General features: G+C 63.5%; 44 protein-coding genes and 1 pseudogene. 18 read left to right on the top strand and 27 right to left on the bottom strand.

The window, feature by feature from the left end; translation table 11 throughout:
- Positions 1 to 407 precede the first annotated feature (407 nt).
- Positions 408 to 2,444 carry a protein-L-isoaspartate(D-aspartate) O-methyltransferase gene (locus F6X37_RS28855; protein WP_187613665.1) on the bottom strand — a complete coding sequence of 679 codons (2,037 nt, stop codon included), beginning with the start codon at positions 2,442 to 2,444 and terminating at the stop codon, positions 408 to 410.
- A 230-nt stretch (positions 2,445 to 2,674) separates the two neighbouring features.
- On the opposite strand from F6X37_RS28855, the gene F6X37_RS28850 reads away from it, so the two are divergent.
- Positions 2,675 to 3,199 carry a CinA family protein gene (locus F6X37_RS28850; RefSeq protein WP_187613664.1) on the top strand — a complete coding sequence of 175 codons (525 nt, stop codon included), beginning with the start codon at positions 2,675 to 2,677 and terminating at the stop codon, positions 3,197 to 3,199.
- Between the two features lie 84 nt (positions 3,200 to 3,283).
- Here F6X37_RS28850 and F6X37_RS28845 read toward each other — a convergent pair whose 3' ends face one another.
- The 3 genes from F6X37_RS28845 to F6X37_RS28835 form a co-directional block, all read right to left on the bottom strand.
- On the bottom strand, positions 3,284 to 3,562 hold the full coding sequence (locus F6X37_RS28845) for a DUF2934 domain-containing protein (RefSeq protein WP_187613663.1): 279 nt from the start codon (positions 3,560 to 3,562) through the stop codon (positions 3,284 to 3,286).
- Between the two features lie 303 nt (positions 3,563 to 3,865).
- Positions 3,866 to 4,138: a DUF6723 family protein gene (locus tag F6X37_RS28840; RefSeq protein WP_184059249.1), complete on the bottom strand. Its 273-nt coding sequence runs from the start codon at positions 4,136 to 4,138 to the stop codon at positions 3,866 to 3,868.
- Between the two features lie 168 nt (positions 4,139 to 4,306).
- A complete protein-coding gene (locus tag F6X37_RS28835) occupies positions 4,307 to 4,867 on the bottom strand; it encodes a hemerythrin domain-containing protein (protein WP_187613662.1) in 561 nt (186 codons plus the stop codon).
- Positions 4,868 to 5,009: 142 nt separating this feature from the next.
- On the opposite strand from F6X37_RS28835, the gene F6X37_RS28830 reads away from it, so the two are divergent.
- The 3 genes from F6X37_RS28830 (at position 5,010) to F6X37_RS28820 (ending at position 11,618) form a co-directional block, all read left to right on the top strand.
- A complete protein-coding gene (locus tag F6X37_RS28830) occupies positions 5,010 to 6,089 on the top strand; it encodes a glycosyltransferase family 4 protein (RefSeq protein ID WP_187613661.1) in 1,080 nt (359 codons plus the stop codon).
- 352 nt (positions 6,090 to 6,441) lie between these two features.
- The gene (locus tag F6X37_RS28825; RefSeq protein WP_187613660.1) at positions 6,442 to 7,431 is read left to right on the top strand and encodes a chemotaxis protein CheB; all 990 of its coding nucleotides are present in this window, start codon (positions 6,442 to 6,444) and stop codon (positions 7,429 to 7,431) included.
- Positions 7,432 to 7,535: 104 nt separating this feature from the next.
- A complete protein-coding gene (locus F6X37_RS28820) occupies positions 7,536 to 11,618 on the top strand; it encodes a CheR family methyltransferase (RefSeq protein ID WP_187613659.1) in 4,083 nt (1,360 codons plus the stop codon).
- 56 nt (positions 11,619 to 11,674) lie between these two features.
- Here F6X37_RS28820 and F6X37_RS28815 read toward each other — a convergent pair.
- A pseudogene (locus F6X37_RS28815) lies at positions 11,675 to 12,070 on the bottom strand (phophatidylserine decarboxylase associated domain-containing protein); the annotation flags it as partial.
- A 103-nt stretch (positions 12,071 to 12,173) separates the two neighbouring features.
- On the opposite strand from F6X37_RS28815, the gene F6X37_RS28810 reads away from it, so the two are divergent.
- The gene (locus tag F6X37_RS28810; RefSeq protein WP_187613672.1) at positions 12,174 to 12,881 is read left to right on the top strand and encodes a PIG-L deacetylase family protein; all 708 of its coding nucleotides are present in this window, start codon (positions 12,174 to 12,176) and stop codon (positions 12,879 to 12,881) included.
- Between the two features lie 56 nt (positions 12,882 to 12,937).
- Positions 12,938 to 13,870, top strand: coding sequence for a glycosyltransferase family 2 protein (locus F6X37_RS28805; protein ID WP_187613658.1), 933 nt, complete (start codon positions 12,938 to 12,940; stop codon positions 13,868 to 13,870).
- Positions 13,871 to 13,901: 31 nt separating this feature from the next.
- Here the strand turns inward: F6X37_RS28805 and F6X37_RS28800 are convergent, their stop codons facing one another.
- Positions 13,902 to 16,595, bottom strand: coding sequence for an ATP-binding cassette domain-containing protein (locus tag F6X37_RS28800; RefSeq protein ID WP_187613657.1), 2,694 nt, complete (start codon positions 16,593 to 16,595; stop codon positions 13,902 to 13,904).
- Between the two features lie 378 nt (positions 16,596 to 16,973).
- Between F6X37_RS28800 and F6X37_RS28795 the strand changes: the two genes are divergently transcribed.
- The 8 genes from F6X37_RS28795 to F6X37_RS28760 all read left to right on the top strand — a co-directional run bounded on the left by F6X37_RS28795 (position 16,974) and on the right by F6X37_RS28760 (position 26,165).
- The gene (locus F6X37_RS28795; protein ID WP_187613656.1) at positions 16,974 to 18,281 is read left to right on the top strand and encodes a glycosyltransferase family 4 protein; all 1,308 of its coding nucleotides are present in this window, start codon (positions 16,974 to 16,976) and stop codon (positions 18,279 to 18,281) included.
- A gap of 61 nt (positions 18,282 to 18,342) precedes the next feature.
- A complete protein-coding gene (locus F6X37_RS28790) occupies positions 18,343 to 18,945 on the top strand; it encodes a D-glycero-alpha-D-manno-heptose-1,7-bisphosphate 7-phosphatase (protein WP_187613655.1) in 603 nt (200 codons plus the stop codon).
- A complete protein-coding gene (gene waaF / locus F6X37_RS28785; protein ID WP_187613654.1) occupies positions 18,942 to 20,183 on the top strand; it encodes a lipopolysaccharide heptosyltransferase II in 1,242 nt (413 codons plus the stop codon). The genes F6X37_RS28790 and waaF overlap by 4 nt, the downstream gene beginning before the upstream one ends.
- A gap of 22 nt (positions 20,184 to 20,205) precedes the next feature.
- On the top strand, positions 20,206 to 21,951 hold the full coding sequence (locus tag F6X37_RS28780; RefSeq protein WP_187613653.1) for a carbamoyltransferase: 1,746 nt from the start codon (positions 20,206 to 20,208) through the stop codon (positions 21,949 to 21,951).
- A complete protein-coding gene (locus F6X37_RS28775) occupies positions 21,948 to 23,036 on the top strand; it encodes a glycosyltransferase (protein ID WP_187613652.1) in 1,089 nt (362 codons plus the stop codon). The genes F6X37_RS28780 and F6X37_RS28775 overlap by 4 nt, the downstream gene beginning before the upstream one ends.
- Positions 23,033 to 24,151: a glycosyltransferase family 9 protein gene (locus F6X37_RS28770; RefSeq protein ID WP_187613651.1), complete on the top strand. Its 1,119-nt coding sequence runs from the start codon at positions 23,033 to 23,035 to the stop codon at positions 24,149 to 24,151. The genes F6X37_RS28775 and F6X37_RS28770 overlap by 4 nt, the downstream gene beginning before the upstream one ends.
- Positions 24,141 to 25,097: a glycosyltransferase family 4 protein gene (locus F6X37_RS28765; protein WP_187613650.1), complete on the top strand. Its 957-nt coding sequence runs from the start codon at positions 24,141 to 24,143 to the stop codon at positions 25,095 to 25,097. The genes F6X37_RS28770 and F6X37_RS28765 overlap by 11 nt, the downstream gene beginning before the upstream one ends.
- Before the next feature lie 51 nt (positions 25,098 to 25,148).
- Positions 25,149 to 26,165 (top strand): UDP-glucuronic acid decarboxylase family protein, encoded by a 1,017-nt coding sequence (locus tag F6X37_RS28760; RefSeq protein WP_187613649.1) that lies wholly within the window; start codon positions 25,149 to 25,151, stop codon positions 26,163 to 26,165.
- Between the two features lie 66 nt (positions 26,166 to 26,231).
- Here the strand turns inward: F6X37_RS28760 and F6X37_RS28755 are convergent, their stop codons facing one another.
- The 4 genes from F6X37_RS28755 to F6X37_RS28745 all read right to left on the bottom strand — a co-directional run bounded on the left by F6X37_RS28755 (position 26,232) and on the right by F6X37_RS28745 (position 29,313).
- The gene (locus F6X37_RS28755; protein ID WP_187613648.1) at positions 26,232 to 26,843 is read right to left on the bottom strand and encodes a helix-turn-helix domain-containing protein; all 612 of its coding nucleotides are present in this window, start codon (positions 26,841 to 26,843) and stop codon (positions 26,232 to 26,234) included.
- Between the two features lie 70 nt (positions 26,844 to 26,913).
- On the bottom strand, positions 26,914 to 27,036 hold the full coding sequence (locus F6X37_RS37210) for a hypothetical protein (protein WP_013094087.1): 123 nt from the start codon (positions 27,034 to 27,036) through the stop codon (positions 26,914 to 26,916).
- A 765-nt stretch (positions 27,037 to 27,801) separates the two neighbouring features.
- Positions 27,802 to 28,332: a YMGG-like glycine zipper-containing protein gene (locus F6X37_RS28750; protein WP_410451436.1), complete on the bottom strand. Its 531-nt coding sequence runs from the start codon at positions 28,330 to 28,332 to the stop codon at positions 27,802 to 27,804.
- A 666-nt stretch (positions 28,333 to 28,998) separates the two neighbouring features.
- Positions 28,999 to 29,313 carry a DUF4148 domain-containing protein gene (locus F6X37_RS28745; protein ID WP_143037312.1) on the bottom strand — a complete coding sequence of 105 codons (315 nt, stop codon included), beginning with the start codon at positions 29,311 to 29,313 and terminating at the stop codon, positions 28,999 to 29,001.
- Between the two features lie 487 nt (positions 29,314 to 29,800).
- Here F6X37_RS28745 and F6X37_RS28740 point away from each other — a divergent pair, with 487 nt between their 5' ends.
- On the top strand, positions 29,801 to 30,178 hold the full coding sequence (locus tag F6X37_RS28740; RefSeq protein WP_187613646.1) for a hypothetical protein: 378 nt from the start codon (positions 29,801 to 29,803) through the stop codon (positions 30,176 to 30,178).
- 67 nt (positions 30,179 to 30,245) lie between these two features.
- On the opposite strand, the gene F6X37_RS28735 is transcribed toward F6X37_RS28740, so the two are convergent.
- Positions 30,246 to 32,798, bottom strand: a complete 2,553-nt coding sequence (locus F6X37_RS28735) for a DUF3772 domain-containing protein (protein WP_262420056.1) — start codon at positions 32,796 to 32,798, stop codon at positions 30,246 to 30,248.
- Between the two features lie 390 nt (positions 32,799 to 33,188).
- Here F6X37_RS28735 and F6X37_RS28730 point away from each other — a divergent pair, with 390 nt between their 5' ends.
- A complete protein-coding gene (locus tag F6X37_RS28730) occupies positions 33,189 to 33,938 on the top strand; it encodes a hypothetical protein (RefSeq protein WP_187613645.1) in 750 nt (249 codons plus the stop codon).
- A gap of 276 nt (positions 33,939 to 34,214) precedes the next feature.
- On the opposite strand, the gene F6X37_RS28725 is transcribed toward F6X37_RS28730, so the two are convergent.
- Positions 34,215 to 36,566, bottom strand: a complete 2,352-nt coding sequence (locus tag F6X37_RS28725) for a DUF3141 domain-containing protein (protein ID WP_187613644.1) — start codon at positions 36,564 to 36,566, stop codon at positions 34,215 to 34,217.
- A gap of 95 nt (positions 36,567 to 36,661) precedes the next feature.
- Between F6X37_RS28725 and F6X37_RS28720 the strand changes: the two genes are divergently transcribed.
- On the top strand, positions 36,662 to 36,865 hold the full coding sequence (locus tag F6X37_RS28720; RefSeq protein ID WP_143037313.1) for a hypothetical protein: 204 nt from the start codon (positions 36,662 to 36,664) through the stop codon (positions 36,863 to 36,865).
- Here the strand turns inward: F6X37_RS28720 and F6X37_RS28715 are convergent.
- The 11 genes from F6X37_RS28715 to F6X37_RS28665 all read right to left on the bottom strand — a co-directional run bounded on the left by F6X37_RS28715 (position 36,862) and on the right by F6X37_RS28665 (position 52,019).
- Positions 36,862 to 37,779 carry a LysR family transcriptional regulator gene (locus tag F6X37_RS28715; protein ID WP_187613643.1) on the bottom strand — a complete coding sequence of 306 codons (918 nt, stop codon included), beginning with the start codon at positions 37,777 to 37,779 and terminating at the stop codon, positions 36,862 to 36,864. The two genes, F6X37_RS28720 and F6X37_RS28715, sit on opposite strands and share 4 nt — an antisense overlap.
- A 230-nt stretch (positions 37,780 to 38,009) precedes the next feature.
- Positions 38,010 to 38,372, bottom strand: coding sequence for a DUF3331 domain-containing protein (locus tag F6X37_RS28710; RefSeq protein WP_262420059.1), 363 nt, complete (start codon positions 38,370 to 38,372; stop codon positions 38,010 to 38,012).
- A 167-nt stretch (positions 38,373 to 38,539) separates the two neighbouring features.
- On the bottom strand, positions 38,540 to 39,427 hold the full coding sequence (locus tag F6X37_RS28705) for a MinD/ParA family protein (RefSeq protein WP_187613641.1): 888 nt from the start codon (positions 39,425 to 39,427) through the stop codon (positions 38,540 to 38,542).
- A 532-nt stretch (positions 39,428 to 39,959) separates the two neighbouring features.
- Positions 39,960 to 40,625: a TetR/AcrR family transcriptional regulator gene (locus F6X37_RS28700; protein ID WP_187613640.1), complete on the bottom strand. Its 666-nt coding sequence runs from the start codon at positions 40,623 to 40,625 to the stop codon at positions 39,960 to 39,962.
- A 253-nt stretch (positions 40,626 to 40,878) separates the two neighbouring features.
- Complete coding sequence (locus tag F6X37_RS28695; protein ID WP_090811768.1) at positions 40,879 to 41,742, bottom strand: 4Fe-4S dicluster domain-containing protein; 864 nt, start codon at positions 41,740 to 41,742, stop codon at positions 40,879 to 40,881.
- A 10-nt stretch (positions 41,743 to 41,752) separates the two neighbouring features.
- Positions 41,753 to 44,731 carry a molybdopterin-dependent oxidoreductase gene (locus tag F6X37_RS28690; protein ID WP_187613639.1) on the bottom strand — a complete coding sequence of 993 codons (2,979 nt, stop codon included), beginning with the start codon at positions 44,729 to 44,731 and terminating at the stop codon, positions 41,753 to 41,755.
- 145 nt (positions 44,732 to 44,876) lie between these two features.
- Positions 44,877 to 45,599, bottom strand: a complete 723-nt coding sequence (locus F6X37_RS28685) for an OmpW/AlkL family protein (protein WP_187613638.1) — start codon at positions 45,597 to 45,599, stop codon at positions 44,877 to 44,879.
- Positions 45,600 to 46,264: 665 nt separating this feature from the next.
- The gene (locus F6X37_RS28680) at positions 46,265 to 48,241 is read right to left on the bottom strand and encodes an acyl-CoA synthetase (protein ID WP_187613637.1); all 1,977 of its coding nucleotides are present in this window, start codon (positions 48,239 to 48,241) and stop codon (positions 46,265 to 46,267) included.
- The gene (locus F6X37_RS28675) at positions 48,238 to 49,194 is read right to left on the bottom strand and encodes a fumarylacetoacetate hydrolase family protein (protein ID WP_187613636.1); all 957 of its coding nucleotides are present in this window, start codon (positions 49,192 to 49,194) and stop codon (positions 48,238 to 48,240) included. Before F6X37_RS28675 ends, F6X37_RS28680 begins: the two co-directional genes overlap by 4 nt.
- 35 nt (positions 49,195 to 49,229) lie before the next feature.
- A complete protein-coding gene (locus tag F6X37_RS28670; protein ID WP_187613635.1) occupies positions 49,230 to 50,300 on the bottom strand; it encodes a VOC family protein in 1,071 nt (356 codons plus the stop codon).
- Positions 50,301 to 50,357: 57 nt separating this feature from the next.
- Positions 50,358 to 52,019: an FAD-dependent monooxygenase gene (locus F6X37_RS28665; RefSeq protein ID WP_316252005.1), complete on the bottom strand. Its 1,662-nt coding sequence runs from the start codon at positions 52,017 to 52,019 to the stop codon at positions 50,358 to 50,360.
- 142 nt (positions 52,020 to 52,161) lie between these two features.
- On the opposite strand from F6X37_RS28665, the gene F6X37_RS28660 reads away from it, so the two are divergent.
- A complete protein-coding gene (locus F6X37_RS28660; protein ID WP_187613634.1) occupies positions 52,162 to 52,905 on the top strand; it encodes a TetR/AcrR family transcriptional regulator in 744 nt (247 codons plus the stop codon).
- Between the two features lie 171 nt (positions 52,906 to 53,076).
- Here F6X37_RS28660 and F6X37_RS28655 read toward each other — a convergent pair whose 3' ends face one another.
- From F6X37_RS28655 to F6X37_RS28640, 4 genes are all read right to left on the bottom strand, one after another.
- On the bottom strand, positions 53,077 to 53,766 hold the full coding sequence (locus tag F6X37_RS28655; protein WP_187613633.1) for a membrane integrity-associated transporter subunit PqiC: 690 nt from the start codon (positions 53,764 to 53,766) through the stop codon (positions 53,077 to 53,079).
- Positions 53,763 to 55,358, bottom strand: coding sequence for an intermembrane transport protein PqiB (locus F6X37_RS28650; RefSeq protein WP_187613632.1), 1,596 nt, complete (start codon positions 55,356 to 55,358; stop codon positions 53,763 to 53,765). The genes F6X37_RS28655 and F6X37_RS28650 overlap by 4 nt, the downstream gene beginning before the upstream one ends.
- A gap of 67 nt (positions 55,359 to 55,425) precedes the next feature.
- The gene (locus F6X37_RS28645; RefSeq protein ID WP_187613631.1) at positions 55,426 to 56,766 is read right to left on the bottom strand and encodes a paraquat-inducible protein A; all 1,341 of its coding nucleotides are present in this window, start codon (positions 56,764 to 56,766) and stop codon (positions 55,426 to 55,428) included.
- Between the two features lie 182 nt (positions 56,767 to 56,948).
- A partial coding sequence (locus tag F6X37_RS28640) for a TolC family protein (RefSeq protein ID WP_187613630.1) occupies positions 56,949 to 57,671 on the bottom strand: 723 nt, incomplete at its 5' end.

Genomic DNA, 57,671 nt, shown 5'->3' with positions numbered 1-57,671 from the left:
CGGATCGGCCCGCGCGCGACGGCCATGAACGTGAGCAGCGCGCCGATCAGCAGGAACCAGACCGGTTCGTCCTTCATGGCGGAATCGCGAGCACGCGCGGCGGTGGCGGCAGCCAGGCCGCGTCGCCGCTAGCGCGCACTGCTCGCGCCATGCTGGCGGCGCTGTCCGTGCTGAACCGCGGCCTGGTTCGCGCGCCCCGCATGTTCACGGTTCGCCTGGTCGCGGCTCAACTCGCCGGGCGCCTTGCGCGCAGACGACGCCACTGGCAACACCCGACATCGCGGCGATGGCAAGGCGCTGTACAACCTTGTTCATGAGCGACCCCTCGGTTCGGACCAGCTGGAATGCACTGTCCGTTCCGTTGCAAGCCGCGTTCCTCGCCTGAGGCGCGAGCGTGCCGACCGCCCTCACACACCGAATGGAAAAGTCTCCTCCGCGTGGTTCTTTTCGTCGGCGGAAACGGGCAGCGCGCTCACCGCGCTCGTGCGATCGAACCACACGAACGCATCGAACTGCTCGGCCAGCGACGCTTGCGCGTAATGGCTATACCGCTCGGTCCCGGGACGGTAGATGACGCCGATGAAGCGCTCCAATAGCGGCGCGCGCAGCCGTTCGCGCAGCGTGTCGTGCATGCCGGGCCGCAGGTCGAGCAGGAAGCGCGGGAGACCCGTGCCGTGCATGCTGAATTCGACGCTGCCCGCGAGCGATGGCTGCACGGTTTTGACCTCCATCGGTCCGCCCCAATCGCTCGCTGCGGCGACCGTGCCGCTGTGCGTGCCAAACCCGATCAGCGCCGCCGCGTCGCCGAACTGCGCGCGACACAGCTGGCCGAGATTGATCTCGTCCTGCATGCGGCCCATCTGCGTGGCGCTCGCGTCGCCGATATGCGAGTTGTGCGCCCACGCGACCAGACGCGCCTGCGGCCCGCGGCTGTCGAGCGTATGACGCAGCGTGTCGAACATATGCGTGTCGCGCAGATTCCAGCTTTGCGGCCCGCCGTAGTACATCGCGCGATAGTAGTGCTCGGCGACCGCCACGAGCCGCGCGTTCTGCGCCGCGTCGAGGAAGCGCTCGCCGTCTTCGCGCGCATAGTCGAGCCGGCTTTTCAGCAGATCGCCGAGTTGCGCGACCACGTGTTCTTCGCACTGCGCGTAGCCGCCGCTCAACGCGGCGCGTCCATATACGGCCGGATCTTTCTGCCACGGACTGAGGCACCCATAACGCTCGCGAGCGATGCGCGCCGCGGCAGGGTCGACGCTGTCGAGATAGCGCAATACCGCGTCGATCGATTCGGAAAGGCTGTAGATATCGAGCCCGTAAAAGCGCGTTTCGCGCTCGGGGTGCGCGGCGTTGTGCGAGCGCAGCCACGCGACCAAGCCCATGAAGTCGGTGTTGCGCCACATCCAGGTCGGAAAGCGGCGAAACGGTCGGGACCGCCCGCCGGGCATCGGCCGATCGCGCACATGCCGGTCGATGATCGCGGCGTCGGGCCAGTCGGCCTCGACCGCGATCATCGAAAAGCCGTGCTGCTCGACGAGGCGCCGCGTGATCGCCGCGCGCGCCCGGTAGAACTCCGACGTGCCGTGACTGGCCTCGCCGAGCAGCACGACGCGATGCCCGGCGAAGCGGTCGAAAAATGCCGCGAATTCCGCGGAATCGATGTCGGGCAACGGTTCGGCCGCGTCGCGAATCGCGAGTTCGAGTGCGGCCGGCATAGGTGCGGCCGGCGTAGGCGTGAGCGGGATGGGCGTGGACGTGGATGCGGGCCGCAAATCCGCGCGCGCCGCGCCGCCTGGCTCCGGCCAGCCATCGTCGCCGACGAGCGGCACGAAGCGCACGTCGCCGAACGCATCTTCGTCGTAGTCGTGTTCGTCGCGCCGCACGATCTTCACGAGCCGCTGACGGCTCTGACTGCTGCCGACCGGCATCACGAGCCGTCCGCCCACGGCGAGTTGCATGCGCAACGCTCGCGGCACACGCGGTCCGCCCGCCGCCGCGATGATCGCGTTATAGGGCGCATGCGCGGCAAGACCTGCGGTACCGTCGCCGACATGCACTTCGACGTTCTCGTAGCCGAGCCGCTGCAAGCGCTCGCGCGCGCCCTCGGCGAGGCTCGCGTCGCGTTCTATGGAATCCACCCGGCCCGCGATCTCCGCGGCGATCGCGGCCGCATAGCCGGAGCCCGTGCCAATGTCGAGCACGCGATCGCCGGGCTGCAACTCGGCGGCCGCGAGCATCTTCGCGACGATGTACGGCTGCGAGATCGACTGCTCGCCGCCGATCGGCAGCGGCGTATCGTCATACGCGAATTCGCGCAGATCGGATGGCACGAATGCCTCGCGCGGCACGCGCCGCATCGCCTCGATCACGTAGTCGTCGCGCACGCCGCGTTGCACGATCTGCCGTTCGACCATCCATGCGCGCGCTTCGTCGAAATCGCTCATCGCCGCCTCCTCGCGAATGCGCAGCGCTGCGCGCGCTCCGCATTGCGACGGGGCCGCGCGCGAGTCCGCTGCTCTTTCACGCTTCAGCAATGAGCATACCGCCGGCAGGTACTCGTGGCGATGCGCGAAACGCGAAGCGCGCCCGGACCGATCTTTGCTGCGCGCTTCTCGAGAGCGATTGCACGAACCAAATGCCGGTCCGAATCCGTCGCACAATCAAAGCAGAAATCATGAACATTCCCATCCAGGTCGTGTCCTTCCTCAGCTCGCGAGGTCTGAAGCTCGCGACCGCCGAATCTTGCACCGGCGGTCAGATCGCGTCGTATCTGGCGAGCGTGCCGGGCAGCGGCGCGTGTCTCGATGTCGGCTTCGTCAGCTACTCGCCATCGGGCAAAGCAGGCTTTCTCGGCGTGCGGCAAAGCACGATGAAGCGATACGGGCTTACCAGCGAAGCGGTCGCGCGCGAAATGGCCGAGGGCGCGCTGCGCCAGCAAGGCTGCTGCGCGGACATCGCGGTATCGAACACGGGGCTCGCCGATAGCGGCGCGCATGGCGGCTCCGATGACGATCCGCCACCAGGCACGCAATGCTTCGCGTGGTCGTTCCGACGGCGCGGCAATGAGTTCACCACGTTCGCCGAGACGCGGCGCTTTTCGGGCGACCGCAACGACGTGCGATCGGCCGCCGCACTGTATGCGCTGTCGCGCGTCGAGCATTACTTCGATCAACTCCCGCGCGTCGAGCGGGACCACTGATGAGAGAGCGCGACGCGCCACCAACGCGCATTGCCGGTGGCACCGACGCCATTGCCGGCGTCGGTGTAAAGGGGCGGCGCTCGCTTATCCGGCGCGCGGCCGCGTGGCGCGCTTCGGCGGTTCGATGTCATCGCCCGACATTTCCTGCAGTTGCTCTTCGGGCGCGATGCGCGAGCCGCGCTCGCGCTCCGCGGACTGATCGGTCGGCTCCTGCGGCACGGCAGCCTCGTCGGCCGCGCCTTCCGCCTCGATCTGCCGGCGCGCTTCTTCCCAATGGTCGTCGGCTTTCCCTTCCGGCGACGGATCGTTTTCCCAGATCTGGTACGCCCGCGTGCGAATGCGGGCTTCGAGTTCCTTGTCCATATGTGCTTCTCCGTGAACATGAGCGATGCCGCGGTACGGCGCCACATGCACCGTGCCCGAATGACGGCGAGCCACAGGCTAGCAAGCGTTGTTCCGCGCGTCGCACGTTCGTTCGATGGCACCCCGCTATTCGACGTGCGAATCAAATCAGCGCGCCGCCGGACTGGTGCTCGAGGAAGTCGACGTCGACGACGTCAGAACGAAAAAGGGCGGGCGCACAGATCCACCCCGTGCCGGTCGTGAACCAGGGCAAGCGTTTGACAGGGAGGGTGTCGCCAGGCGATATCGCGGCGGGCCGCGCGCTCACGCCTCGGGACAGGCAAGGTCGGCCGCGACGATTCGCGCACCGTACTCCTCGGCGGCGAGCCGCGCTTCCTCGATACTGTTGAACGGACCGACTTCGGGCGCGCCATCGAACGGGAATAGACGGCGGCCATCCACTTTACGGCTCACCAGTAGATCGGCATAGAATCGCCCATCGGCGCTGCGGCGCGCGGTGACGTAGATGGAAAAGTCGTCGCGCGAGGCGACCCCTGCCGCCAGATACGGCGTCAGTTTCAGCTTTCTCCTTGACATGGCTCTCCCCTGCTGCATTAGGCGATCCTGTTCTACCCTCCTGAAATCGATGGTAATGGACATGTAACAGGGTGCGCACGTCCGTAAGTGTCGACTTATGGACATGACTGTCGCAGCGACGTCTTAAACGAATCAGTGCGAGCGCCGCGCGCAAATTCAAGACTCCCATCAGGTCTTGTCGCCGACCGCGCGACTGCCCGCCTGATCCAGCCTGGCTTGCAACGTTTGCTTGCGCGCCGCGATCTTTTCACCGAGCGCGGCGAGATCGCAGCCGGTGCGCCGCAAGGCCGGAAAGAGTTCGCCTTCCTCTTCCTCGACGTGATGCCGCACGAGCTCGGACATGACCTTGAACGTCGCGTCGAAGCCTTTGTCGCCCGGCTTCAGCGTCTCGAACTTCGCGATCAGCGTTTTCACCAGAAAATGCTCGACGTAGGCTTCATCGACATCGAGCTTGTCGTCGTCGGGCAGCGCCTGTTGCGCGGCCGGATACAACAGCTCTTCCTCGATGATCGTGTGCATCGTCAGCTCTTCGCACGCGCGCTGCGTCAGCGCGGCTTTGGCTTCGAGCGTGTCGCGCTCGTCGCCGCGCAATTTGCCGAAGGCGTCGAACAGCTTTTCCACGGCGCGGTGATCGGCCTCGAGCCGCGCGAGCGCATCGGGCGTGCTCGCGGTGTCGCGTCGAGCGGTGGGCTGCGTGTCGTCGGTAGCGGATCGCGTTGGGCGGTTCATGGCGGCTCCTTCAATCGGTCAAGTGCCCGCATCGAGCAAACGCCATACCGCGCCAACGGTCCCGCGGCGGTACGTCACTTGCTGCTGGTGGTCCGGCGCGGCATGTTGCGCGCTAACCTCTCCGTCCTCTTTTCAACGACTGATGAGAATCGCCCAGATCGCTCCGCTTTACGAAAGCGTGCCGCCGTTCGCGTACGGCGCCACCGAACGCGTCGTGTCGTATCTGACCGAAGAGCTGGTCGCGCGCGGCCACGACGTGACGCTCTATGCGAGCGCCGATTCGACGAGCGCCGCGCGGCTCGTGCCGATCTGCCCGCGCGGTCTTTGGCGCGACGCGAACGTGTGGGACACGCAAACCCATCACATCAGGCAGCTCGCGCGCGTGATTCGCGACGCGGACCGCTTCGACGTCGTCCATTTTCACGGCGAGCCGCTGCATTTCGCGTGGGCCGAGCGCCTGCCATGCCGTACGCTGACGACGCTGCACGGCCGTCTGCTGCTGAACGATCATGGCCCGCTGTTTCGCGAATTCGCGCGCGTGCCGGTGGTGTCGATTTCCGCGAGTCAGCGCGGGCCCGTGTCGTGGGCGAACTGGCAGGGCACGGTCCATCACGGACTGCCGCTCGACCAGTTCGAATTTCAACCGATGGCCGGTTCCTATCTGCTTTTTCTCGGCCGCATGATGCCGGAGAAACGTCCCGATCTCGCGATCGAAATCGCCCGGCGCAGCGGCTTGCCATTGAAGATCGCCGCGAAGATTCATCCCGGCGAACGCGACTATTTCCGCGAACGCATCGATCCGCTCTTGCGCCGCTCCGGCGCGTTCACCGAATACCTTGGCGAAGTCGGCGGCGGCGCGCGCCGGCAATTGATCGAGAACGCGCGCGCGTTGCTGCTGCCGATCGAATGGGACGAGCCGTTCGGCATGGTGATGATCGAGGCGATGGCATGCGGCACGCCGGCGATCGCGTTTCGCCGCGGCGCGGTGCCCGAATTGATCGAAGACGGCGTGAGCGGCCTGATCGTCGATAACGTGGACGAGGCCGTGCAAGCGGTTGCGCGCATCGACAGCATCGATCGCGGCGCGTGCCGCCGCGCGTTCGAGCGCCGCTTCACGGCCGCGCGCATGACCGACGACTATCTGACGATCTACGACGCGCTGCTCGCGCACGACACGAGCGGCCGCCCGCGAGCAACGGGCAGTCAGCCCGCGCCGGTGTAATTGCGTTAACCGGACCGCCCGCGCGGCGCACCTCGGCTTCGCGGGGCGTCCGGCTCTGCATCACCGCGAGCACTGCCGCAGCAACGTCCACTTGCGGACCAGATTCACGAACTGGGTCGATTCGCCCGGCAGCTGATCTTGCACGACATTCGTCATATGCATTGTGCGAGCTTCGCGCGGCGCTTGCGGCCCGCGTGCCTGGATTGTGGCGGAGGCTGAAAACCGCCGTCGCCACAAGAACGTTTTTACCGGCAACGCCCCAAAAAATGCAGCGACGGCATATGGCTTGCTCGTTTGTTTGACTAACAGGAAAGGTCCGCTTTCACGCCCGCTTCCACGTTCCGGAGCCCACTTGACCCACCGCGACTTCATCGTAATCGGCACGTCCTCGGGAGGGGTCGATGCGCTGCGTTCGCTTGCCTCGCAGCTTCCCGTCGATATGCCCGCCAGCATCGCCGTCGTGCTGCATATCGGCGCGCATGGCAGCATGCTGCCCGCGCTTCTGAACCAGGCCGGACCGCTACCCGCCAAGCACGCACAGGATGGCGAACATTACGCGCCCGGCAGAATTTACGTGGCGCCGCCTGATCGGCACCTCGTCGTCGAGGATGGGCTACTGCGGCTTCTGCACGGCGCGAAAGAGAACTTCGCGCGCCCGGCGATCGACCCCCTCTTTCGCACTGCGGCCACCCAGATAGGGCCACGCGCGATCGGCGTGATCCTGACCGGCCTGCTCGACGACGGCACCGCGGGCCTCGAAGCAATCCAGGCGTGCGGCGGCGCGACGCTCGTCCAGGACCCGGCCGACGCGTTCGCGAGCGAGATGCCGCGACATGCATCGCCGTTTGCCGACCACGTGCTGCCACTCGATCAAATGGGGCAATGTTTGGTAAAACTGACCGGCGGCAACGCCAGCGCGCCGGGAAAAAACGGCCGTGCGCGGCGCGAGGCGACCGATCGCATCGTTCTCGAACAAGACGCGTGGCTGGCCGGCACCACGGCATTCGAAGCAATCAGGGGACTCGCGACGCCGTCGACTTTCACATGCCCCGAATGCAACGGCACGCTGTGGCGCATCACCGGATCGCGGGTGATGCGTTATCGCTGTCATACCGGTCATGCGTATTCGGCCGCGTCGCTCGGCGACGGCCGCATGACGGATGCCGAGGACTCATTGCGCAAAGCGCTGCGTGCGCTGCGCGAGCGCGAAATGTTCAGCCGCGAGTTGCGCGACCATTTCGCCAAAACCGGAGATACCGCCGCCCAACAGCGCGAGGAGGACAATGTGCTGCGCGCGAGGCACGCGGCCGAACTGCTGCAGTCGATGCTGATGGAAAAATGAGTGCAATGCGGGATAATAACCGTCCGAGCCAGCAAGAAATGGGCTCGTCGCCCTATAAAAATCCACCGCTGAACACTATCCTTTCCAAGAAGGGACACGCAGCCATGTCAAAGAAGCGAGGGCAAACTCTGCCTAGCCAGGCACTCTATCCGATCGTCGGTATCGGCGCATCGGCGGGGGGGCTTAACGCGCTGACGGAGTTCTTCGAGGCGCTGCCCGCGCGCACGTCGATGGCCTTCGTCGTGGTCGTTCACCTGTTGCCGGATCACGAAAGCAATCTGGCCTCACTGCTGCAGAAAGTCACCAGCATGTCCGTGCAGCAGGTCACAGGCCCCACGCCGATCGAATCGGACCACGTCTATCTGGTCGCGCCCTCGTTCGAGATGATCATGGTCGACGGCTACCTGCGCGTCACGCGGAAGCTGCCCGAGGAAGGACGCCGCGCGAGCATCGATCTGTTTTTCCGCACGCTCGCCGAGGCGCACCGCGAACGCGCGATAGGCATCGTGATGTCGGGAGCGGGCTCGGACGGCTCGGTCGGCTTGTCGCGTATCAAGGAAATGGGCGGCATCACGCTCGTGCAGGACCCTTCCGAGGCCGAATACGACAGCATGCCGCGCAGCGCAATCGCGACCGGCATGGCCGACTTCGTGATGACCGCGGCCGAGATGCCGCAACGGCTGCTCGATCTGTGGTCCACCGCGCGGGAAATCCATCTGCCGGCCGCGGAGGCGGACGAGCCCGAGGAAGACACGGTCAACGAGTCGGCCGAGCGCGCGCTGCGCGAAATCATGGTGATTCTGCGCACCCGCACCGCACACGATTTCCGACATTACAAACGGGCTACGGTTCTGCGGCGTATCGAACGCCGGCTGCAAGTCAACGGCATTACCGACCTGCAGGTGTATCGCGATTATCTGCATCTGCACCCTGAAGAAACCCAGGCGCTGTTGCAGGACATGCTGATCAGCGTCACCAATTTCTTCCGCGACAAGGAAGCGTTCGACGTGCTCGAACGTGAAGTATTGCCGCCCCTGTTCGAAAGCCGCGGCGAACAGGACCGCATCCGCGTGTGGTCGGTGGGCTGCGCGACGGGCGAAGAAGCCTATTCGCTGGCGATGCTGCTGCAGGAACGCTCGCTGAAGTCGCCCGAGGGCGTGTCTTTTCAGGTATTCGCGACCGACATCGACGAGCGCGCCATTTCCCTCGCGCGCGCCGGTGTGTACCCGGACTCGATCTCCGCCGACCTGACGCCGGCGCGCATCCGCCAGTTCTTCACGAGGGACGCCGCGCATTTCCGGATCAAGAAAGAGCTGCGCGAGCACATGCTGTTCGCCCACCACAACGTGCTGAGCGACCCGCCGTTCTCGCGGCTCGACATGATCTGCTGCCGCAACCTGCTGATCTACCTCGACCGCGAAGCGCAGATCGAAATCCTGAAGATGTTCCACTTCGCGCTGCGGCCCGGCGGCATGCTGTTCCTCGGCAGCTCGGAGTCGGCCGACGGCGTGAGCTCGATGTTCACCGTGGTCGACAAGCGCAACCGCATCTATCGCGCGAACATGGCGGTACGCAGTGACACGCCGCTGCCGATCGCGATTTCCGGCACCATGAGCTCGCGGCCTGTCGTGACCACGGTGCAGCCGCCGGGGCGCCGGCGCTTTTCGTTCGGCGATCTGCATCAGCGGCTCGTCGAGCAATATGCGCCGCCCAGCGTGCTGGTGAGCCGCGAATCCGAAATCGTTCATCTGTCCGATCGCGCCGGGCGTTTTCTGCAGTATTCCGGCGGCGAGCCGTCGCACAACATCGTAGCCGTCGTGCGTCCGGAACTGCGGCTGGAACTGCGCACCGCGATCTATCAGGCCTTGCACACGAACCGCAGCGTCGAAGCGCGCCGCGTGCGCATCGAGCGCGATGGCCGGTCGTACTTCGTCAACATGACCGCGCGGCCAGTGCACGATCCGGAAGCGAACGCGGACTTCGTGCTGGTGCTGTTCGACGAGGTCGAGGACAGCGTGGCGAACGCCGAAACGGCGCCGGCCGACGTGCAGAAAGACCCGATCATCAGTCAGCTCGAACGGGAACTGCAACGCACGAAGGAACAGTTGCAGTCCACGATCGAGCAGTCGGAAACCTCAACCGAGGAGCTGAAGGCATCGAACGAGGAATTGCAGGCGATCAACGAGGAACTGCGCTCGGCGACCGAGGAACTCGAAACCAGCAAGGAAGAGCTGCAATCGATCAACGAGGAGTTGACCACGGTCAACGCGGAGCTGAAGTCGAAGGTCGAGGAAACCGGCAAGATCAACGACGATTTGCACAATCTGATCGCCGCGAACGACATCGGCACGATCTTCGTCGACCGCAACATCTGCATCAAGCGCTATACGCCGCGCGCAACCGACGTCTTCAGCATCATTCCGTCGGACATCGGCCGTTCGCTGCTCGACATCACGCACCGCCTCGAATACGACAAGCTCGCCGACGACGCGGCCGAGGCATTCGACTCGTTGCGCCTGATCGAACGCGAGCTGAAGAGCAACGACGGGCGCTGGTATCTCGCGCGCTTCGTGCCTTACCGCACGACCGAAGACCGCATCGACGGCGCGGTGCTGTCGTTCATCGACATCACCGGGCGGCGTCAGGCGGAAGACCGGCTGCGCGAAGGCGAGCGGCGCATGCGCATCGTCGCGGAAAGCACGCGCGACTACGCGATCATCACGTTCGACGACAACGGCGTGATCAACAGCTGGAACGCGGGCGCGGAACGGATTTTCGGCTATACGGAAGCCGATATGATCGGCCAGTCCGCCGACATCCTGTACACCGAAGAGGACCGCGCCGACAACGTCGCGCAACGCGAGTTCGCCGAAGCGCGTCTGAATGGCCGCGCCGAAGAGGAGCGCTGGCATTTGCGCAAGGACGGCACGCGCTTTTTCGCGAGCGGCGTGCTGTCCCGCCTCGACGAACCGGGCATCAGCGGCTTTGCGCAGATCACGCGCGATCTCGGCGAATATGTGAACGAACCGACCTCGGGACGCGGCACCCATGTCGAATCGCTGCGCGCGGCAAGCGAGCGCGACGCGCAGCGGCGCCGCGACGAATTTCTCGCGGTCGTGTCGCACGAGCTCAAGCATCCGCTGAACCTGATTTCGGCCAGCGCCGAGCTGATCGCGCGCGCGCCGGAAACGCGGCAGAACCTGAACGTGTCGCGCGCGACCGATACGATCCGCCGCACCGTGATGGGCCAGGCGCAAATCATCGACGATCTGCTCGACATTTCGCGCGTGCGCACGGGCAAGCTGTCGGTCGTGCGCACCGTGGTCGACATGCGCGAGATCGTGCAGCGCGTGTGCAGCGCGGTGCAGGACGATACGGCGCAGCGCGGCGTCGCGTTGAGGGTCGACATCACCGATGCGCCCGTGATCATTCACGCGGACCTCACGCGGATCGAGCAGATCGTGTGGAATCTGATCAGCAATGCGCTGAAGTTCACGCAGCGCGGTTCGATTCAGGTGTCGTTGCAGGTCAACGATCACGCCGAGGCCGTGCTGCGCGTCAGCGATACCGGCATCGGCATCGAGGCGTCGCTGCTGCCGCATATCTTCGAGATGTTCCAGCAGAGCCGCGACCCGGGCTTGCGCCGCGGGGGCCTCGGCATCGGCCTCGCGCTGGTGCGTGATCTGGTCAACCTGCACGGCGGCGCGGTGCGTGCGGAGTCGGACGGCGTCGGCCGCGGCGCGACTTTCACGGTGACCCTGCCCATCCACCGGCTCGCCACCCGCACGAGCGCGGATATCGAAGTCACCGCCGAGCCGTTGAAAGGCACGCGCATCCTGATGGTCGACGACGACGCCGCGACCGTCGAAACCTTCAAGCTGCTGCTGGAAAGCGAGGGCGCCGAAGTGCGGACCGCGACGAGCGGCGAGGAAGCGTTGACGATCATCAACGGCAACGCGCCCGATATCATCCTGTCAGACATCGGCATGCCGGGCATGGACGGCATGGAGTTCATCGGCAAGCTGCGCGGTATGCCGGCGATGAAGTCCGTGATCTGCGTCGCGGTCAGCGGCTTTGGACAGCAGGCGGACGTCAGTGCGGCCGAACACGCGGGCTTCGACGCGCACCTGAAAAAACCGGTGGTTCTCGAAGACCTGATGAGTATTTTCGCGCGGCTGCGCGGCTGAACTAGCGGCTTGACGGGGCGCAACGCATCTATCCGTTGCTTTGCGACGACGACGCGTTGCGCGAGGCCGATCCGTTTGTCGGCCTCAGGGCTGAACCAGCCGTCGGGCGACGACGTATTTAAATGCGCGCGTGAATGCGGGCCGCTCAGGAAGCCACACCAACAGTTCAGCACGTGCTTGAGTTGCGCATTGAGCGCCGGGTCGCGAAACAGCGCGTAGCCGGACGGCATGCACATCGGCTAGTCGAGCACCGCGTTCAGCGGACAGTGAATCAGATCGGATTCGCTGAACGGCGGTGCGTAGGTCATCAGGTAGTCGAGGATCGTCATCAGCTCGTCGATCGATGCATAGCCGAGCACGTAGCCCGCCTCTTGCGCCTGAATGATGGCCCGCGTCATATCCATGCGCAGCACCGGATCGCCTTCGATCAGCGCGCGTGCGTGGCGCCGTGCGCGCACGTTCGCGTAGTAGTAGAACCGCAATGGGAGCAAGTACTATTCCCGCACCGACCCTTCGCGCACCGCGCCGGCGGAATGCAGCTTGCTACTCGCCCGTATGGAATCGGACCAGCGCTTGCTCGTCATCTCACCGCATCTCGACGATGCGGTCCTCAGCTGCGGACTTCTGATCGCCGCGCATCCCGGCGCGGTCGTCTGCACGGTTTTCACCGCGCCGCCCGCCGAGAACATGACGACCGATTGGGACCGCGCGGCCGGTTTCGCCGACGCGTTCGAAGCGATGCGGGCGCGTCAGGCGGAAGACCGGGAGGCGCTGGGGTTGTTGTCGGCGATTCCGGTACATCTGCTGTTTCGCGACGCGCAATACCACGCATCGCCTGATGCGGACGGGCTGATCACCGCGTTGAACCACGCTGTTTCCGAAACAAAACCCACGCTGATCGTGATGCCGTTGGGTCTGTTCCATTCGGATCACGTTCTCGTGTCCAATGCCTGTCTCGCCCTGATGCGGCGTCAGCCAGCCACTCCGTTCATCGCCTATGAAGATGTGCCCTACCGGCGCATGTCCGGCGTCGTGCAAGCGCGCCTGTCCGACCTCGCGAAACGCGGCTATGCCGCCAACACGCCGCATGCGTTGAACGTGCCCGACACCACGCAACACGAGCATATGAAGCGCGCGGCAATCGACGCCTACCGCAGCCAACTGCGCGCATTCGGTCCCGAAGGACAGGCGAGCCTCTTTTCGCCTGAACGCTGTTGGCAGCTTGGCCGCGACGAATCGGCTCCAGCTACGCAAAACGCGTGACGTACGGCACAAGGTTTGCTGCGTCGTCGCAGTCCAACGTTGAACGATTGCACAGCATGCAAACCAAAGCCCCCCACCCGCGTATTTCGGTCGTCGTTCTCACGTATAACCGTGCGGGCGAATTGCTCACTACCCTGGAACGTCTGCTCGCGTTGCCCGAAAACCCGCCGATCATCGTCGCCGACAACGGTTCCACCGACAACACGGTCGCACTCGTCGAAGCGCGCTATCCGAGCGTTCGCGTCGTCGAATGCAACGGCAACCTCGGCGCGGCAGGGCGCAACCACGCGGTCGCGTGCGTCGAGACCGACTATGTCGCGTTCTGCGATGACGACACCTGGTGGGGCCCGGGCTCGCTCGAACGCGCGGTGCAATTGCTCGATGCATGGCCGCGCGTCGGTGTGCTGAATGCGCGTGTCGCGGTCGGCGCGGACAACACGACGGATCCGACCTGCGCGTTGATGCGCGCAAGCCCGCTCGGCCGTGTCGGTCTGCCGGGGCCCTCCTTGATCGGCTTGATGGCGGGCGCGTGCGTGTTTCGCACGGCGCTGTATCGCGAGATCGGCGGCTATGAGCCGCGTCTTTTCATCGGCGGTGAGGAAGCACTTGTCTCGCTCGACGTGCTCGCGTCGGGACATGCGATCGTCTACTGCGAGCAGTTGACGCTCCATCACCATCCGTCGCCGGTGCGCGATAGCGCGTTGCGCCGTCGCATGCTCGCGCGCAACGCCGCGTGGGTCGCGTGGCTGCGTCTGCCGTTGGGCGAAGCGTTGGGCGCGACTCTGCGCGCCCTCGACGTATTCGCGCGGGAAGGCACGCTGATGCGCGACGGCACCGAATTACTGGCCGGGCTGGCGTGGACCGTGCGAGAACGCCGGGTGGTCCCCCGGTCGATCCTCGCGATGCGCGACCGCGTGCGCGCGGCCGAGCGCAATCTCGACGCGTCCGCAACGACGACTGTTGGTGGCAAGTTCGACGCGCCGATCTGAGACCTCGCTCAGACCTGAATCGCGCGCATCATTATCGCGGCAACGCCGTGTCCGTGCGCGACGGCGCCTGCGCGAGCCGCCGGATCGCGGCGATCAGTTCTGCGGGCGCCACGGGCTTGTGCAAGTGCGCGTCGAAACCCGCGGTGCGCGCACGCTGTTCGTCGAGTGCGTCCGTGTAGCCGGTCAGCGCGATCGCGGGCAGTGGCCCGCCGCGTATCGACGGCCGCCCGCCTTCCAGTGCGCGCAAGCGGCTCAGCACGTCATAGCCATCTTCGCCGGCCAGCATCAGATCGCAGAGCAGCACGTGCGGCCATTGCGCCGGGTCCGCCGCGCGCAGCCAGTCCAGCGCTTCGGTGCCCGCTGCACATAGCCGTACGCGTGCGCCGCTCGTGCTCAGCACCGCGTCGAGCGCGTCGCGCGCTTCTTCCTGGTCGTCGATCACGAGCACGAACAGGCCATCGAGCGCAGCGGGCTCCGCCGAATCCGGCGCCGTGGGCGCCGACGCCAGTGGCGGTTGCGCATCCGCGACCGGCCGCAGCGGCAGCATCGCCACATAGGCGAGCCGCCCGTTCAGCGGCGTCAGCGTGAAGCCGCCGCCCGCGGCCGCCAGCGCGCTTTCCATCTGCCGCGCCGCCGCCTGCGATAGCTCGGCCGGCTTGTCGCCCATGCCGAGCACGCTGAACCACACGTGGTTGCCGTGCCGCTGCGCGCGCAACGCGATGCGCTGCCCCGGGCTCGCCTGCGCGATCTCATTGCGGCACAACTCGGCGATCAACGGTTGCAGCACGCTCGGATCGCCGGTCACCCGCAGCTCGTGGTCGGACGGCTCCGCGTAGACGACGACGCGCTGCCCGGCGATCTCGTCGTGCAAGGCATCGATCACACCCGCCGTCAATGCGCTGACGCTGACCGATCGCGCGGTCAGCCGGCGCTGCGCGTGTTCGAGTTCACCCTGCTGCCATTGCAGCGACCACATCTTCGCGTACACGCCCTCGCGCGCGAGCAGTTCCCGATGCGTGCCCTGCTCGACCACCTGGCCGTGCTCCATCACCAGAATCCAGTCCGCGTCGACGACGGTGGAAAGTCGATGCGCGATCACGATCGACGTGCGGCCTTGCGCGAGGCGCGTCAGCTCGGTCTGGATCGCGCGCTCGGAGCGCGTGTCGAGCGCCGAGGTCGCCTCGTCGAACACGATGATGCGCGGGTCCTTCAGAATCGCGCGCGCAATCGCGATGCGCTGCCGCTCGCCGCCCGATAGCCGCACGCCCCGCTCCCCGACGCGCGTGTCGTAATGGTCGGGCAAGCGCTCGATGAACTCGTCGAGCTGCGCGGCCCGCGCCGCCCGCACGACGTCCGCGCGCGTCGCCGACGGACGTCCATAGGCAATGTTGTAGGCGATCGTTTCATTGAACAGCACGGTGTCCTGCGGCACGATGCCGATGGCCTCGCGCAGACTGCGCTGCGTGAGCATGCTGAGGTCCTGCCCGTCGATGCGGATCATGCCGCGCTCGGGCCGATAGAGGCGAAACAGCAGCTTCACGAGCGTCGATTTGCCCGAGCCGCTGCCGCCGACCACCGCGAGCGTCTTGCCCGGATACGCGTGAAAGTCGACATCGCGCAGCACCCGACGCGCCGTGTCGTAGCCGAAATCGACATGTTCGAACTCGATCAGCCCCGCGCCGACCTTCAGCGGCTGAGCGTCGCGCGCATCGATATCCTCGCCGACGCGGCCGCGCGCCGCCAGAATCACGAACATGCGCTCGACGTTGACGAGCGCGTCGTTGGTCTCGCGAAACACGAAGCCGAGCGTGTTCAGCGGCATGCAGATCTGGATCAGGTAGGCGTTCACCAGAATCAGATCGCCGACGCTCATGCTGCCGGCCACCACGTGCTGCGCGGCGAGCAGCATGACCGCCGCTACCCCGAGCGCGATCACCGCGCTCTGTCCCACGTGCAACGCGGTCAACGCGTTCTGGTTAGCGATGCGCGCGTGCACCCACTTCTCCAGCACGTTGCCGAGCCGTTGCGTCTCGCTTTCTTCGGTCGCGAAGTATTTGACCGTGTCGTAGTTCAGCAGACTGTCGACGAGCCGCCCGTCCGATTGCGCTTCGAGCAGATTGACCGCGCGCTGGAATGCGACGCGCCGCCGCGTGAACACGAACGTATAGCCCGCATACAGCACGAAGGTCACGACGATCACGAGCATGAATTCGCGCGCGTAGCTATGCACCATGATCGCGACGATCACCGCGATCTCGAAGAAGGTCGGCACGATCGCGAACAGCGCGGTGCCGAGCAGAAAGCCGATGCCGTCGGCGCCTTTCTGCACGTCGCGCACGATCGCGCCAGTCTCGCGCCGCGCGTGAAAGCGCGCGCTCAACCGATGCAGATGCGCGAAGGTCCGCTCGGTCAGCGCCGCGACCGTGCGTTGCACGACGATGCTGAACACGACGTCGCGCGCCTCGTTCAGCGCGTCGCCGAAAAATCGTAGCAGCGCATAGGCGAGCACGAGGAACACTGGAAACGCCACCTGCGCGAGCGGATGGCTCAGTTCGTCGACGATGTGCTTCAGCGTGAGCGGCATCAGCACGGTCGCGAGCCGCGCGGCGATCATCAGCGCGAGCGCCCCGCTGGTCTGCCAGCGATAACGCCATACCGCATGCGCGAGATCGCCGACGATTCGGCGCGTCAGTTCGGAGCGAGGCGGCGGGGCGGAATTCGGCATGAGGTCGTGGTGGGAGCACCCGGAAGGAACGTCGCACAAGTGTGGCGTCGCGCAAGCGGCGCGCCCGGGCGCAAGCAAAAAAGGCGCTGGCTCCAGCCCTTTTCCGCGCACTTCTTACTTGTTAATTGGGCGGGGTCCTTCGCCCATCCTAGTACCGGCGCGGCGCAAGCGGTTCGAAGTTACATGACCGTATGTAGAAACAGGGGACGCCACAGCGCTTCTCTCCCCACGAAAAAAGGCACGCTACAGCGCTTCGTACGGTTCCGCGCGACGTTTGCGTCGTTTGTCCGCACCGCAGGATGCGAATGGCACACCACATGCTGTGCGCCGCTTACGAAAGTCAACATCAATAGCCGCTCATCGCAGGAAGGAATGCCAATGAAGATCGCCCTGATCAGCGAACACGCGTCGCCACTTGCTGTCGCCGGTGGCGTCGACAGCGGCGGACAGAACATCTACGTCGCGAACGTCGCGCGTCAACTGGTGGAAATGGGCCATCAGGTCGACGTGTTCACGCGCCGCGATCGCGCACTGCTGCCCGAGCGCGTCGACATGGACGGCGTGCGCGTGATTCATGTGCCCGCGGGACCGCCGCGGCAATTGCCAAAGGAACGACTGCTGCCGTTCATGGACGAGTTCGCCGCGTTTCTGAGCGCGTTCTTTCGCCGCGAACCGCAGTCCTACGACGTGATGCACGCGAACTTCTTCATGTCCGGCCTCGCCGCGCTGCAAGTGAAGGCTGCGCTCGGCGTGCCGCTGGTCACGACCTTTCACGCGCTCGGCCGCGTGCGACGTATCCATCAGGGAACGGATGACGGCTTCCCCGACGAGCGCTTCGCGATCGAAGACGAACTGGTCGCAGGTTCGGACGTGCTCGTCGCGGAATGTCCGCAGGACCAAGCCGATCTGCTCGAACACTATCGCGCCGATCCAGCGCGCATCCAGATCGTGCCGTGCGGTTTCGATGCCGAGGAGTTCCGGCCCGTCGAGCGCGCAGCCGCCCGCGATGCGCTCGGCTGGCGCCAGCACGACTTCATCGTGCTGCAACTGGGCCGGCTCGTGCCGCGCAAAGGCATCGACAACGTGGTACGCGGCGTCGGCGTGCTGAAGCACACGTTCAACGCGGCGGCGCGGCTGTACGTAGTCGGCGGCAATTCGGACGCGCCCAACGAAATCGCGACGCCGGAGATCGCGCGCCTGCGCGAGATCGCCCGCGAATGCGGCGTCGCGGAGCAGACGAGCTTCGTCGGCCGGCGTGGTCGCACGCGGCTGCGCTACTTCTATAGCGCCGCCGACGTGTTCGTGACGACGCCCTGGTACGAGCCGTTCGGCATCACGCCGATCGAGGCGATGGCCTGCGCGACGCCGGTGATCGGCGCCGATGTCGGCGGCATCCGCTACTCGATCCTCGACGGCGTGACCGGCTTTCTCGTGCCGCCGCGCGATCCGCACGCGCTCGCCGCGCGTCTCGACCGCTTGCGGCGCGACCCCGCGCTCGCGCGCCGGATGGGCGAAGCGGGTCTCGACCGGGCGCGGACCGGCTTCACCTGGCGCGGCGTCAGCGATGCGCTCGCGCAAATCTATGCACGCGCGGCAAGGCTCGCACCGACCAAAACATTGCTCGACACCGCGTCCGAGCCGGCGCAGCTACCGCTGCGAGCAGCAGCCGGAGCGTCGTCCCGTTGACGACGGCGCACGCCGCGCGAACCCGACTTTTGACCGAAGCTCGCGCATACCACGAACCATCATGACGCTACCCGCCGTGTTCATCGACAAGGACGGCACGCTGCTCGAAGACGTGCCCTACAACGCCGATCCCGCGCTGATGCGTTTCGCGCCGGGCGCGCGCGAAGCGCTCGCGCTGCTCGCCGCGTACCCGTACGCGCTGTTCGTGATCAGCAATCAGTCCGGCATCGCGCTCGGCAAGTTCGAAGACAGAGCGCTGTTCGACGTAGAACGCCGGCTGCGGCAGATGTTCGCCGAGTGCGGCGCCACGCTCGCCGGCGCGTACTGGTGTGCGCATCATCCCGAGGGCAGCGTCGCGCGTTACGCGATCGTCTGCGACTGCCGCAAGCCCGCGCCCGGCATGCTGCTGCGCGCGGCCGAAGAGCATGAGCTCGATCTCGCCAACAGCTGGTTCATCGGCGACATTCTCGACGACGTCGAAGCGGGCAATCGCGCCGGCTGCCGCACGATCCTGCTCGACAACGGCCACGAAACCGAATGGCGAACCGGCCCGCAGCGCACGCCGGGCGCGCGCGCCGCCGGTCTGCACGAGGCCGCGCAACGCGTCGTATTGCACGGCCTGCCGCCGGGCACCGCGGCGCGCCGCAAGGAGGCGCCGCGGTGAACGCACCTCTGCCACTTGCGCCGCCCAAGCTGGCTCACGCGCGCGCGCCCGATACGTCGCAGCCGGTGTGCTGGGGCGGCGAGGTCAAACGGATTCTGTGCGTGCGCCTCGACAATCTCGGCGACGTGCTGATGACCACGCCCGCGCTGCACGCGCTGCGCGAGTCCGCCGAAGACCGCCATCTCACGCTGCTGGCGTCGCGCAGCGGCGTCGCGCTCGCGCCGTTTCTCGACGACGTCGACGATGTGATCGAATACGACGCGCCGTGGGTCGCGCCCGCGTCGACCGTGACACGCGATCTGCTCGACGATCACCGCATGCAGCAGCGGCTGCGGCGCGGCGGCTTCGACGCGGCGGTGATTTTCACCGTCTATAGCCAGAGCCCGTTGCCGGCCGCGATGCTGTGCTATCTCGCGGGGATTCCGCGCCGCCTCGCGCATTGCCGTGAAAATCCGTACGCGCTGTTGACCGACTGGCTGCGCGAGCCGGAGCCGCAGCAGCGCACACGGCACGAGGTGCAACGCCAGCTCGATCTGGTGCATCACGTCGGCGCGCAGACGGGCGACACCGGCATGCGCTTTCGCGTGCCGCCGTCCGCGCGTCAGTCGCTCGACGCGAAACTGAGGACGCTCGGCATCTGCCGCCACACCGAGTGCATCGTGCTGCATCCAGGTGCGACCGCTGCGTCGCGCCGCTATCCGCCCGAGCGCTTCGGCGAGGTCGCCACGCAGCTCGCGCGCGAAACCGGCGCCTCGGTGCTCGTGACCGGCGGCGCGAGCGAGCGAGCGCTCGTCGAGACCGTGCTGCGCACGGCCGCGCCCGGCGCGCGCGCGCAGCTATACGACCTGAGCGGTGCGCTGGCGCTCGCCGAACTCGCCGCGCTGCTCGAACGCGCGAGCGTGCTCGTGTCCAACAACAGCGGCCCCGTGCATGTCGCGTCCGCGCTCGGCACGCCGGTTGTCGATCTTTACGCGCTGACCAACCCGCAGCACACGCCGTGGCAAACACCGCAACGCGTGCTGTATCGCGACGTCGAATGCCGCTGGTGCTATCGCAGCGTGTGTCCGCACGGGCATCACGCCTGCCTGCTCGGCGTTCCGACCGACGAGGTCGTGCACGCGGCACTCGAATTGCGGCAAGCGCATGCGCATGCGCCGCGTCGTGGTGTACCGGAGCGCGCCGGTCGCGCCGATGACACGAGCACGCCGTCGCTGATCGATCAGCCAACCGTCCCCTGAACCCACTTCCACTGCCAATGCCATGTACACACTCGGAATCAATGCGGTCTATCACGACAGCGCCGCCGCGCTGCTGCGCGACGGTGTGGTGCTCGCCGCCGCCGAAGACGAACGCTTCACGCACGTCAAGCACGCGAAACGTCCGGTGCCGTTCTCGACCTGGCAGCTCCCGTTCGATGCGATCGACTACTGCCTGAAGGCCGCCGGCATTACGCTCGCCGCGATCGATCACGTCGCTTACTCGTACGACCCCACGCTATTCGGCGGCATGCCGAAGAGGCCGGGCGCGACGATCGAGCTGCCGTTCGATCCGGCCGGCTCGCGCCCGGACAACCCGTCCGCGTCGCCGTGGGACCCGCTGTTCCTCAGCTATATCGCCAACGCGAAGGGCCAACTGCTCGACGGCGCGCCGCATCATCTGCGCAAGCGCTTCCAGGGCGTGGATCGCGAGCACGGCTTCGCATGGCACTTCGTCGAGCACCATCTCGCGCACGAGGCGAGCGCGTTTCTCGCCGCGCCGTTCGACGACACCGCCGTGCTGACGATGGACGGCCGCGGCGAGGGCGTGACGACCAGCATGGGGCAATTCGTCGGCGGCGAGTACAAGCGTCTGAAACAGGTCGAGCTGCCGCACTCGCTCGGGCTGCTCTACGAAGAGGTCACCGACTGGCTCGGCTTCCTGCACTCGTCGGACGAGTACAAGGTGATGGCGCTCGCGTCGTACGGCAAGCCGGCTTATGTCGAGGTGTTCCGCGAGATCGTCCGCTATCGGCACGACGGCAGCTATACCGTCGACGCTCCGCGGCTGACCGAACGCTTCGGTCCCGCGCGCGAACGCGGCGGGCCGCTCGAACAACGCCACTTCGATATCGCCAATTCGTTGCAGCGCGTGCTCGAGGAGACCGTGCTGGAACTCGCGCACTGGCTGCATCGGCAGACCGGCTTGAGCCGGCTCTGCATGGCGGGCGGCGTCGCGCTGAACTGCGTGATGAACTCGAAGGTGCGCGACGCCGGGCCGTTCAGCGAAGTGTGGGTGCAACCGGCGGCCGGCGATGCTGGCACCGCGCTTGGCGCGGCACTGTGGACCGACTATCGCGAGCGTGCCGCGCGCGGCGACCGCGAACGTCACTGGAGAATGGATCACGCGTACCTCGGGCCCGCATACAGCGAAGCGGAAATCGAGCAGTTCCTGCGCTGGTCGAAAGTACCGTACCGCCGACTCGCCGATATCGCCGGCGAGACCGCCGATCTGCTCGCGCAAGGCAAGGTGATCGGCTGGTATCAGGGGCGCACCGAATTCGGGCCGCGCGCGCTCGGTGCGCGCTCGATCCTCGCGTCGCCGGTCGATCCGCGGATGCAGGCGAAGCTCAACGAGATCAAGGATCGCGAGGACTTTCGCCCGGTCGCGCCGGTCGTGATGGAAGAGGAAGCCAACGAATGGTTCGTGAACGGCCAAACCGCGCCGTTCATGCTGTTCGTGTTCGACGTGCGCGCCGACAAGGCCGCGCGTATTCCGGCCGTGCGGCATGTGGACGGCACCGCGCGCGTGCAGACCATCAACCGCGCGCAGCACCCGCTGTACTACGACTTGCTGGCGGCGTTCAAGCAGCGCACGGGCGTGCCGATTCTCGTCAATACGTCGTTCAACACGCGCGGCGAGCCGATGGTGAATTCGCCGCGCGACGCGGTCGAGTCGTTCTGGACCTCGCCGCTCGACGCGCTCGTGATCGGCCCGTTCCTCGTCGACAAGGCGGGGGGCCGCGCATGAACGCCTCGGTCATGTGTCCGTCGCCCCTGCATGGCGGCGTGGCCGCGCGCTACAGCAGCGAAGATGCCGACGAAACCGGCCGCACGTTGCGCACGCAGTCGTGGCCCGACGTGTCGGTGGTGGTGCCCACCTACCGCCGTCCCGCGATGCTCGCGAACTGCCTTGCCGCGCTATGCGCGCAGCAGTTCGCGCCGCACCGCTACGAGATCGTGGTCTGCGACGACGGTCCCGACGACGCCACGCGCGCCTGCGTCGAACGATTCGCGCGCGAGAAGGCGCCGCGCGGGCTGGAAGTGCACTACCTCCCGGTCACGCGCACCCAGGGGCCGGCCGGCGCGCGCAACGCGGGCTGGCAGTATGCGCGCGCTTCGCTGATCGCCTTCACCGACGACGACACGCTGGCCGATCCGCACTGGCTGACGGCTGGCGTCGCGGCGCTCGCGCAAGGCGCGACGGCGGCCGCCGGCACGATCGTCGTGCCGCTGCCCTCGCCGCCCGATCTGCCGACCGATTACGAAGCCGACGCGAGCGGCCTCGCGCGCGCCGAATTCGCGACCGCGAACGCGTTCGTCACGCGTGCGGCGCTCGTCGCGACCGGCGGCTTCGACGAACGGTTCACGTCGGCGTGGCGCGAGGATTCGGACTTGCAGTTCACGCTGCTTACCGCGGGCGGCCAGATCGTGCGCGCCCGCGACGCGGTGGTCGTGCATCCGGTGCGGCCCGCGCGCTGGGGCGTCAGCATCGCGCAGCAGAAAAAGAGCCAGTTCGATGCGCTGCTTTATCGCAAGCATCCCGAACTGTTTCGAACCCGCATCCGCTCGCGGCCGCCGCTGCTGTACTACGCGATTCTCTGCGCCGCGGTGCTGGCGATCGGCGCTTCGTTCGCGGATCAGCCGATGCTCGCGGGCGCGGGTTTGAGCGCGTGGTGCGGGTTGACCGGCTATTTCTGCGCGCGGCGGCTGCGCGGGCGCAACCACGGCTGGCGCCACGTCGCCGAAATGCTCTGGACGTCGATCCCCATTCCGTTTCTATCGATCTACTGGCGGCTCTATGGCGCCATCCGTTTCAAGGTGTTCTTTCCATGACCCCACCCTCGCTGCTGGCGGCGCTCGCGCCGCGCCGTATCGCCGTATTTCGCGCGCTGCAGCTCGGCGACATGCTGTGCGCGGTGCCTGCCTTGCGCGCACTGCGCGCGGCCGTGCCGGATGCGCATATCGCGCTGATCGGACTGCCGTGGGCACGCGCGTTCGTCGAGCGCTATGCGGCGCTCGTCGACGAGCTGATCGCGTTTCCGGGCGCGGTCGGTTTTCCCGAGCAGCCCGAATCGAACCATGGCTTGCCCGCGTTCTTCGCGCGGATGCGCGAGCGGCGTTTCGATCTGGCGATCCAGCTGCACGGCAGCGGCGGCATCGCCAACGCTCTGCTGCATCAACTCGGCGCATGTGCCGACGCCGGCTTCGTGCAGCCCGACGAGGTACCGCGCGAGGGTTGCTTCATCGATTGGCCCGATGCGCTGCCGGAGCCCGAGCGCTATCTCGCGCTGATGAGCGCACTCGGCGCGCCGGCGCACGACCGGCGTCTGACGTTCCCGCTCACCGAGCTCGACCTCGACGAGTACACCGCGCTGCGCACGTATCACGGCATCGAAGACGAGCGGCTCGTGCTGGTTCACCCCGGTTCGCAATTGCCATCGCGCCGCTGGCCCGCCGAGCGCTTCGCGGCCGTCGCCGACCACCTCGCCGCCGACGGCTGGCAGATCGCGATCACCGGCACGGCCGCCGAAGCGCCGCTGACCTGCGCGGTGCTCGGCGCGATGAGCGCGCCCGCGCTGCATCTGGCGGGTGCGACGTCGCTCGGCGGACTCGCCGCGCTGGTCGCGCATGCGCGGCTCGTGGTCTGCAACGACACCGGCATCTCGCACATCGCCGCTGCGATGGCGAGCGCGTCGGTCGTGATCGCATGCGGCAGCGACACGCGGCGCTGGGCGCCGCTCGATCATGCGCGGCATCGCGTGCTGGCCGACTATCCGGCGTGCCGGCCGTGCATGTTCCGCGACTGCCCGTATGGTCATCCGTGCGCGCTGAACGTGCAGGTCGAACAGGTGGTCGAGACCGCCCGCGAGCAGCTTGCGCGCGCGCCCGGCAGCCTGCATGAGGGAACCGTTTCGCTGTCTTTCGAGGATCTGCACCATGTTGCGTAATTGCCGCCGGCTGCGCGTGCTGACCTGGCACGTGCACGGCAACTACATGTATTACCTGAGCCAGACGCCGCACGATTTCTATCTGGTGACGAAACCCGGTCATCCGCCCGGCTATGCCGGCAAGGTCGGCGTATTGCCGTGGGGCGACAACGTGCACGAGATCGCAATCGACGACGTGCCCAACCACGAGTTCGACGTGGTGCTGTACCAGCATCGCACCCACTGGGACCACGACCGCGAGCGCGTGCTGAGCGCCGCGCAGCAACGTCTGCCACGCGTCTATGTCGAGCACGATCCGCCGCAGGAAAACCCGTTCGAGCAATGGCATTGGGTCGACGATCCCGGCACGCTGCTGGTCCACGTCACGCACTTCAACCGGCTGATGTGGGACAGCGGCGTCACGCCGACGCGCGTGATCGAACATGGCGTCGTGGTGCCCGACGGCGTGCGCTACAGCGGCGAACTGCAGCGCGGCATCGTGGTCGTCAATCATCTCGCGCAGCGCGGCCGGCGGCTCGGCGCGGATGTCTTCAGCGAAACGCGCACGCGCGTGCCGCTCGATCTCGTCGGGATGGACGCACAGCGGCTGGACGGCATCGGTGAAATCGGCAACCTCGATCTGGCCGCGTTCAGCGCGCGCTACCGCTTCTTTTTCAATCCGATCCGCTGGACCAGCCTCGGCCTCGCGATCGTCGAGGCGATGACGATCGGCATGCCGATCGTCGGTCTCGCGACGACCGAACTCGCCACCGTGATCCGCAACGGCGAAAACGGCTTCGTGCATACCGACGTCGACGCGCTCGTCGACGCCATGCTCGGGCTGCTGCGCGATCCCGGCGAAGCGCGGCGGCTCGGCGAAGGCGCGCGGCGCACGGCGCTCGAACGCTTTCATATCGACCGTTTCGCGCAGGACTGGCACGCCGCGCTGCTGCACGTCACGGCCTGATGCCACGCTGATTTTCAACGTTCATGCGGTCCAACCACAGGATCACGCACCATGAAAGAACTTACCCGCAAGCGCATTCTGGTCACCGGCGGCGCCGGCTTTCTCGGCTCGCACCTGTGCGAACGGCTCGTCGCGCAGGGACACGACGTGCTATGCGTCGACAACTTCTATACCGGTACGAAGGACAACATCGCGCATCTACTCGGCTGCGCGAACTTCGAACTGATGCGTCACGACGTGACGTTCCCGTTGTACGTGGAAGTCGATGAAATTTATAACCTCGCGTGCCCCGCGTCACCGATCCACTACCAGCACGATCCGGTGCAGACTACGAAGACCAGCGTGCACGGCGCGATCAATATGCTCGGGCTCGCCAAACGCGTGAAAGCGCGGATTTTCCAGGCGTCGACGAGCGAGGTGTATGGCGACGCGCTCGTCCATCCGCAGAAAGAAGACTACTGGGGCCACGTGAATCCCATCGGTCCGCGCTCGTGCTACGACGAAGGCAAGCGCTGCGCGGAAACGCTGTTCATGGACTATCGCCGCCAGCATGGTCTGTCGATCCGCATCGCGCGCATCTTCAACACCTACGGCCCGCGCATGCATCCGGCCGACGGCCGGGTGGTGTCGAACTTCATGATGCAGGCGTTGCGCGGCGAGCCGCTGACCGTCTATGGCGACGGCTCGCAGACGCGTTCGTTCTGCTATGTCGACGACATGATCGACGCCTTCATCCTGCTGATGAACAGCGCCGACGATCCAGGCGGCCCGGTCAACCTGGGCAATCCGCACGAAGTGTCGATGCGCGAGATCGCGCAGCGCATCGTCGCGGTGACCGGCTCCGCGTCGCCGCTCGAAACACGGCCGCTGCCGGCCGACGATCCATGGCATCGACAGCCGGACATCTCGTTGGCGACAAAACTGCTCGGCTGGCAGCCGGGCACGTCGCTTGACGAAGGGCTGCCGCGCACCGCGCGTTATTTCCGCGCGCGCATCGAGGCGAGTCAGCACACGCCGCCGCCTGCGGGCATGGACGGCGCCGGAGTCACGTCCGCTCGCCTTCATTGAGCCAGCGGCGCAGCGCTGCCGACGTCGCGGCGCCGTTCTTCACGCGATCACGGCGGCACGCAATTTCTACACGGCTGGCGTGTCCGCGCGAATGCGCATCACGGTCTGACGCGACGTGCCGAAGCGCCGCGCGACCTCGCTGACCGACTGTCCTCTGCCGAGCGATTGCAGCACGCGTTGACGCTGCTGCTCGGAAAGCGACGGTGGCCTGCCCGTGTGCTTGCCGCTCGCGCGAACGGCCGCGAGACTGTCGCGGCTGCGCAGGCTGCGGCACGCGGCGTCGAGCCGCACCAGCGCGCGCAATGCCTTCACCGCCGAGGGCTCGGGGCGCCCGGCCAGATCGGTATGGCCGACTTCGACGCAACGCAGCGCCACGCCGGCCTTCCGGCACTGCATCACGGTGGCGAGGATGTCGCGCGCGTTGCAGCCGAGCGCGGCCAGCTCGAGCACGACGAGCGTGTCGCGCGGCGCGATTCGTCGGATCAGACTCTGCAGCTCGCAGCGGTCGCGCGCCTGCGCATAGGTCGGAAGATCTTCGACCACGACCCGCGCGAGCGTGACCATGTAGCCGGCCTTGTCGAGCCGGATCAGCGCCTGCTCGTGCCGAACCGCATCGTGCGCGCCGAACAGATAAATGTGTAGTTTTTCCACTTCGCCTTCGTAGTCACGATCCGCCATTAGCGGCGCTATTACGTCGGGTTCCGATTCTTCGAGCGACGACGCCTGGATACGTCGTCACTCATCGCGCTCAGGGCTGCCGCTGGCCGCCCTGATGCGTCGGAGGAGTCTGGTTCTGTTGCTGCTGTCCGCTGTCGCGGCCGGGCTGCGCCGGATTCGACGGCTGACGATTCGAATTCTTGTCCGAAGTCATGACGCTCTCCTATGTGAGATTGCGGGTGACCGTGGCTAACCGCCCGTGGCTAACCGCGGCCATCGTGATCAAGCCGCAACCAGCGTTCCCGGTCCTGCCCGCGCCAGAGCGTTGCGGCGCGGGCATGCAAGCGCCTGGCTATGATGCTTCCGCTGACGATGCGAGCAGCCCGGTGGAGGAATTTTCAAAGTGTATCAACCGCATTGAACGTCCAATACGGTTGGCGTCGGTATTGGCGCGATTGAACTGTCATTACGTGGGCGGTGGAGGCGCGGCAAGTGACGGCCGCCCATCGCGGAACCGCAATCGGGGACGACCGCGGAATCCGTCTGACGGGAAGGCAGGTAGCGCCCTGCTCAAAGCTCGGCGCCAGAGCGGCCATGCAGATACGAGCCGACGCGAAGAACGCGACGGCTCGCTCGCCTCTTTACTGAAGCCCGCCATGATCTTCTCCTTACCGGCCACCACGGCCGGTAGGAAAAGTGCAGAATTATGCGAACCGTTGCAACCCAGTTCGTCTCGCGCGATCCCGCCTGCAAAATGGCGGTAGCGGTCTCAAACCACAACAGGCGACCGCGGCGTGAACGACGGCCCTGCCCTTCTGCCGTGTCAGACCGACTCTGGTTGAGCGGAAAGCTCGTACTGCAAGAGTCGTCGTACAGGATGAGAGAACAACTGTCGGCTTTTCCACAGGCCAGCTGACGGGAGTAAGCGCTCAAGCGCTCGCTCCCCGTCGACAACGCGAGCGTGGTCGGCGTGCCTGGTTCAGTAACCTGGCGGAGGCGCCGTATCGTAGGCCGGCGGCGGAGGCGTCGCTTCGTCGTGCGTCCGATACACATTGGCGGCGCTGCGCGGGACCGGCACACGCTCGCCATTTGCGTACATGCACTGAACGTACGCCTGGTCGTAGCGGTGTTGAAGGCTGGCGGCCGAGCTTTGCGCCATGCCGGCGCCGATCATGCTGCCGCCGAGCAGACCTGCGCCTGCGCCGACCGCTGCGCCGCGGCGGCCGTTGAACGCCGCACCGGCCGCCGCGCCGAGCGCGGTACCGACGGCCATACCGCCCAGGGCGCCCGTCGCTGTGGCCTGTTGGGTGCTCACGCCGCCGGTCTGCTGGGAAGCAAATTGCTGGCATGTCGCGTCGTCGGCGCGGAATTGATCGAAGGACTTGTCGGTGCCGGGCAGCGCCATCACTGTGGGACCCATCGGCATGCCCGCACAGCCGTCGAGCGCGATGATGCAGCTCAGGCCGACCGCGGCGGTGACTAGCGCGGATACGCCCCGTTTCGTGCGCATTGCCAGAGAGAGGGAATTCATTTTGCTCATGTCATTTCGGCCCGGTTGGCCTCACCGGCACTTCCACCCAGCCGCTCGAACACCCCTTCACGTACGGGTAATACTTTTTTGTCACCGGGCAATACCACCAGGTACCCGACGGCGGACTCGTCTGCGTTTTTTCGACGTAGACGGTGGTCGGGTTTGGCTGGACCGACTGGACGACGAGTGGGGCGGGCGCAGCGTAGACGACGGCGGGGGGCGCCATGATTATGGGGGGCGGGATGCCCACAAGGACACCGACTCTCACATGCGCTTGCGCGGTGCTATTCAGGCATACGGCCGTAGTCGCGATCAGCGCAAGCAAAACTATCCTGGATCTCACAAACTTTCTCCTATTCGATGAAGCGGGCCTGCCGCGACCCGGCGCAAAACGGTAAGGCCATGGCGCAAAAAACCGAACGGGTTCAACCGGGCGAATTCCGCTGCGCGACAAAAAAGGGATCTCGTTGGTGCTGGTTGAAGTGAATCCCGCGTGGCCGAACCTGGTGATTCCGGGGCCGGCCGACCCCGAATGCAGATTCCCGAGATCTACGCCTTGCGCTGAACCTCGCGTCCGGAGGGGGTACGCCGACGTCGCCATGGAAAGCCAGACAAGGCTGCGGCTTGCCCCGCCGTGATGTCCAATCAACTTTCGTTGTAGATAGAACGATACGAGGCCAACTGAGCCATTGCCGGCACCCCCGAAACTGCGGAGCCCAGTTTCACGCCACCGTGCCCACTGAACGCCTGCTGTTGAGCCGCCACGCTCGCCAGAGCCGCGTGGATGTTCGCCGGATAGTGTGCGTCACCGTTGGGGTGGTCAGAGCCCGCTAGCTGCAGTCGGATGACTTCTTCGTGCACTAGCTCACGCGTCAGAGGACCGTTGCCCTGAGCAGAGGTGCCCGTGGGGAGAGCGATGACTGACACGACAGTGAGAACGGGCATAAACGCTTTAGCCATGATGAAGCTTCCAGTCTCGAGCGCCAGGAACAACAGGCGCCGGGTTAGCGAAACAACGACCAGGCAAGGTCCTTGAAGCCCGTGTGCCCGTTCCGTTGAGGTCCGTCATCTTCTTATCGTTTAATTAGAAATAGCTCTCTTCAATACATTGTTTCCGTGCTTGCAACGTCGAGAGGCATCTATCCGCGCGCAGCGGTCGCGAAACGACAGGGCAGGTCAACGATTCGCGAGCCACCCAACCTCCATGTTCATGAAATGGCAACTCACAATTGCGCGCGTCGAATAACGACGCGCTGTCGTTATACTGCAACCCACATCTGACACAGCATGTGCTCGGTTTTGCGGTGGATACCGGCTCCGTTATTTACACTGATGTACTGATTGGTATAGGTCCGGCAGCAATCGACACTCACGCTCCCGGTCGCGCCACCGATGCCGTCGGCGCAAAGGCAGCCGCTTTTCTTCCTTTAACCCATAGGAGTCTTTAATGCAAAAGTGGTTTGCCGCGCTGCTGATTTTATTCGCAGCGAGTTCGCATGCAGCCGGCGATTCCTCGATGAACGCAACGGTTGAAAACGTCGCAGGTACGAATCAGGTCGGCGGCTTCGTCGCGCTACGGTCAGCGGACAGCAAGTGCCGTTATTACGGTGTACTGCAGCAGACTGCTCGTGCGCCGCGTGGCATGGCAGAGCGCATCGCTGCACTGACCCAGGACGGAAAAGTCTATGACTGGATGACAGTTATCAGTTACTCGGAATGCCTGCAAGCGAACGGAACCTACACCAAGGAACGCGCTTCGCTGGATTCACCCGGCGGAAAGCGGTTCCGCGTGGGCGATAGCGTAGAGCTGCGAGCACCGGTGTAACGAGGGCCAGCGCGCCACCGATAACGGCTTTTACCAGTCCCATGAGCGCGAGAAATCACTTCGACGACTATCTATTCTCGCTGATTGCAGACAGGACACGGAGCTCTGCCGGACCGGAATTGCGATCGGTGGGTTCCTGGTTCGAGATGATATCGCTCGTACTTCGGACCACGACGGTTCGAGAGATCGACAGCGGTATTTCTGCAGCACGTAGTCGCTTCAGGATTGCAAATAGCAGATCGCTTCTGGTATCCCCGGCGATTCTCGGGCTACCGACATAGCCGGTAACAGTCAATGTCATGCCGTCAGGCGTCAACTGGCTAAAGATCACCGATGGCGCGGGACGATCGAGAACCGATGGGTGATCCAGGTAAGCTTGCAGAAGAACATCGCGCACCTGCTCCGGATCGACGTCCAGCGCAAAGGTAAGGGCCAGTGTGACAACTCCCTGCGTTTTGTTTCCCATTGTCACGTTGCGCACATTCTGAGAAATCAGGTGCGAATTCGGAACGATCACCGTTGATCTGTCTGCGAGCTGTATTTCGGTCGCGCGTACACTGATGCGCCGGATATCGCCTTCAATGCCGGTGATACTGATCATGTCGCCTACTTTGACCGGCCGTTCAGCAAGCAATATCAGCCCGGAAATGAAGTTTTTAACGATTTCCTGCAGACCAAAGCCGATGCCTACCGACAGCGCGCTGACGATCCACGCGAGGTTATGCCATTTCACGCCGAGTACGGACAAGGTTTGCAGCGCGACGAGGACATAGCAGACGTTGGCGAAGACCGTCACCAGCGACGCGCGCATACCCGAACTCATTTGCGTCTTGGGCAGAAACTCGGCGTCCAGCCATTTGCGCATGAGCCCAACCAGATACAGGCACACTGCACAGGTAAAGATAGCGCTGAAGATATGGGCGGGAACGATATTGAGCGCATGTAATCGCTCGCCACCGAGTACGTCGAGAATGCTATCGACCAGATCTCGGGGCGTTGTCCCGAGGCCGCCCGTTAGCAGTGCGATGACTGCGGCGAGCATCAATGCGCTGCGAAGAATGGCGGAGAGTACCGTTGCCACCTGTTCGAGATGAACGTCTTGCAGCCCGAATAGATGCCTGATTGTTTTGCCGCTGGCGTGGCATGGCGAAAATACGGTTTCGCAAACATCATGAGCGAGCTTCGTCAGCAGATAAACGCTGCTCAGTACGAGATCGAACCAGACCAGTTCGTAAGTCAGGAACCGCGCGAACGAAACATAACCACAGAGCAATGCAATCAGAGAAGCTCCGACGGCAAGGCTGACGGCGGCATGAATAATGCCAGCGAGGGTAGAACGCGCCTCAGGCGATTCTCGGGCAGCGGCGAGCGCAGTGAGTACCCGGTTTGCGCGTAAAAGCGACATCCCGATGGTCACAGCGACCACCAACGCCACCACGCCGCGAGTAAAGAGCGTAAGTTGCACGCTGGTATCGACGGCCCGGTTGATCTGCTCGATGGCTCCTGAAAACAGCAGCAGTGCGGCCAGTGTCCGTGGAAAAGGGCGTAGCGCGCGAGCGACGGGATCCGCGATGGCCGGCAACCGCCATGACGGATGTCGTGTGCAAAGCAATGCCCGGCCGAGAGCAGCGACCAGCGCGCAGGTCACAACATGTTTGATGATTTCGCTGGCGAAGCCTTGCAGCGCAGGAGGCAGCGCCTGCTGACGGGTCAACGCGAAGTAGAGCAGATCAACGGCACATATGGTGGTCACCAAAGACGCGAACACGGTCGAGATCGCCATCGCGCTGCGCCGTATCCGGCCTTCCGGAAGGCGGCGTAGGCAGAACCGCTCTGATGCTCTGTCAAGAAGCCGCGTTCCAATCGTTGCAACGGCCAGGGCGAGCAGCACAAGCAGGGCGGTTGCAACCCGCTGCCCCGGTTGCCATGTCGTTTGAATCTGCCTGTCGATCTGCGCCTTGAAGTCTCGCAGACGTTGATAGTCAGCCGTGTCCGGGTGGAGCGCCGACGCCCAGAACGCGGCGCTGACTACGCTGTCGGAACGAAGGGCCAGTTGATCTTTCAGATGGTTTTGCAGCAGTCGCGTGATCTGGGCGCTCAGGTTGGCAAGGTTCTCCTTGATCGTTGCCGCCTGCTTGAGTTCGGCATCGAGTTGCAATTGCTGAGCAGCGAGAACGCTGCGCTGTTCGGCGACCGCGGGAGTTTCCGCGGCGGATTCGGAAGCGGGTGCTGTTCCGAGTACGTCGAGCTGGGCATGCGTTTTCGCGCGATCGGGCTCCAGCGACGTGGTTATCAGCCTGTCGACGTCTTCGGCAACGCGCCGGCTCAATGCGTCCAGCCCGGACAGCTGCGCGTCGCTTGTTGCCGTCGAAGCACGCTGCCGGATCTGGTCCTGTTTTTCCTGAAGCGCGCCGAGCCTTTGTAATGCCTCGGAGCCCGCGCCCATGGATGGCGAAAAATCAGCAGGAGCATCTATGCTAAGGGGCGGCAGCGTCGCTGCGTTGGAGGCAACCGGAATCAGGCCGAACATCGTCAGCGCGATAAGGTGAAAAATGACTGCAACTATTTGTCGCGCGGCGCAAGCGCGGCGAAGAGTATGCATTTGAGAGATCTGGCTCATGCACGCGATACCTATGTAAGCGGTGATGCATTCGGTCGCGGCCGGGCGTGAAATGAGGGAGCCGCACTGCGGTAGGAGAGCAAGCTTAATGAATCATACGTGATTATAATATCATATATGATAGGAAAGGCAAATATGAAAGGTGGGTGCACGGTCAGCGCCTGGCCCGCTGATGTGCGATGGGGGCCGCTTGAGCACCGGCGTGCGCTATCCAGTTTGGGCGAGAAACGTTCGGTATAGCGGGACGTTGAAAGATGGAAGCTGATCTTGGATGCTTTTTACAAGGCTTCCCGCGATATCGGGCTCCCGACTAATTGGCATCTATCAAACCATCGTTTCCTGGACTCACCGGTAGGCGCGCAGGCAACGCGGTAATGGAGGAGCATCGACATGGAACAGAGCAACGCATTGCCGGATTCGATCCGAGCAGCGATTGAGGCGCACGGCGGTGCAGCGCGATGGGCCGAACTGGCGGAGATCGAGGCGACGATTTCCGCCTGCGGCCTTCTGTTCACCGCAAAGCGACGGCCGATACTGCGACAAGTGCAGGTTCGCGCGTCGACACACGAGCCTCGTTTCGCTTTCAACGATTTTCCGCAGGTTGGCGAAACGAGTGAACTTCAAGGAGAAGAACTTGTTCGCGTCGTCGGGCGAGACGGGGCTATCCTGGCTCGCCGCGACGGACCGCGAACAGCATTTCGTGGCTGGCGACGGCAAATCTACTGGGACGACCTCGACTTTGTCTATTTCGGCGCCTACGCGTTCTGGAACTATCTGACAGCACCTTTCTTATTCTTGCGCGGCGGCTTTACGTTCAAAGAACTTCCGCCACTGGCGACTTCGGCCGGGATATGGCGAAGAATCCGGGCGACCTTTCCCAGCGACATTCCAACGCACAGCCGGGTCCAGGATTTCTATTTCGATAGACAACATCGCCTTTGCAGGATCGATTACACCGCCATGGTTATCGGACGCTGGGCGCGGGCCGCTCACATCTGCGAGGACTTTCGCGAATTCGATGGATTCCTGGTACCGACTCGCAGGACGGTAAAGCCGCTGCCGGTTGGCAATGCTCCATTGCCAGCTCCGACTCTCGTCGCGATCGAGGTCCACGATTTTCGACCAAGGCCTTCCGATTGACGCCAGTTCAATCGGCCGCTGCGACTGACGAAGCAAGGCGGCCTCGGTCAGTTGTTCGAGGTTGTGAAGGCACTTGCATGCTGACTTCGACTCGACATCGAGGTTGCCCTCGCCGGGCGCCCGGCGCGTGCGCTGTCGTGACGGGAATGACGGTTTTCGGAAACTCGCGATGGTAGCTTTGGGGCGGCGCTGCCTGAACGCGAAAGGGATCTGCCTCGTGGTACTTGACGTGTCTGGATTCCATGGCGGGTTCCCTCACTGACGGGTTGGCGGCACTCACGAAGCCGTGGCCCGAACGCGCGGTGCGCGGGCCTTTTGGGGCTGCGACTCGAGCGCGGTTGTCGCGCCGAGCACTGACCGGATGGCGCGCAGCGCCTCTTCCTGCGCGGGTGTCGGCGGGATGCGCAGCACCCGCCGGTCGGCCAGCAGCTTGTCGAGCAAGCTCAGGAGCCGGTTTCGGTCTTCCGGGCTGGCGAGCAGATCGGGCAACGTCTGGATAGCCTGTTGCGGCTCAAAAGTCGCGATGAGTTCCTGCTCCCCGCGAATGCGCCGCCAGTCGGCAGGAGGCAAATGCGGCAGGTCGTCGGCATATTCATCGACCAGTTGCTTGACTGTCTCGATGCGCGATAGCGGCAGCGGCTCGCCCTTTGGCGCGAGCAGGAACGCGGTGCGCGCGACCGCCTCGTTGTAGCCGCCCTGCCTCAGCGAGGCGAGCGCCGCCTGGACGAACGGCAGGCTGCGAGGATCGGCGGCGGCGGACGTGCCGGCGCCATGCTCGCCGAGGCGGTCCGGGTCGTACATTGCGAAAAGATTCGCGTAGATAGAGAAGAACAGTGCTTCGATGCTGGCGTCTCTTACCGCCCGGAACTGGTCGAGCGAGGCGCTGATCAGTTCTGAGCCGCGCTGCTCCACCTTGCGCCACGGTTCGAGGTCGCTCGAGGGCTGCCGGCTGGCTTTGACAGCATCGGCCATCGGACGCAGCGCGGCCACCCACGGATTCAGGTCCGAGAATGCCCAGCGCTGCAGACGCAACGGATGAAAATCGCGCAGCAACCGCGCGGTCATCTCGTTCGACGCATGCTGCACGAAGGGTTGAACGAACAGCTCGTAGGCTCGCTGGTTGAACTCCGACACCACCGCCACGGCCTTGAACGGCTTTTCGTCCTCGCGCCGCAACTCGTTGAAATGCTCGACGGCTTCTTCCAGCCGGTGTTCGGTGAGCGAGACCTCGTATTCCGTTTTGCCGTCTGCGCCCTTTCCCTCCTTGATCGACATGCCGTAGAGGCCCGGCGCGAGCGTCTCGATTGTCTCCAGCACGTTGAAGATTTGCGTGTATTCCTTCTTCGCCACCTTGCCGGAAACAAAAATGCCGAGATGGCCGACGTCCTCGTGCATCAGGGCGACGATGACCTGGCCGCGCGCCTTGATCTCCTCGGTGCTGCTGTATATGTCAGCGACCCAGTTGAACGCCTGTTGCGGCGGCGTGATGTTGTCGCCCATCGATGCGAAAAGGATGATGGGCGAGCGGATGGCGCGCAGATCGAAGGATTTGCCCGACGGGCCGAACACTTCGCCGGACCACAGCTTGTTGCCGATAAAGAGGTTACGGGTGATCCACTCGATTTCTTCCCGGTTCATCAGGTAGTAGCTGCCCCACCACCTCTCGAACTCAATAAAGCGCGCCGGTTCCGTATCGATGTTGGCGAACACGTTGTAGTACTTGTCCCAGAACGTGTTGGCCGGGTTCAGATACTCGAAGTTGTTCACGAGATGGGCGCCGTCGAACTTGCCGTTGCCAAGATCGGCCGACAGGGACGAGAGCCACGTGCCGCCCAGAATGCCTCCGGCATAACGCATTGGATTGGGCGCCTCACTCTCGCTCCACGCCCCGCTCCAGTAAGACATGGGCGCGCCGTTGACCAGGATGGGACCGGTGTCTTCCGGCGACGAACTGGCAAGCATCATCGCGGCCCAGCCGCCCTGGCAATTTCCGACGATCGCGGGCTTTGGGCTGTCTGAATGCAGTTCGCGCACCTTCCGTACGAACTGCTGCTCGGCCGCGCAGACGTCGAGCAGGTTCTGGCCGGGCTCCGGCTCCTGGAAGAACACGACGAAATAGACCGGATGACCGGCGCGCAGGGCAACGCCGACCTGCGAATCGTCCTTGAAGCCACCGATGCCGGGACCGTGCCCGGCGCGCGGATCGATGATCAGATACGGGCGCTTCTTCACGTCGACCACGACACCCTCCGGCGGCCGTATCGACAGCAGAGCGTAGTTGACGGGCCGCTCAAAGTGCCTCGCGTCAAGCACTACGTCATAGTCGAAATGCAACGCGGGCTTGATCCCGGCCTTGTTGCGCTCGATGAACTCGTTGCCGCGTTGACGCAAGGCATCCCAGAACAGGACTGAGCGCTGCGCGAAATCGGCCGTATAGTGCCAGGCACCCCATGGTGTGAACTGCGCCAGGTTGGGAATGGTGAGTTCGGACGTGCCGTCGCCCCCCTTGATTGCGTCGCTCGTCCTCTGCCCGAACCGTTGCCAGGCCTCTTCCAGGCGATTGTGCAACAAGCGCAGGATTTTCAATGCGATCTCGTGATTGCGTGTCAGCTGGGTAACCTGGTCCATCTCATGAATCTCCTTAAGCGAAGCGACTTAACCCGGCACAACTGCTCATTCCGTTGCCTGGTTGCAGAGAAGCTTGCATCGTCGAGGAATTGGGCGTGCGCGAAGCGCTGGATGCGCGCCGCATCCGCCCGGTGCGCATCGCGCTGCAGAACCAGCGCGATGACCTGCTCGCGTTCGCCGGCGTGCTCGATGAGAAGCTCGCCGCGATCGCGCAGCGCGCCAACGTCTCGGATGAGCTCGTGCGCGCCGCGTGTGTGCTGCGTCGCAAGCCGCGGACTTCACCCGCGTGCGCCACCTAACCAGCAGTGGAAGGTCCCATGCCCTGTTCGAAGAACTCCGCGGTATGGTCGATAAACGCCCTGACTTTCGCGGGCAACAGTGCGCGTCCGATGTATGCCAGGCGGACCTCGGCCAAAGTATCGGCGATCTCGAAGTCTTCCAGCAGACGAACGAGCCGTCCGGCCTTTATGTCCTGCTCAACAAGGGCGATTGGAAGCAGACCAATACCGAATCCTTCGAGTACGATGTCGCGATTGAATATGGGATTGTTCGACGCAATTTCGTAGCTGATCGGGACCGCGATGTTTTCCTGTTCCATTCGAAAGGTGACGCAGGGTTTGTGCATCGAAGGAGGGACCGTGACGAACACATGGTCGGCCAGCTCAGCCGGATGCCGGGGCCGAGGACGCCTGCCCAGATAAGCTTCCGTTGTGACAACGACCAGCGGCAACCGCTGGAGCAGCCGCGTCACAGCCAGATCCGTCGCCAGCATGAAAGGCAGGACGATACCCAGATCGTAACCGTCGGCCGTCAGGTCCACGGGCCGCTCGGTCAATGTGATATCCAGGGTGACGTTCGGATGCTTGCGTTTAAAGGACGCAATCAGCGGTGCGAGCCACGTCAATGCGGTGGTCGTATGTGCGACCAGTCGCAGCATGCCCGCCGGCACTCGACCGTGGCCCGCCGCACTGGCTTCCAGGCAATCGAGGTCATCCAGGATGCGACAACATCCATCGTAAAAACGCTCCGCGGCTTCCGTCAGCGAAAACTGTCGGGTCGAGCGATGGAAGAGTCGCGTGCCCAGGCGCTCTTCCAGCGATGCGATCGCCCGCGAAACGACCGATGGCGAGAGATCCATCATTTCCCCGGCACGTCTGAAGTGTTTGACTTCGACGATACTCCGGAACAGGCGCAAGCTTTCAATGTATTCCATGGTTAACGTCCCATCTGCTATCTGACGACTTGTGTAGATATCCTTTGGATATCAGTCCTGTTCGTGGACCTGTACCGCACCGCACGCTGTGGAACATAGTCCAATGCCGTGCAACCGCGACCAGGGGTACTGTCCGGTCACGCCTCGCGCGCGTGGATGCGCCTGGTGTCACTGCCGCACATGAAAGCGCTGAGCATTCTGCCGTAAAGACACCAGAGAACCGAATCGCATCAGATCGGCTGTTCTATCAGGCTCACGCTTCTCGCACAGATCATTGCGTGAGCATTAGCCGGTGGGGGCCCAGTGAGGCGCGGCCTGTAGATGGCATCTCCGACTTCGATTAGCCGACCGGTCAGCGCACAGATGCCTGGCACCCGCGCGGCGCCTCCGCACCATGTCTGGTATCCATAGTGTCCGGAGCGCGCATCGCACCATGAAACGATCAGTGTTTGCGCGGTCGGTTGGTCGAGTACCCGTATGATTGGCTTACCGGTCGAAGCGATCGACTGTCGAACAGAGGAACCGTTCAAGGCAGATCCGTGCGCAGTGGCTCGTTCGTTAAGTCTCCAATCGCCAAGCCTTGTGACGGTCATACTCCACGGATCAACAGCGCGATTCATCACCTGGCTCCCTCTGTGCAAGCTCGAACGCTTGCGCTTCGCGTGAGCGCTGCCCACCATAGCTGCTCTCTTCCGTCGAAAATTACCGGTCCGATTGCGTCGGCAAGTCCCCTGGGTCGGGGAGATCGTTCTTCGAGGCTTTACCGGTATGCTGCTGCCGGGCCCAAAGTCCTATGCGTGCGCTGCCCCCGTGCCGCCATGTGCGTTGTCGCAGGTAGCAGCCAGGACGCTGCGGGCCGCCTCGACCAGGACTGCATATCGGCAGCAACGCGTGCAAAATCGCTCGCCGCCGGGGACCCAGGAAATGCATCGACGACACAGCGCGAAAGCTCTGCCGCTTGCGCGATACACGGATCGATCGAGATGCAGCCTGCCTTGAGAACCGAGACAGCCAGATAATCGCGCGCAATGGCTCCGAGACTTTCCAGCAGCGCGTGAGTGTCCGCTTCACCATCGAACAGATTCACAATGATGCGGAATTCCTCGATGCCCTGTGCGAGACGCAGGCGCTTCATGCAAACGTAAGTGTCTGCTACTGCAGCGGCCGACATGTGCATGACGACGATGACGTGGTGGGCTTGCAACGCAAGTGGTGAAAGCGCGCCGTTGCCAGCAAGCGCGGCATCAATCAGCACGATGTTCGGCGGGCTCGTGAGCACCGCGTCGTACTGCAGGCCTGCGAAGTTTTCGTGATCCGTATGGCCGGTGCCAGTCGAGTGGAACTGACGTCGACCACGGTCAACGGCCAGCACGCGCGGCAAGTTGCGATGGATCGCGGGAGCGAACACGCCTGCGGCGTGAATGTCTTGAAGCATTGTGCTCGCCGACCGCGCGCCAGGACATTCGTCCACCACCAGCACGTCCATACCCTGTCTGGTCAGCGCCATCGCGAGGTTGACAACGGCAGCCGTACGGCCGACTCCTTTCGAGCCGCCTGTGACAGCGACCACACGCGTAGCACTGTTGGCGAACATCTGGCGCAACCCGAGCGCCTGTCCGGAGACTATATCCTTCACTGATTCACCCACGTATCGAGACCTCCGCGCCCATCACGAGTAGCGTTGACGACCCGCGCGCCGTCAGTCATAACGACTTTCGGATCGCACGTTTCATCGACGCGTGGATTGTACGCTTTCGCGTCACTACTGACAATGCAATCATATATGCTTTGCATGTCAGATATGAGTGACAGATGCAAAAAGCGCGAACGCGCGGGTTGGCCCCGAACTCATCCGGTTCTTTCTTGCACGTCGGGAATTGAAATGCTGCGCGCTGCCTGAAAATGGAGGTAGCGGTACGTCTAGCCGGCTACAGCAAGCCTTGACGCCGTGCCTTTCGGGTCGTCTCGATCGACAGCCGATGGTGCTTGGGGTGCGCCAATGTGCTGTTGTGGCGAGCGGGGGTGGAGTGACACCTGTCGATGCCTCCGACTGATGCCCGCGGTAACTTATCGAGCGGTTGCGTCGCCTTGGCGACAACTCGGCGCCGCCATGCCGCGTTCACCCGGAAGGGGCTGCCGCGGGAATTGGGCTGTGCCAGTCCATTCAGTCATATGAGTCGCTACGGTGCGCCCATGGGTACGTCCGGGCGATGATTGTCGTAGTCTGTTTCTTCCGGCTGTCGCGACAACACGCACGAAAAAAATCCGGCAAGCACTGTCTGAAGCACCTTGTCGCTCACCGTTTGCGGACTGCACATCCTGAAGAACTGTACGCCCTCGCACAGGCTCACCAGGCCAACCGCGAGAGCCTCGGCCTGCAGGGGCAACGGCCTGCCGTTGCGCTCCGAAAGCATGCGGATGTACACGCTGATCTGTTCCAGCTTCTCCTGCCGGAAGGCGTTGATGCGCTCCCGAAACGGGGTGTCCCGGCACGCGAGCAACTGGGCCTCGACCCAAAGCGGAAAGCAATCGTGTTCAACAATAGATTGGCTGTAGTACGCGATGGCGCGGTCCTTCATTTCATCGGGCGTGCCGCCCTTCTCCATCATCGCCAGGAGATTCGTCCGCGCCCTATCGTCGTCGCGGCGCAACAACCTGATCAGCAGATCCGGCTTGCCGCCGAAGTTTGAGTAGAACGCGCCGCGCGTATAGCCAGCCGCCTCAGCGATGTCCTCCACGCTTGTCGCGGCGAATCCCTTTTTAACGAACATCTTCCGCGCCGCCTCAAGCAGGCATTCGCGCGTCTGCTCTCTGCGCTGTGCCCGTGTCAGGCGTTCCCGCTTCATGGCATAAAGTACCGGTCAGGCCGACATCTGCGGTGCCGCCAGATCGGCATGCTTCTCAGATGACGGGTTTCGCAATGATCCGTCGACGCCCGATCAGGCCGTCTCGCGGTTTATGTGACATAACACTCATATCTGATTTTGTTGTCAATAAAGTTGACGAAATCTGGCACGTGAGAGGAAATCGGAACCGTCATACCGAAGCGTGAGCGGTCCGCCCGTCTCATGCCAAGCAGCTTCGTTGCGGTGCCCATGATCACGCGACTTCCATACCGTTTGTCGACTGTGCGAGGCTGAGCTCCCCAAGGTAAACGCTTTCGCCCAATTCGCATTTGCGCCAGGCGCTGCCGAGGGCATGACGGATTTCGACTCTGTAAAGACCGCTTCCCTTGGTGAGACCACCGAAGCGGAAATCGCCGAAGCAGTCAGAGACAGTCTCCGCCACCTTCTGATTGCCGAGGTAAAGGGCTACGACCGCATCCGTGACGCACTCGACCACATCTCCCATCCGCGCGCTGACGCTTCCGCTGATGAAGCAGGTTTCCCAGCGCTCGAGGTCGCTGTACCACACGCGCGGTTTCGTGCCCAGGTTAGGCCGCAAGACCTTGAGCCCCTCGCGCTGGGCCTTCTCGGCCATCGCAGCGTCATCGAGCTTGACCGTCTCGAAGACGTCGGTGGGGCACGATTGCTGACAACGCGGCTGCGGCCAGCCCTGGTCGAGTAGATGGGCATCGAAAATCCAGGTCTGCGGCAGTTGCAGCTCATCGTTCCAGACGATCGCCTTGTACGGGCAGGACTTCACGATGTCCTTGCGGCCTCGAGCCTTGTCCGGATCGATGATGACGACGCCGTCGGCGCGCTTGCGAATGGCGTCGCCGCCCACCCGCAAGCAAGGCGCTTCGTCGCAGTGGTTGCACATGACCGGCAGATACGTGGTCTCGACCATATGCGAGTCGCCCTGGACGCGGCGCAGGATCCGGATCGGGCTGTCGGCATTGGCGGCGGCGGGCGCGGCATAACCGGGGAAGTCGTTGCCGACATGCTCGTCCCGCGCGGCGATCACGCAGTTCTGGCAGTTCTCGCAACGCCCCACTTTGATAATCAGGTTCCACTTGCTCATTCGAAATTCCTCACGCGGCGCGACCGAGCATGAACGCTTCGGTGCCTTGCCACTTCTCGACCTGCACCAGGCAGGAATTTGGGCTCATGCTGCTCGTGCCGGCGGTTTGAGGCCGGTCAGGGGTGAGCATGTTCATGCAACCGCCAATCTCGACGCACTCGCCGTCTATTTCGACCAGCTGAAATTCGGCGCTCGCCTCATACGACTTGACCACTCCCGCGCTAACCAGCGGCGAGACGTCGGCTGCGCAAATCACCGCGCCGCGGTCGTTGTACACCTTGACGAGATCGCGATGGTCAATGCCTCGAACGGCCGCATCGGTCAGACTAAGTCTCAGCAGCCAGAAGCGATGGCCACCAATCAGCGCGCGATGGTCATCGATGCTGTTGACCGAGGAGTTCTTGCCATCACAATGGGTATGGAAGCTGTAACGGCTGTGAGTGGCGATCAACTGCAGCGGATAACGCTGAGCCAGGTCCGAGCGCAGCCCCTCCCAGGACGGGATGTATCGGTTGAGCGGTGGTCGCTCGGGATTGTCCGCAGTGTGCCGCTTCAGCAACTCGGGCACGAACTCCAGCTTGCCGCTCGGCGTCTGCAGGCCCATGCCGAATTTTTCGGCGAACTGGGACGGCAGCGGATGGGGTTCCTGCAGGTCCTTGCGCCGGCCTTCCGCGAACCAGCGCATGTCCACCGGATGGCGCAACTCGGGCTTCTCGGGCGGCACGACGAAATAGCCCTTGCGGCAGAACTCGCGCCACGAAATGCGATCGGGCAGATCCGACGAGTCGAAGACCCGCTTGACCCAGTCCAACTCGCTGCATCCCTCGGTGAACACCCCGCCAAGGCCCAGCCGGGTCAGGATGGCAGTGAAGATGTCGTAGTCGGAACGGGACTCGCCCAAAGGCTCGATGCACTTGTGCTGCAGCGTCATCACGCGATGGTTGACCGTGCTGAACCCATGATGGGCGTAGCCGCCGGAATTCGCCCATTCGCCGATGTCCCAGCGCTCCAGCGCGGTGCACGCCGGCAGGATGATGTCGGCGAACTGGGCCTCGCCCTCCATCCAGATCGACTGGTTGACCACGAACTCGATGCTCGGGTGCCGGTAGGCTTCAGCCCAGCGTCCGGAATTCGTCACCGTGCTGAAGGCGGACCCGCCGTAGCGGTAGATCATGTGGATCGGCGAATATCCGGGCATGGGGTAGCTGAACGGTGCGAACTGGGCTTCCTGGGACATGCCGTCCCAAAGGTAGCCCGTCGCATGGCCGTTGATGATGGCGTCGGGCAGTTGCTGCCGCGGGACCATTTGCTTGACCGGATTCATGGACAGAATGTGCGGCATGCGCTGGTAATTGTTCACCGCATTGGCGGTCCACGCCAGGTCGCCGGATATGCCGCCGTCCGCGTAGCCGGGGAAATAGAAATGGAGGTCGTGGGGCACCCCGGCTTCAAGGCAGCCGAAATTGACCCCCGGTTTGCCCCAGCCCTGCATCGCCATCATCATGATCATGCAGCGCGCCCATTGCGCTCCGGTCGCACCGCGGCCCGCGCCGCCGAATCCCGCGCCGGTCATCCCGACCGCGAGATGGACCTTCCTGTTCCCCCATCGGCGCGCAAGCGCACGGACGTCCTTGGCGGGCACGCCCGTTTCGCCCTCCTGCCACTCGGGCGTCTTGGGAACGCCGTCGGATTCGCCCAGAAGATAGGCCCTCCACTCGTCGAACCCGGTCGTGCGGGTGGCGATGTAATCCTCGTCGTACAAGCCCTCCACGGCCCACACGTACATGATGGCGGTGGCGAGAGCAGCATCGGTTTGCGGTCGGACCGGAATCCAGCGCCCGCCCAGCAACTGCGCGGTCGGGTTGCAGTGCGGGTCGATATGAACGAACTCAATGCCGAGTTCCTTGGCCCACAGGCGCCGCGGAGTCCCCTCGAATCCCGCATAGGCCCCGTTGGTACTTTCGGGGTCGCAGGACCAGAACACGATCATGTCGGCTTCCTTCAGGCAATCCTCGACGCCACCATAGCCGGATGGCACGCCGACGCGCATCGAGTTGCCGAAATGATGCATGGCACCCCAGTACCAGCCTTCCCAGCTATCCGGATTGGCCGCGACCCGGGTAAAGCCGATCAGGTTGGCAAAGCGCGTCAGCGCGCTGAGGTAGTAACCCACGTTGCCCCACTGGTGATGGGACGACATCGGGAAGGTAATGGAACCGGGACCGTGAACGCGCTTCTGCCGGTTGATTTCCCTGGCGACAATGTCCAGGGCCTCGTCCCAACTGATACGCACATAGCCGGATTTGCCCCGGTTCTGGGGATTGCGTTCGCCGTCAGGGTCGAAGTCGACCCGCTTCATGGGGTGAAGGATGCGCTTGTCGGAATAGACCAGCGACTTGAGCGTCAACGCGTGGGGCGCGACCAGGCCACGCCGTGGCGGGCTGAAACGGCGGCCGCGCGCCTCGATCACATAACTTGGCGCATCCGTGCTGTCCAGCTCGATGGGCGTCACCCGAACGACGCGGCCATCCTTGACGTAGACGAACAGAGGCCCGCCGTTGGTGCAGGTGGTGTAGCGGCGGGTGCCGTCGCGCAAAGGCGTGCCCATCGGCAGGCCGACGGTCCGCATCATGCTCAGGGTCTGCATGAGCCAAACCAACAGTTCGTCCTCGCCCTCGGTGACCACCTTGAAGTTCTTGGCAGCGTGGATGATTTCGCCCTGGTCCGGATTGGGAGAAAGGAACTTCAGGGCGGTGGCGACGTCCTTGAAGACCATGCTCACGTCGGGCCGCGGATGCCTGCCGGCGCTAGAACGGACGCGTCCGTTCCTGAACTTGATGACGCGACCGATGCTTTGATCCGCGAGTCCGATCCAGGCCACGAGATCGCGCTCCTTCAGGCGATCACGATAAGCGGGAAAGCGGCGTGCCGTCAGGTCAAGAACCTTGGGCAAAGCAAAAAGAATAGTCTTGAGGACCTGTCGTTTCATTATTCGATCCAAAGGGAAGCGGGGTGCGCTAGCGGTGGCATGACGTCGCGGACCGCAGCCAGGCCCGGGGCGCGAAAAATAACGTAGTCGATGTCTTCGATGGGCATTCAAATCTCTCGATCGGCGCATTAACGAGTCGTACGCGCTAGAACGTATAGGCGACGTTCAGGAAGACGCTCAGGGGATCGAGCCGGAGCGTCGATTTGGAAACGATCTGCGTTCCAGTCGCGGTGTGTCCGTCTAACGTCAGGTTGGTCTTCACCGGCATATAGTTCACAGAGGTTCCGACAGACCAGTGTTTTGTAATGGCGTAACTTGCCCCGATCTCGAATACCGGATTCCACGATGAACTGAGTGTTGCGTGTGCCGAACCACCTGGACCAACGCTATCAGTGACAAACTGGCTATTGGTTGTCCGAACCTGGGTGAACCACGTATAGTTCACACCCAAACCGATGAATGGACGGAATTTCGAGCCGGCCGAAAACAGGTGGTATCGAAGTTCGATGGCGGGCGGCATTGGCCTCGTCGAGCCGAGGTTGCCATACTTCTCCAGCGTCCCATCGCCAACCAGATTTACTGTCAATGGCAGTCCCAGAAGCATAGCGACGCCAATGTTGTCCGTGACGTAGTACTCGGTGGTAATTCCCACCGTATTCGTTGACGTCGCATGCGCCCCGCTACCGGCTAGTTGGCGATTCACCGTTTCGCCGCCAATACTCTCCACAATGAGTGGCGTTGCGTCGCCCTGTGGCGCGATGTGAAGCCATCCTGTGGACAGCGTAATGCTTCCCGCCGACTGGGCGTTTGCATTGTCGGTCAGCGCAGCCGAGCAGAGGCAAGCCGCCATACCGGCAGAGCTGATCATTCGTCTGTAATTCCTCACGTGTCTTCTCCTGTCTCGTTGCCCGGGCATTTTTGTGAACCCGTGGTGCTTCCTGTGGAACCGATGCGGCGCTCCGTCTGGGGTCGTTGCGTCGTTCCTCATCGGCTTCGACCGCTTATCAGGTCCGTCGGTTATGTCTGATTAGGTCGTTTTACTAAATGACATGAAACAGGCACGAATGTTTAGAACACCGCTACTGCCTCGTACACGTTATGTGGAAATACGCTTTCGCGTTATCCTTATCATCCTTTCTATTCTTCGTACCTCCTGGTGTCGAGACTTTAATCCGTCCAATTATTCGTTCTCTGCCTTTGGAATAGTTGCTGGTACAGCATGCCTCCATCGCCCTGCACGCTAGTAAGCGCGCATCGCCAAACGTTCAGTCTCGGGCGGGAATACGCACCACGCACCGTCGCGGTGCCGGAAGAAAAATAACCCAACGGGCCCTGTCGGCAGCAGTAGCTCGATACGCACATAGGGTCTCTGGTTTGTGCCCGCACGACCGAACCGGGTAATCCGAACCGCAGTCCCCGATATTGGCCCGAGCCATTTTTCAACAAGCGAACGCAAGGACCTTTCTGAAGCAGTATTCATCCTCTTTCCTCTAAACCGACGCGAGCGTTTAACTCTCTATCGCCGCTGGTACATCAACATTGCTCGCTTCGCGATGGCCTCGCGGCAACCGAAAGCGAAAATGCGAACGGAAAGCGCCCGAGCGCGGAAGTCGCCAATGCTTCGAGCGCGGGGTCGGGAAGTTCGACGTGAAGCGAAAGCCCGCGCGAAGTATCTTCAATGATCCTAACGGTTGCTCCCTCGACGCCAGCCTCCACGAGTGCCGACTGTAACGCGTCTACCGTTTCGCGCTGTTTCAGCCCCGGCTTGAAAATCTTGCCCACGCCTGTCAACGGCATCGCATCCAGGATTCTGATCCGTTTAGGCAGTGCCGCGCGCTCGCCTATCTCGAGTCGCACGAACTCGGCGAGTTCGTCCTCAGTCGCGCTTGCACCCGGTTTGAGCTGGACATAGGCAATCGGCAACTCCCCGGCGTGTGCATCGGGACGACCGACCGCCGCCGCGATCTTGACGGCGGGATGGCGATAGAGCGGTTCCTCGATCGCTGCCGGATCGATGTTGTGACCGCCACGAATGATCACTTCCTTTTTGCGACCAGTAAGCCAGAAATAACCATCGACATCGCATCGACCGAGGTCGCCGGTATTGAGCCAGCACCTGCCATCGCCGAGGTCCAGCCAGAGCCCCTTGTTCTGCTCGGGCACGATATACCCGAGGAAAATGTTCGGGCCGGAAATAGTCAGCAGGCCGACCTCATCGATCTCGCAATCCCGCACATATCGCCCGTCAGCGTCGACGATGACGGCTTTCATCGCCTGGCCCGGAATGCGCAGCCCGATTGAGCCCAGCCTGCGCTGCCCCAGCGGCGGGTTGACGCTGCTCACGCAGGTCCCCTCGGTCAGGCCATAGCCCTCGAGAATCCGGATGCGCGTCCTTTCCTGAAAGGTCCGGAAAACTTCGACCGGCATGGGAGCCGCACCGCACAGTCCGTACTCCAGCGAACTCACATCGTGCTCGCCGACAGGAATATCGAGTAACGCCGCATAAAGCGTCGGGACACCGCTGAAGAAATTGATGCGGTGATGCTCGACGATTTCCCAGAAACGTTTGACAACGCCATCGCCGCGATAGCCTTGTGGCGTGCCGAGCACGACCTGGGCGCCTTTGGAAAAAGGCAGGAGACCCGTTGCCATGACGGCATTCACGTGGAAGAGCGGCAGTCCGCAGAAAAGCGTCTTGCCTGGCCCGACGCTGTCGCCGAAGAATTGACCCGTGCTCCAGGCATTCGCCACCTCATTGCCGTGGCGGCGCATCGCAATTTTCGGCAGGCCGGTCGTCCCGCCCGTACAGAAGTACGACGACACGTCGTCGGCGCCAATGTGCCGCGCGCCTTGAAGTGCCGTTCCCGACTCCTGCGCGATGGCAACGCCGAAGTCGTGGATCTCGATATGCGCAGGAACCGCGCCCCGCACGCCGCCCTCGCCGTGCAGCCTTGAACACTCGTTACGCTGCAGCATCCGCGTCGCGGACTGTTTTGAACCCGTCACACGTTCGGCCGGATTCACGAGCACCAGATCCTTCAGCGAAGAAACCTTGTGCAGCACCGCTTGTACCTTTTGCCAAAGATCAGTTCCGGGAAACGGCGCCAGCGTTACCAGCACGCTGGCGCCTGCAGCGTTGAGGAGTTGGCCGATGGCTTCCTGCTCAAGCAATGGATTGATCGCGCAGACAATTCCGGCGGCCTCTCCACCCCAGATCACGAAGTGCGTTTCAGGGAGGTTGGGCAGAACATATGCGACGACTGAGTCGCGTTGTACTCCGAGGCGCGAGAACATGTTCGCGGTGCGCGTGATATCTCGGACGAGTTCACCATACGTCCAGCACTCGGCGTTCCGATAGTCGTCGGCCGTTGCAAAGAACGAAAGTGCCGGTGCCGATGGATTAATCGCCGCGCCCCGGCAGATCATCTCGTAGGTGCTCGACGGGAGATCCGCCGGCAGCCCTTGCGTTTCGATGGCAAGGACTTCGTCTACGTTTGCGATGCCTTTCATGCTGCCTCTTCCACAACGACGTTATGCTGCACGCCCAGATTGATCGAGCGATCGTGGCTGACGATATGCGCCTCCACGACGTCCCCCACCTTCAGGTACTGCGGCCTGTCCGCCTGCATCTTCAGGAAAAGACGCCATTTTTCCGCTTCAGGCAGTTGCGCCGCGGCGCGTTGCTTTTCGGGCGATGGAATGCTCAGTGCACAGCCAGATGGCGTGCCCGTCGCGAGCAGGTCACCGATGCGCAGATCATGCACGCCGGAAAGCTCCGTCAAGGTCTCTGCCGGCCCATAGACGAGACCCGCAGTCGTGTCGTTCTGGCGGACGGTTCCATTGACCGTCAGTGTCAGCACGAGCTCCTTCAACTTCGGAATATCTTGTTTCTCAAGGAGGCAAAGGTAAGGGCCGACAGGGCCAAACGTGCGGTAGCTCTTGCCCTTGTAGAACTGCATCTGCGGAATCTGGATATCGCGCGCGGAGTAGTCGTTGACGATCACGGCGCCAGCAATGTAGTCATGCAGGTTCTCGTCGGTGACCGTTTCGCGGGAGGTGACGTCGCGTTTGAGCACAAGACCGAGTTCGATCTCGTAGTCGAGCAACTGCACCTCCCTGGGCTTCACGAGGGGCGAGTCGGCAGGAACGATGCAGCTCGTCGCCTTCGTGAAGATCATGTTGAATTTCTTCACATCCGGGTCCATGCCCGAGTCGATCATATGCTGGCGATAATTCGCGCCCTGACAGATGAACTGCTGGTTGGCGGTCACGGGCGACAACCATTGCACATCCGATTCGGGAATCGGAGAACCGTCCAGTACCGCCAGCCGTTCGACGGGATTGGCTTCAATAAACTCGGCGGTCGACTTGAATTCGCCATGAATCGGCGTGATGGCGCCATTAGCGACTACGCCCCACTGGGCGCGGCCATCATGAAGGTAATGCAGAACGTGAAGTGCCATTTATCGATCTCCGGATTCTATGAAAGTGGGGTGGTTCAGGCGAAAAGCTTCGCCAACGTGCGCAGCTTGCTCAACGTCAGGTCGGGGCTGCGGCGCAGGTTTCTGAAAAGTGCCACGACGCTCGCGGGTGTGAACCTGGGCTTCGTGAAGCTGCGTGGCATCGTCGGTCCCCATTGGGCCATCGCCTCGCGGCTCACCGCATGGACACCCGTCGGCGCGTCCGCCGTAAAGAGGTCGCCGTCGCAATAGTGCTCGTGCTTGTCGCCCCATGGGTCTTGCCAGTAATCGAAGATCTGGCTGCCCAGCTTATGCCGGCCGATCCCCCACGCGTGCGTCCAACCTTCGTCGCGCAGAATGCGTTGGCCCATGCCAATCGCGTCGGCGTCAACGACTTCGTACGCGCTATGGCTGTAGGTGGGCACGAAGCCTTGTGCAAGCGCGAGCGTATGGTGATCGGCTGGCTTGTCGCCGAGATCGAGCCGCATGAACGCGACGGCGGGCGAACCATCGGGAAGCACCTGCACATCGCTGGGGATGAAGCCGAAATGCCGCGTATACCACGCGCAGGTTTCCTGATAGTCAACGAGTTCGAGCACGACGTGTCCGAGCCGGATAATTTCCGGCGCGCCTTCGGGCGGTCGCTGCGTGCCGTTGATCCGGACCGTCGCATCCACGGAGTTGAACGGCAAGGGTGGCCGATGAAACAACGTCGAAGCTGGCTGCTGGCCCCATATCGCGTCGACGCGAAAGCCTGAAGGATCGGTCAGCCGTACCGTATAGCCGCCGCCGGGCAGGGGCGAGCGTTCGACGTCCGAGGCGCCCGGCAGTTTTGCAAGTGCATCAAGCTCGGCCCTGTTGTCGACCTGTAGCCCAAAACCAACGAACCGGGATTTCGAGGCCTTCCGGACGACATAGCAGAAGTGTGAAGCGCCCGTTCCGCGCAGCAGCAGGAGCGCTTCACCGCGCGATACCGTTCGGAGCCCGAAGTCAGTGAGAAATTGCTCGGCTTTCTCGAGATCCGGCCGGTCGAATATCAGATAGGCCAATGCCGACGCTTTCGTCGTAGGATCGGGGTGACGGGCTGGTTGTACAGTGGTCAGGTTCATGGCGATAAGAAATCACACGGTGTGAATGGGGTTTCGAGACGGCATGCGGCTTCGCGATCACTGCATGACCCAGCAGTGCTGACCGAGCAAGGAAAGACTCTCGCGCACGAGCCGCGACGCATCGGTCGCCGGGCCATCGTGAACGACGGTCTTGTCGGGCCGCACCACGGCGGCCCAACCAACCGGTACGAGACGCGGAAGGAACACACCGTCGAGGTCCTCCCAGCTGTCATGCCGAGCGAGATGCGGCCGCTCTCCACGGTGTGCGATCTGCACAGTGCTTCCGCCGGCACGCGCGAAGGCTGCTGCCTCAGAAGAATCAAGCGAGGCTCGGGCGTCTGTGCCAAATCCAATCAGCACCAGGCCCTGCCCGAACACCTCGTCGCTCGGACGCGCCTTGCCATCCGAACCCCGTACCCGCCCCTGCCCAATGACTGCGCCGCGCACAAGCTTCGTCGGCGAGCGGCCTTTGACAAACACACCTCTTCTAGTTGTTTTTTTCGGCTGGATCTGCGATTCCTCGGGCTGCGCACGCGGCGGGAGCACCGGTGGCGACAATTGCATTAGCCCATGAGCCCACAAGCCAATGCCGCCATTGCGCGGCGTGACGAGCTTTCTCACGAACCTTGCGAGCTTTGTTATCGCCTTCTCGTGGGGCCGCCTCTCCTCGTCGTAAGTGTCGAGAATGCGTGAATCCGCTCGCCCCTGCACCACCCATGCAAGCTTCCAGCACAGATTGGCGGCATCTCGCAGTCCCGCGGCCAACCCTCGGCCGACGGATGGAGGCCCAATGTGCGCGGCATCGCCCGCGAAGAACACACGCCCCCGGCTGAATGCATTAAGGGTTCGCGTTCGGAAGCGATACACCGCCTTGCGCTCGATCATCGTGTCTTCCGGGTTGCCCGATGGAGCGGCAATCTCGCGTATGCGGACCTCGGCTTTCATGTTCTCGTGGCGCCCGTCCGGCCGCAGCATGAACTTCCAGCGCTCACGCCCGCTGCGCGCGACCATGCACCGGTTTGGCCGACGGTGATCGGAGATGAACTCGATATCTTCGGCTGGGCGCGAAAGATGCCGCGCAGCGGCAACGAGCCATTTCTCGGCAAATGTCTTACCCCAGAAGTGCGGCCCCATAGTCTGCCGAACCAGCGAATACGGCCCGTCTGCACCGACCACGTAGCGCGCCCGGACGATGTGAGGGCGGCCGCGATCAAGCTCCAGCGACGCGAGCACATGGTCGCCTTCTTCCGTGAAGCTCCCCAGTTCGACACCCGGCGCGATATGCACACAGTCGTATTTCTCGAGTCGGGCCCGCAGGCACCGCTCGAATTCGTGCTGGTACAACGTGACGGGCTTCGGATAGCCATCCAGGCGGCTCGCCGAACTGATTTGGCCGACCTGCCCCAGCATGGGCGTTCTCATCCGCACATATGGAATGGTGCTGGTCTCGAAATCGTGCTCCCCAATGCCCGCAAGCTGAAGGATGCGCAGCGCGTCGTTATCCAGCTCGATTGCCTGGCGCGCGATGGAAACCTCGGTTGACTTGTCGACAATCAATACATGCACGCCGTAGCGCGCCAGTAGATTGGCAATCGTTGCACCGACGGGTCCGCAACCCACCAGTAAGACGTCAACCACCGACGGTAATGCGCCAATCGGCGGACCAACCTGTTCATGCCGGCTCCACGGCGCGGCGCCGTCCTTTGCTGCTGTCTCCACAGTCACTCCAGATGTTGTCTGTTGTACTTGTATGTAAGGCCGGCCTTCGGGTCGCCTTTAATGACATTAAAGTCATTCCTGAGCGTTTTGTCAACCTAGACATTACGATCTATACTTAGGCATAACCAAGCTTGGATCCATCATGCCGAACACTACAAAGCGTCCTACCCGTGCGGCGCCAGTCGCCCCGGTTGCCATTCCCGAACAACGCGAGCCGCGCGGTGCGCGTCGCAAGCGCGAGACACGTGCCCGTCTGCTCGACGCCGCCCTCAGGCTGATGGCCGAAAAAGGCATGGAGGGCGTGGCGATCAATGAAATCACCGAAGCCGCTGATGTCGGCTTTGGCTCGTTCTACAACCACTTTGAATCGAAGGAGGCGATTTACGCGACGCTTGTCGACGAGGTGTTCGAGGATTTCGCTAACATGATGGATCGCCTCGCCGCTGGCCTTTCCGACCCGGCCGAGGTGATCGCTGTCGCCGTGCGTCATACGGTCCTGCGTGCGCAGCAAGACCCCGTGTGGGGACGTTTCCTGATACGTGAAGGGTTTGTTCCGACGCATGCGATGAGCCGCGGACTGGGCCAGCGGCTGCTGCGCGACATTGTGAATGGCATTGCCGCGAAGCGCTTTGCGGTCGCCGACCCGTTCATCGGATTTCTTGCGGTAGCCGGTACGGTCTTCTGTGCAATCGCCGCCGAGCTGAACTTCGTCGCACCGGGCGCGCCCGCGGCAAGCGTACTCAAGGAGCTTGGCTTTAGCGGGGAGCGCTTCCCTGAGCGTACTGCAGCAATGCTGCTGCAGACACTCGGACTCAAGCGCGCGGAGGCGGAGAAGATTGCAGCGCGTCCGCTGCCGGTCGTGGAGGAGACTGTCGACGCCGATTGAATCAAGAGGTCCGGCGCCATCGGTCTGATCGGCCTGAAGTCAGCCGGGTGCGGCCCGGCGGAGAAGCCCGCTCGGGCCGCTAGCGATTAAACTCAATCACCTGCTAAAGCCTCGACGCTAGCAATCAGCTCGCGCTTCTTGTCGGCGTGAGGCACCAATTCCTGTATCGGTTCAGCCTGCTAGAGCCGGGCATAACAACGCCGAACTTCTCGTACTCGCAGGGATGCGCGCCGGTGCAACGGCGGACTCGAACGGCGCCGCCGAAAATTCCCGGACGACTTCGCCAATTTGAGTGCCTATCCTTCTCACTGCGACTCGATGGCCGTTGACGAGCGCATCGTAGCCGGCCGATACGGGCTGGCTGACTATGCTGCGGCAGGTCAATGTTCGTGAGTCGTTCGACTTGCGTACACTCCAGGTGACGTCAAGCAGCGCGTGTGAGCCCGGCCACGATTCAAAACGCTGCACGTCGACGGAGACCTGATACGTGCGAGCGTCCTCGGCGTGACCAGGCTGGTACGTGTCGGGGCCGCCCGCCTGTCGAGTCGCGGCCGCGAGCAGCGCATTGCGGATCTCGTCTGCAAGCGGCGATGCCCAGCGCTCGTCTTCCAGAATCCTGACGCGCGCCGCATCGACCTGTACGACGAACTGGCTCCTTGCGACTGAAACCGGCACCTTCACTGTGCGCATGTCGATCCGGAAGGCCGGACTGACCGTAACGTTTGCACGCGTCGGTTCGCTGTCAGTGCCGAGGGTATAGAAGCGGGCCGGCGGGGAAGCACAGGCGCTCAGCGCGGCCAGACCCATGACGGTCGCAATACGGGCGATCGCGCGCCGCGCGCGGGATTGGATCAGTTTCACCGTTGGTCTCCTTTCTTGCCGAACAGGAGCGCCTGGGGATGACGTTCCAGATAATCGGCGAGCGCATTGAGGGATTGCAGGGTGCGTGTCATTTCCTGCATCGCATCCTGGATGTCCGACTGCAGGGGCGCGGTCTGCCGGAGCGTCGTTTCGGCGGTACTGAAGGTTTTCTGCGCGGCCGCCAGCGTGTCGCGGGCTTGTGGAACGATCTCTGTGTCCATGTGCCCGAACAGCTTGTTGGCGTTTTCAAGTGCGCCGTTAAGGTTGGCTCCGATCTTGTCGAACGGCACCTGATTCAGCTTCCTCGCAATATCGGCAATCTGCACCTGAAGTTCGTCGAGGGTGTTAGGCACAGTCGGCAGTTCAATAGGATTGCGATGAACATCGACGCTCGCCCGAGGCGCTTTCGGAAACATGTCGAGCGCCACGAATAGCTGGCCTGTCAGCAGGTTGCCGGTTCGCAACTGACCGCGCATTCCCTCCATGACGAGGTTTTCCAGCAACGCATGACCACCCTGCGAGTTCGGAGCCGGTAGCGCTTCGTTGGAGCGCCGGCTGAGCCGGTCGGGATACAGCGCCATCGATACCTTCATGCTGAAACTCTTCTCCTTTTCGTTATATTCGATACCGATGTCCGTCACCTGCCCCAGCGCGATGCCTCGAAGGTCGACGGGAGCGCCGACAGACAGGCCGCGCAGCGACTGGTTGAACCGCATCACGACATTGAGCGGCGCGCCGTCGGGCTCGCGCATCGCGTCCGACTCGTCCGATGCGAGTCGGAACGCCGCCTTGTCAGCGGCCGGTTGTCCGGCGTCCTGACCCGGCGGCGACTGGAACGCCAGGCCTCCGACGACCACCGTCGCCAGAGATTGTGTATTGAGCTTCAATCCATTCGAATCGAGACGGAGGTCAACACCGCTTGCGTGCCACCACCGTGTATTGGTGTCGACATACTGGTCAAACGGGGCATTGACGAAAACATTGACGATCACGCCGGTGCCATGCGGATCCAGCGAGAAGCCGACCACCTGGCCCACCTGGATGCGACGGTAGAAGATCGGCGCGCCGATATCGACGGAGCCCAGGGAGTCGCCCCTCAGCGTATATTGATGCCCCGGCTGCCCGGACGTGACGATCGGCGGACTTTCGAGGCCGACAAATGCGGTTTGCCTTTCCGAAGACTGCCCGACGTCGACACCGATATACGCGCCGGAGAGCAGCGTACCGAGGCCCGAGATTCCGTTAGCGCCCACGCGCGGGCGAACCACCCAGAAGCGCGTGCCGCGGCTTGCGAATTTTTCTGCCTGTTTGGTCAGCTCGATCGTGACGATGACGTGCTGCAGGTCCTTTGACAGCGCGACCGCCTGTACGGAACCGATCTCCACGTCCTTGTATTTGACCTTCGTTTTGCCGGCCTCCATACCCTCAGCGTTGCTGAACGTGACCGTCACTGTCGGTCCCTTGTCGGTGACGGATTTGACTACCAGCGCCACACCGATCAGCGCACAGATGAGCGGCACTAACCAGATGAGGGAGGGAATCCAGCGTTTCCGCGGCTTGATGTCAGGTCTGGGTGGCGTTGGAAGATGCATCGTTCGGAGAGTAGTTCGCAAATATGAGGTTATTTAGGAGTGCGGACGCTGCTAGAACGGTATTCGTTCATCGCCGTGAACCACGCGCTGGCCCGCAGCGGACGTTGTCCCAGATCAGCCGCGGATCGAATTGATGCGACGCGAGCATGGTGAGAATCACCACCGCGCCGAAAGCCAGCGCGCCCGGACCGGCAGTGACAACCGCAAACGAACCGAAATGCACCAGCGCGACCGTCAGAGCGACAACGAAGACATCGAGCATCGACCACCGGCCCACGCACTCGACGAGCCGATGCAGCCTCGCGCGTTCGAGCGGCTGCCAGTCCGGACTGCGACGGGCCGCTACGATCTGCAGCGTGAGAATGGCGAGTTTGAGCATCGGCACCACGACGCTGGCTACGAACACGACGACGGCGAGTGGCCAGTCGCCTGAAGTCCAGAAGTACGCCACGCCGCCGAGGATCGTGTCGTCCTCCGAGTGGCCGAGGGATGACGCGTGCATGATCGGCAACAGATTCGCGGGTATGTAGGCGAGCGCGGCGGCAAGAACCAGACTCGACGTGCGCGTCACGCTATCGGGATGGCGCGTGTGCAGCACCGATTCGCACCGCGAGCAGCGCTGCTCTGACGACGCCGCGATGTGCTTCTGCACCAGTCCACAGGTATGACAGGCTATGAGTCCGGCGCTGCGCGCCGTCATATGCGCCGCCGGCGCGGGCTTCAGGCCGAAGAACGTCGGGGCTCGCGGGGCGCACCTGCGCTTCACTCTGGTCCAGCGGATCTCAGCGGGTTGTCGAAACTTTATTTCGTCCCGCGTCGACCAGAGCACGCGCGGGTCGAAAGTGGCGAGAAACGCCAACATCAACGTGAGTGCACCGAATGCAAACAGTCCTGGCCCAGGGATCACCTGCGCCATGCTGACCATTTTCACGATCGTGATGACCACGCCGAGCATGAACACTTCGATCATGCCCCATGGTCGGATGAGCTGCACGACGCGAAGCATTCGATTGAAATGAGGTACTACCTTGCCAAGGCGCAGCGGAACGAGCACATAGAGAAGGGCGAGGAGTTCGATCAGCGGAAACAGGATCGCCGAGCAAAAGACCATCGTTGCGACGATGCGCATGTGGCCCGTCCACAACGAGCGCACCGCGCCGAATAGCGTCGCCTCCGACGTCATACCGTTGGTCTGCAGTTGTATAACCGGGAAAGCCTGCGCAATACAGAATGTGATCAAAGCTGCAACGGTGAGCGCACCAATCCGGTCGAGGGGCACGCTCGCTCCCTGCGTTCCTTCCAGGCCCGCACGGCAGCGCGAGCAGCTCGCAGTCTGCCCGCCCCGCAGCAGAGGCTTGCGAAACAGCAGATCGCACTCATGACAGGCGATCAGTTTCTTATATTCCATACAGGGAACTGGACAACCTGAAGTTCTGGCGCGTTCGATGCACGTGAAGTCCGGCTTGACCTTCCCGTGCGTGGGCGCATTCTGATTTCGGATAGAAAACGACTGCTCCGATACCCGCCGGTACAGTCGAGCAAGAGCGACCTGATCGGCAGGTCGCTCTTCCCGTCTTCATCGACACGCGATCATTGCGACGACGCTGTTTGCGGCTGGCCCGGCGGCAGTTCGCCCATCGCCTGGAACAGTGCGACGGTATCGTTCATGCGCTGGCTTGCCGCGCGCACGGCGCCGATCCGTGCGTTGAGAAAGCGCTGCTCGCTGGCATGCTCCGCCGTTGACGGCAGCGAACCCATGCGATGGCGCGACGCCGTATCATCGAATGCCGCCCTCGCGGCCTCCGCCGCCGCTTCCGTCGACGCGAGTGTCTGTGCGTCGTTATCCAGCGCGGCAAGCGAATCCGCGACATTCCGGAACGCCGACAGCACGGTGGACTTGTAGTTCAGCACCGCCGCATCGTAAGCATCGATCGACGCCTTGCGGTGCGCGAACAGCGCGCCGCCATGGAAGATCGGCTGCGACAGGCTTGCACCGATGGCCCAGAGTCCGCCCGCTCCTGAGAGCACCGCGGGCCAGCTAAAGCCGCCGCGGCCCATCGAGGCCGTCAGCGACAGGCTCGGAAAGAGCTGCGCGGTCGCAGCGCCGACATCGGCCGCAGCGGCCTTCACGGCGGCGTCGGCTGCCTGTACGTCGGGACGCGAACGCAGCAGGTCCGACGGCACCACGACAGGCACGTGTTCGGGCAACACCAGGCTGTCGAGATCGGGAACGGCCGGGGCGTTGTCCGGCGTGCGGCCCATCAGCACCGCGAGCGCATGGATGGCTGTGGCGCGCTGCTGGCGTAATGCAGG

This window comes from Paraburkholderia sp. 31.1 (genome assembly GCF_014397645.1).
In the GTDB taxonomy this organism is placed as follows: domain Bacteria; phylum Pseudomonadota; class Gammaproteobacteria; order Burkholderiales; family Burkholderiaceae; genus Paraburkholderia; species Paraburkholderia tuberum.
Note: the sequence above shows the minus strand (reverse complement) of the source record. Positions and strands in the feature narration are given on the sequence as shown.

Coding starts and splice junctions, on each gene's coding strand:
- F6X37_RS28750 (WP_410451436.1), bottom strand. CDS start 28,332: ATGCGCACGAAACGGGGCGTATCCGCGCTAGTCACCGCCGCGGTCGGC.
- F6X37_RS28755 (WP_187613648.1), bottom strand. CDS start 26,843: ATGGCGGATCGTGACTACGAAGGCGAAGTGGAAAAACTACACATTTAT.
- F6X37_RS28685 (WP_187613638.1), bottom strand. CDS start 45,599: ATGATCAGCTCTGCCGGTATGGCGGCTTGCCTCTGCTCGGCTGCGCTG.
- F6X37_RS28715 (WP_187613643.1), bottom strand. CDS start 37,779: ATGGAATACATTGAAAGCTTGCGCCTGTTCCGGAGTATCGTCGAAGTC.
- F6X37_RS28810 (WP_187613672.1), top strand. CDS start 12,174: ATGGAATCGGACCAGCGCTTGCTCGTCATCTCACCGCATCTCGACGAT.
- F6X37_RS28835 (WP_187613662.1), bottom strand. CDS start 4,867: ATGAACCGCCCAACGCGATCCGCTACCGACGACACGCAGCCCACCGCT.
- F6X37_RS28645 (WP_187613631.1), bottom strand. CDS start 56,766: ATGGAATATAAGAAACTGATCGCCTGTCATGAGTGCGATCTGCTGTTT.
- F6X37_RS28670 (WP_187613635.1), bottom strand. CDS start 50,300: ATGAACCTGACCACTGTACAACCAGCCCGTCACCCCGATCCTACGACG.
- F6X37_RS28745 (WP_143037312.1), bottom strand. CDS start 29,313: ATGGCTAAAGCGTTTATGCCCGTTCTCACTGTCGTGTCAGTCATCGCT.
- F6X37_RS28730 (WP_187613645.1), top strand. CDS start 33,189: ATGGAACAGAGCAACGCATTGCCGGATTCGATCCGAGCAGCGATTGAG.
- F6X37_RS28740 (WP_187613646.1), top strand. CDS start 29,801: ATGCAAAAGTGGTTTGCCGCGCTGCTGATTTTATTCGCAGCGAGTTCG.
- F6X37_RS28805 (WP_187613658.1), top strand. CDS start 12,938: ATGCAAACCAAAGCCCCCCACCCGCGTATTTCGGTCGTCGTTCTCACG.
- F6X37_RS28850 (WP_187613664.1), top strand. CDS start 2,675: ATGAACATTCCCATCCAGGTCGTGTCCTTCCTCAGCTCGCGAGGTCTG.
- F6X37_RS28855 (WP_187613665.1), bottom strand. CDS start 2,444: ATGAGCGATTTCGACGAAGCGCGCGCATGGATGGTCGAACGGCAGATC.
- F6X37_RS28690 (WP_187613639.1), bottom strand. CDS start 44,731: ATGAAACGACAGGTCCTCAAGACTATTCTTTTTGCTTTGCCCAAGGTT.
- F6X37_RS28790 (WP_187613655.1), top strand. CDS start 18,343: ATGACGCTACCCGCCGTGTTCATCGACAAGGACGGCACGCTGCTCGAA.
- F6X37_RS28770 (WP_187613651.1), top strand. CDS start 23,033: ATGACCCCACCCTCGCTGCTGGCGGCGCTCGCGCCGCGCCGTATCGCC.
- F6X37_RS28735 (WP_262420056.1), bottom strand. CDS start 32,798: ATGAGCCAGATCTCTCAAATGCATACTCTTCGCCGCGCTTGCGCCGCG.
- F6X37_RS28710 (WP_262420059.1), bottom strand. CDS start 38,372: ATGACCGTCACAAGGCTTGGCGATTGGAGACTTAACGAACGAGCCACT.
- F6X37_RS28830 (WP_187613661.1), top strand. CDS start 5,010: ATGAGAATCGCCCAGATCGCTCCGCTTTACGAAAGCGTGCCGCCGTTC.
- F6X37_RS28780 (WP_187613653.1), top strand. CDS start 20,206: ATGTACACACTCGGAATCAATGCGGTCTATCACGACAGCGCCGCCGCG.
- F6X37_RS28695 (WP_090811768.1), bottom strand. CDS start 41,742: ATGAGCAAGTGGAACCTGATTATCAAAGTGGGGCGTTGCGAGAACTGC.
- F6X37_RS28800 (WP_187613657.1), bottom strand. CDS start 16,595: ATGCCGAATTCCGCCCCGCCGCCTCGCTCCGAACTGACGCGCCGAATC.
- F6X37_RS28675 (WP_187613636.1), bottom strand. CDS start 49,194: ATGGCACTTCACGTTCTGCATTACCTTCATGATGGCCGCGCCCAGTGG.
- F6X37_RS28700 (WP_187613640.1), bottom strand. CDS start 40,625: ATGAAGCGGGAACGCCTGACACGGGCACAGCGCAGAGAGCAGACGCGC.
- F6X37_RS28775 (WP_187613652.1), top strand. CDS start 21,948: ATGAACGCCTCGGTCATGTGTCCGTCGCCCCTGCATGGCGGCGTGGCC.
- F6X37_RS28845 (WP_187613663.1), bottom strand. CDS start 3,562: ATGGACAAGGAACTCGAAGCCCGCATTCGCACGCGGGCGTACCAGATC.
- F6X37_RS28660 (WP_187613634.1), top strand. CDS start 52,162: ATGCCGAACACTACAAAGCGTCCTACCCGTGCGGCGCCAGTCGCCCCG.
- F6X37_RS28840 (WP_184059249.1), bottom strand. CDS start 4,138: ATGTCAAGGAGAAAGCTGAAACTGACGCCGTATCTGGCGGCAGGGGTC.
- F6X37_RS37210 (WP_013094087.1), bottom strand. CDS start 27,036: ATGACTTCGGACAAGAATTCGAATCGTCAGCCGTCGAATCCGGCGCAG.
- F6X37_RS28760 (WP_187613649.1), top strand. CDS start 25,149: ATGAAAGAACTTACCCGCAAGCGCATTCTGGTCACCGGCGGCGCCGGC.
- F6X37_RS28765 (WP_187613650.1), top strand. CDS start 24,141: ATGTTGCGTAATTGCCGCCGGCTGCGCGTGCTGACCTGGCACGTGCAC.
- F6X37_RS28725 (WP_187613644.1), bottom strand. CDS start 36,566: ATGGACCAGGTTACCCAGCTGACACGCAATCACGAGATCGCATTGAAA.
- F6X37_RS28650 (WP_187613632.1), bottom strand. CDS start 55,358: ATGCATCTTCCAACGCCACCCAGACCTGACATCAAGCCGCGGAAACGC.
- F6X37_RS28820 (WP_187613659.1), top strand. CDS start 7,536: ATGTCAAAGAAGCGAGGGCAAACTCTGCCTAGCCAGGCACTCTATCCG.
- F6X37_RS28795 (WP_187613656.1), top strand. CDS start 16,974: ATGAAGATCGCCCTGATCAGCGAACACGCGTCGCCACTTGCTGTCGCC.
- F6X37_RS28680 (WP_187613637.1), bottom strand. CDS start 48,241: ATGAAAGGCATCGCAAACGTAGACGAAGTCCTTGCCATCGAAACGCAA.